Origin of the sequence: Faecalimonas sp. (genome assembly GCA_029264305.1) — a bacterium.
Taxonomy (GTDB): Bacteria; Bacillota; Clostridia; order Lachnospirales; family Lachnospiraceae; genus Faecalimonas.
In genome coordinates, this window is sequence record JARICA010000018.1 from 57,672 (window position 1) to 115,342 (window position 57,671).

59 protein-coding genes (2 of these 59 cut by a window edge) are annotated in these 57,671 nt (G+C 32.0%); 11 read left to right on the plus strand and 48 right to left on the minus strand.

The annotated features are described in order from the left end of the window. The 7 genes from ACY2U7_RS05795 to ACY2U7_RS05825 all read left to right on the plus strand — a co-directional run. On the plus strand, positions 1–615 hold the final stretch of the coding sequence (locus ACY2U7_RS05795) for a biotin/lipoyl attachment domain-containing protein (protein ID WP_461816046.1). Its footprint begins 765 nt before the window's first position; only the last 615 of its 1,380 coding nucleotides appear in the window; the start codon falls outside the window, past its left edge; the stop codon is at positions 613–615. Positions 616–625: 10 nt separating this feature from the next. Next, on the plus strand, positions 626–1,321 hold the full coding sequence (locus ACY2U7_RS05800; RefSeq protein WP_461812757.1) for a YggS family pyridoxal phosphate-dependent enzyme: 696 nt from the start codon (positions 626–628) through the stop codon (positions 1,319–1,321). A gap of 23 nt (positions 1,322–1,344) precedes the next feature. Then, positions 1,345–1,881, plus strand: coding sequence for a cell division protein SepF (locus ACY2U7_RS05805; protein ID WP_461812758.1), 537 nt, complete (start codon positions 1,345–1,347; stop codon positions 1,879–1,881). Positions 1,882–1,891: 10 nt separating this feature from the next. Then, positions 1,892–2,647 (plus strand): YlmH family RNA-binding protein, encoded by a 756-nt coding sequence (locus ACY2U7_RS05810; protein ID WP_461816047.1) that lies wholly within the window; start codon positions 1,892–1,894, stop codon positions 2,645–2,647. A gap of 15 nt (positions 2,648–2,662) precedes the next feature. After that, entirely contained in the window at positions 2,663–3,190 is a 528-nt protein-coding gene (gene lspA, locus ACY2U7_RS05815) for a signal peptidase II (protein ID WP_461812760.1), read from the plus strand. A gap of 1 nt (position 3,191) precedes the next feature. Next, positions 3,192–4,115: an RluA family pseudouridine synthase gene (locus tag ACY2U7_RS05820; RefSeq protein WP_461812761.1), complete on the plus strand. Its 924-nt coding sequence runs from the start codon at positions 3,192–3,194 to the stop codon at positions 4,113–4,115. Between the two features lie 98 nt (positions 4,116–4,213). Beyond that, entirely contained in the window at positions 4,214–4,858 is a 645-nt protein-coding gene (locus ACY2U7_RS05825; protein WP_461812762.1) for a cytidylate kinase-like family protein, read from the plus strand. Between the two features lie 77 nt (positions 4,859–4,935). Here ACY2U7_RS05825 and ACY2U7_RS05830 read toward each other — a convergent pair whose 3' ends face one another. Further along, positions 4,936–5,670, minus strand: coding sequence for a tRNA lysidine(34) synthetase (locus tag ACY2U7_RS05830; protein WP_461812763.1), 735 nt, complete (start codon positions 5,668–5,670; stop codon positions 4,936–4,938). A gap of 129 nt (positions 5,671–5,799) precedes the next feature. Here ACY2U7_RS05830 and dtd point away from each other — a divergent pair, with 129 nt between their 5' ends. Further along, positions 5,800–6,246, plus strand: coding sequence for a D-aminoacyl-tRNA deacylase (dtd, locus tag ACY2U7_RS05835; protein ID WP_461812764.1), 447 nt, complete (start codon positions 5,800–5,802; stop codon positions 6,244–6,246). Between the two features lie 79 nt (positions 6,247–6,325). On the opposite strand, the gene ACY2U7_RS05840 is transcribed toward dtd, so the two are convergent. Further along, positions 6,326–7,387, minus strand: coding sequence for a tyrosine-type recombinase/integrase (locus tag ACY2U7_RS05840; RefSeq protein WP_461816048.1), 1,062 nt, complete (start codon positions 7,385–7,387; stop codon positions 6,326–6,328). Between the two features lie 218 nt (positions 7,388–7,605). Continuing rightward, positions 7,606–7,971 carry a LysM peptidoglycan-binding domain-containing protein gene (locus ACY2U7_RS05845; protein ID WP_461812766.1) on the minus strand — a complete coding sequence of 122 codons (366 nt, stop codon included), beginning with the start codon at positions 7,969–7,971 and terminating at the stop codon, positions 7,606–7,608. A 176-nt stretch (positions 7,972–8,147) separates the two neighbouring features. Here ACY2U7_RS05845 and lexA point away from each other — a divergent pair, with 176 nt between their 5' ends. After that, a complete protein-coding gene (lexA, locus tag ACY2U7_RS05850; RefSeq protein ID WP_461812767.1) occupies positions 8,148–8,765 on the plus strand; it encodes a transcriptional repressor LexA in 618 nt (205 codons plus the stop codon). A 177-nt stretch (positions 8,766–8,942) separates the two neighbouring features. Here the strand turns inward: lexA and rsfS are convergent, their stop codons facing one another. The 15 genes from rsfS to ACY2U7_RS05925 form a co-directional block, all read right to left on the minus strand. Then, complete coding sequence (gene rsfS / locus ACY2U7_RS05855; RefSeq protein ID WP_461812768.1) at positions 8,943–9,296, minus strand: ribosome silencing factor; 354 nt, start codon at positions 9,294–9,296, stop codon at positions 8,943–8,945. Then, complete coding sequence (gene yqeK, locus ACY2U7_RS05860) at positions 9,296–9,880, minus strand: bis(5'-nucleosyl)-tetraphosphatase (symmetrical) YqeK (RefSeq protein WP_461812769.1); 585 nt, start codon at positions 9,878–9,880, stop codon at positions 9,296–9,298. The genes rsfS and yqeK overlap by 1 nt, the downstream gene beginning before the upstream one ends. Then, complete coding sequence (gene nadD / locus ACY2U7_RS05865; protein WP_461812770.1) at positions 9,881–10,480, minus strand: nicotinate-nucleotide adenylyltransferase; 600 nt, start codon at positions 10,478–10,480, stop codon at positions 9,881–9,883. It lies immediately after the preceding gene. A gap of 23 nt (positions 10,481–10,503) precedes the next feature. After that, positions 10,504–10,797 (minus strand): ribosome assembly RNA-binding protein YhbY, encoded by a 294-nt coding sequence (yhbY, locus tag ACY2U7_RS05870; protein ID WP_461812771.1) that lies wholly within the window; start codon positions 10,795–10,797, stop codon positions 10,504–10,506. 17 nt (positions 10,798–10,814) lie between these two features. Further along, complete coding sequence (gene obgE / locus ACY2U7_RS05875) at positions 10,815–12,098, minus strand: GTPase ObgE (RefSeq protein WP_461812772.1); 1,284 nt, start codon at positions 12,096–12,098, stop codon at positions 10,815–10,817. Positions 12,099–12,179: 81 nt separating this feature from the next. Beyond that, positions 12,180–12,464, minus strand: coding sequence for a 50S ribosomal protein L27 (gene rpmA / locus ACY2U7_RS05880; protein WP_459640438.1), 285 nt, complete (start codon positions 12,462–12,464; stop codon positions 12,180–12,182). 3 nt (positions 12,465–12,467) lie between these two features. Next, entirely contained in the window at positions 12,468–12,800 is a 333-nt protein-coding gene (locus ACY2U7_RS05885) for a ribosomal-processing cysteine protease Prp (protein ID WP_461812773.1), read from the minus strand. 19 nt (positions 12,801–12,819) lie between these two features. Then, positions 12,820–13,128, minus strand: coding sequence for a 50S ribosomal protein L21 (gene rplU, locus ACY2U7_RS05890; protein WP_461816049.1), 309 nt, complete (start codon positions 13,126–13,128; stop codon positions 12,820–12,822). A 113-nt stretch (positions 13,129–13,241) separates the two neighbouring features. After that, on the minus strand, positions 13,242–13,655 hold the full coding sequence (locus ACY2U7_RS05895; RefSeq protein WP_461812774.1) for a CBS domain-containing protein: 414 nt from the start codon (positions 13,653–13,655) through the stop codon (positions 13,242–13,244). Positions 13,656–13,666: 11 nt separating this feature from the next. Further along, a complete protein-coding gene (locus ACY2U7_RS05900; protein ID WP_461812775.1) occupies positions 13,667–14,272 on the minus strand; it encodes an HAD-IA family hydrolase in 606 nt (201 codons plus the stop codon). A gap of 2 nt (positions 14,273–14,274) precedes the next feature. Beyond that, on the minus strand, positions 14,275–14,766 hold the full coding sequence (gene ybaK, locus ACY2U7_RS05905) for a Cys-tRNA(Pro) deacylase (protein ID WP_461816050.1): 492 nt from the start codon (positions 14,764–14,766) through the stop codon (positions 14,275–14,277). Then, positions 14,747–15,925 (minus strand): ribonuclease E/G, encoded by a 1,179-nt coding sequence (locus ACY2U7_RS05910; RefSeq protein ID WP_461812777.1) that lies wholly within the window; start codon positions 15,923–15,925, stop codon positions 14,747–14,749. Before ACY2U7_RS05910 ends, ybaK begins: the two co-directional genes overlap by 20 nt. Beyond that, positions 15,915–16,622 carry a TIGR03936 family radical SAM-associated protein gene (locus tag ACY2U7_RS05915; RefSeq protein WP_461812778.1) on the minus strand — a complete coding sequence of 236 codons (708 nt, stop codon included), beginning with the start codon at positions 16,620–16,622 and terminating at the stop codon, positions 15,915–15,917. Before ACY2U7_RS05915 ends, ACY2U7_RS05910 begins: the two co-directional genes overlap by 11 nt. Continuing rightward, positions 16,606–18,471, minus strand: coding sequence for a TIGR03960 family B12-binding radical SAM protein (locus ACY2U7_RS05920; protein WP_461816051.1), 1,866 nt, complete (start codon positions 18,469–18,471; stop codon positions 16,606–16,608). Before ACY2U7_RS05920 ends, ACY2U7_RS05915 begins: the two co-directional genes overlap by 17 nt. A gap of 336 nt (positions 18,472–18,807) precedes the next feature. Then, positions 18,808–19,692 carry a LysR family transcriptional regulator gene (locus tag ACY2U7_RS05925; protein ID WP_461812783.1) on the minus strand — a complete coding sequence of 295 codons (885 nt, stop codon included), beginning with the start codon at positions 19,690–19,692 and terminating at the stop codon, positions 18,808–18,810. A 115-nt stretch (positions 19,693–19,807) separates the two neighbouring features. Here ACY2U7_RS05925 and ACY2U7_RS05930 point away from each other — a divergent pair, with 115 nt between their 5' ends. Next, complete coding sequence (locus ACY2U7_RS05930; RefSeq protein ID WP_461816052.1) at positions 19,808–21,241, plus strand: pyridoxal phosphate-dependent decarboxylase family protein; 1,434 nt, start codon at positions 19,808–19,810, stop codon at positions 21,239–21,241. 59 nt (positions 21,242–21,300) lie between these two features. On the opposite strand, the gene ACY2U7_RS05935 is transcribed toward ACY2U7_RS05930, so the two are convergent. The 25 genes from ACY2U7_RS05935 to ACY2U7_RS06055 form a co-directional block, all read right to left on the minus strand. Next, positions 21,301–23,916 (minus strand): NYN domain-containing protein, encoded by a 2,616-nt coding sequence (locus ACY2U7_RS05935; RefSeq protein WP_461816053.1) that lies wholly within the window; start codon positions 23,914–23,916, stop codon positions 21,301–21,303. Further along, the gene (locus tag ACY2U7_RS05940; protein WP_461812786.1) at positions 23,913–24,596 is read right to left on the minus strand and encodes a SatD family protein; all 684 of its coding nucleotides are present in this window, start codon (positions 24,594–24,596) and stop codon (positions 23,913–23,915) included. Before ACY2U7_RS05940 ends, ACY2U7_RS05935 begins: the two co-directional genes overlap by 4 nt. Positions 24,597–24,742: 146 nt before the next feature. After that, positions 24,743–25,453 (minus strand): 3'-5' exonuclease, encoded by a 711-nt coding sequence (locus ACY2U7_RS05945; protein WP_461816054.1) that lies wholly within the window; start codon positions 25,451–25,453, stop codon positions 24,743–24,745. Between the two features lie 5 nt (positions 25,454–25,458). After that, entirely contained in the window at positions 25,459–26,403 is a 945-nt protein-coding gene (locus tag ACY2U7_RS05950; RefSeq protein WP_461816055.1) for a tRNA dihydrouridine synthase, read from the minus strand. A gap of 3 nt (positions 26,404–26,406) precedes the next feature. Then, positions 26,407–27,084, minus strand: coding sequence for a YkgJ family cysteine cluster protein (locus ACY2U7_RS05955; RefSeq protein WP_461812789.1), 678 nt, complete (start codon positions 27,082–27,084; stop codon positions 26,407–26,409). 12 nt (positions 27,085–27,096) lie between these two features. Continuing rightward, positions 27,097–27,879 (minus strand): class I SAM-dependent methyltransferase, encoded by a 783-nt coding sequence (locus ACY2U7_RS05960; protein ID WP_461812790.1) that lies wholly within the window; start codon positions 27,877–27,879, stop codon positions 27,097–27,099. A 16-nt stretch (positions 27,880–27,895) separates the two neighbouring features. Continuing rightward, complete coding sequence (locus ACY2U7_RS05965; protein ID WP_461816056.1) at positions 27,896–28,741, minus strand: MerR family transcriptional regulator; 846 nt, start codon at positions 28,739–28,741, stop codon at positions 27,896–27,898. A gap of 104 nt (positions 28,742–28,845) precedes the next feature. Next, the gene (gene rlmH, locus ACY2U7_RS05970; RefSeq protein ID WP_461812792.1) at positions 28,846–29,325 is read right to left on the minus strand and encodes a 23S rRNA (pseudouridine(1915)-N(3))-methyltransferase RlmH; all 480 of its coding nucleotides are present in this window, start codon (positions 29,323–29,325) and stop codon (positions 28,846–28,848) included. Positions 29,326–29,416: 91 nt separating this feature from the next. After that, the gene (locus ACY2U7_RS05975; protein ID WP_461816057.1) at positions 29,417–30,319 is read right to left on the minus strand and encodes a DMT family transporter; all 903 of its coding nucleotides are present in this window, start codon (positions 30,317–30,319) and stop codon (positions 29,417–29,419) included. A gap of 118 nt (positions 30,320–30,437) precedes the next feature. Next, positions 30,438–31,826, minus strand: coding sequence for an NADPH-dependent glutamate synthase (gene gltA / locus ACY2U7_RS05980; RefSeq protein ID WP_461812794.1), 1,389 nt, complete (start codon positions 31,824–31,826; stop codon positions 30,438–30,440). Beyond that, the gene (locus tag ACY2U7_RS05985) at positions 31,826–32,716 is read right to left on the minus strand and encodes a sulfide/dihydroorotate dehydrogenase-like FAD/NAD-binding protein (RefSeq protein WP_461812795.1); all 891 of its coding nucleotides are present in this window, start codon (positions 32,714–32,716) and stop codon (positions 31,826–31,828) included. The genes gltA and ACY2U7_RS05985 overlap by 1 nt, the downstream gene beginning before the upstream one ends. Positions 32,717–32,852: 136 nt before the next feature. Further along, positions 32,853–34,034, minus strand: a complete 1,182-nt coding sequence (locus tag ACY2U7_RS05990; protein WP_461812796.1) for an iron-containing alcohol dehydrogenase — start codon at positions 34,032–34,034, stop codon at positions 32,853–32,855. Positions 34,035–34,147: 113 nt separating this feature from the next. Continuing rightward, on the minus strand, positions 34,148–35,287 hold the full coding sequence (locus tag ACY2U7_RS05995) for a chitobiase/beta-hexosaminidase C-terminal domain-containing protein (RefSeq protein ID WP_461812797.1): 1,140 nt from the start codon (positions 35,285–35,287) through the stop codon (positions 34,148–34,150). Further along, on the minus strand, positions 35,287–36,135 hold the full coding sequence (gene folD / locus ACY2U7_RS06000) for a bifunctional methylenetetrahydrofolate dehydrogenase/methenyltetrahydrofolate cyclohydrolase FolD (protein ID WP_461816058.1): 849 nt from the start codon (positions 36,133–36,135) through the stop codon (positions 35,287–35,289). Before folD ends, ACY2U7_RS05995 begins: the two co-directional genes overlap by 1 nt. A 17-nt stretch (positions 36,136–36,152) precedes the next feature. Beyond that, entirely contained in the window at positions 36,153–37,823 is a 1,671-nt protein-coding gene (locus tag ACY2U7_RS06005) for a formate--tetrahydrofolate ligase (RefSeq protein ID WP_461812799.1), read from the minus strand. 15 nt (positions 37,824–37,838) lie between these two features. Further along, positions 37,839–40,295: an FtsK/SpoIIIE family DNA translocase gene (locus ACY2U7_RS06010; protein WP_461816059.1), complete on the minus strand. Its 2,457-nt coding sequence runs from the start codon at positions 40,293–40,295 to the stop codon at positions 37,839–37,841. Positions 40,296–40,359: 64 nt separating this feature from the next. Beyond that, positions 40,360–41,040 carry a ClpP family protease gene (locus ACY2U7_RS06015; protein ID WP_461812801.1) on the minus strand — a complete coding sequence of 227 codons (681 nt, stop codon included), beginning with the start codon at positions 41,038–41,040 and terminating at the stop codon, positions 40,360–40,362. 128 nt (positions 41,041–41,168) lie between these two features. After that, positions 41,169–42,452, minus strand: a complete 1,284-nt coding sequence (locus tag ACY2U7_RS06020; protein WP_461816060.1) for an O-acetylhomoserine aminocarboxypropyltransferase/cysteine synthase family protein — start codon at positions 42,450–42,452, stop codon at positions 41,169–41,171. Between the two features lie 11 nt (positions 42,453–42,463). Further along, positions 42,464–43,225, minus strand: coding sequence for a CFI-box-CTERM domain-containing protein (locus ACY2U7_RS06025; protein WP_461812803.1), 762 nt, complete (start codon positions 43,223–43,225; stop codon positions 42,464–42,466). A 28-nt stretch (positions 43,226–43,253) separates the two neighbouring features. Then, entirely contained in the window at positions 43,254–43,982 is a 729-nt protein-coding gene (locus ACY2U7_RS06030; RefSeq protein WP_461812804.1) for a YebC/PmpR family DNA-binding transcriptional regulator, read from the minus strand. Between the two features lie 62 nt (positions 43,983–44,044). After that, positions 44,045–44,890: a hemolysin family protein gene (locus tag ACY2U7_RS06035; RefSeq protein WP_461812805.1), complete on the minus strand. Its 846-nt coding sequence runs from the start codon at positions 44,888–44,890 to the stop codon at positions 44,045–44,047. 17 nt (positions 44,891–44,907) lie between these two features. Continuing rightward, a complete protein-coding gene (locus tag ACY2U7_RS06040) occupies positions 44,908–45,255 on the minus strand; it encodes a type II toxin-antitoxin system PemK/MazF family toxin (protein WP_461812806.1) in 348 nt (115 codons plus the stop codon). An 80-nt stretch (positions 45,256–45,335) separates the two neighbouring features. Further along, positions 45,336–46,502, minus strand: coding sequence for an alanine racemase (alr, locus tag ACY2U7_RS06045; RefSeq protein WP_461812807.1), 1,167 nt, complete (start codon positions 46,500–46,502; stop codon positions 45,336–45,338). Positions 46,503–46,507: 5 nt separating this feature from the next. Further along, entirely contained in the window at positions 46,508–47,998 is a 1,491-nt protein-coding gene (locus ACY2U7_RS06050) for an NAD(P)H-hydrate dehydratase (protein ID WP_461816061.1), read from the minus strand. Positions 47,999–48,082: 84 nt separating this feature from the next. Continuing rightward, complete coding sequence (locus ACY2U7_RS06055; RefSeq protein ID WP_461812809.1) at positions 48,083–48,727, minus strand: redox-sensing transcriptional repressor Rex; 645 nt, start codon at positions 48,725–48,727, stop codon at positions 48,083–48,085. A 129-nt stretch (positions 48,728–48,856) separates the two neighbouring features. Between ACY2U7_RS06055 and ACY2U7_RS06060 the strand changes: the two genes are divergently transcribed. Continuing rightward, a complete protein-coding gene (locus ACY2U7_RS06060) occupies positions 48,857–50,773 on the plus strand; it encodes an ABC-F family ATP-binding cassette domain-containing protein (RefSeq protein ID WP_461812810.1) in 1,917 nt (638 codons plus the stop codon). A 75-nt stretch (positions 50,774–50,848) separates the two neighbouring features. Here the strand turns inward: ACY2U7_RS06060 and ACY2U7_RS06065 are convergent, their stop codons facing one another. The 5 genes from ACY2U7_RS06065 to smc all read right to left on the minus strand — a co-directional run. Further along, entirely contained in the window at positions 50,849–52,045 is a 1,197-nt protein-coding gene (locus ACY2U7_RS06065) for an NADP-dependent isocitrate dehydrogenase (protein WP_461816062.1), read from the minus strand. Positions 52,046–52,064: 19 nt separating this feature from the next. Then, the gene (locus ACY2U7_RS06070) at positions 52,065–52,712 is read right to left on the minus strand and encodes a GntR family transcriptional regulator (protein WP_461812812.1); all 648 of its coding nucleotides are present in this window, start codon (positions 52,710–52,712) and stop codon (positions 52,065–52,067) included. Positions 52,713–52,838: 126 nt separating this feature from the next. Then, positions 52,839–53,252, minus strand: coding sequence for a DUF1653 domain-containing protein (locus ACY2U7_RS06075; protein ID WP_461816063.1), 414 nt, complete (start codon positions 53,250–53,252; stop codon positions 52,839–52,841). 14 nt (positions 53,253–53,266) lie between these two features. Next, positions 53,267–54,211, minus strand: a complete 945-nt coding sequence (ftsY, locus tag ACY2U7_RS06080; protein WP_461812814.1) for a signal recognition particle-docking protein FtsY — start codon at positions 54,209–54,211, stop codon at positions 53,267–53,269. 10 nt (positions 54,212–54,221) lie between these two features. After that, on the minus strand, positions 54,222–57,671 hold the 3' portion of the coding sequence (gene smc, locus ACY2U7_RS06085) for a chromosome segregation protein SMC (RefSeq protein WP_461816064.1). 111 nt of this gene lie beyond the right edge of the window; the window shows 3,450 of its 3,561 coding nt (coding positions 112–3,561); its start codon lies off the right edge, out of view — the gene reads right to left on this strand; its stop codon occupies positions 54,222–54,224.

Below are 57,671 nucleotides of genomic sequence, written 5' to 3' on the forward strand. Positions count from 1 at the left end.
GATAGAACAATGATTACTGTTCGATTTTTAAAGGATGATGAAAAGATGGTGGGAAATCTTTTTGTAAAAAAACAGGAAAATCAATATATGGCCTACATCCATTTTTCTAGTGGAATGATACGTTATGCAAATGAACGTTTTCTTGATTTGGAATTAATTTTTACAGATTATAGCGGGTTGAAAATTCCTAAATCTGCTATTGTTGAAAAGCCTTTTTTTGTAATACCAACAGAATATATTGTAAAAGGTGGGAACAGTAATGAAACAGGCGTATTAAAAAAATCATCCAAAAATAAAAATACAGTAGAATTTGTTCCATTGGATGTTTATTCTGAAAAAGATCAGTTATCATATGTTGATTTGTCGGAATTAAATAAGGGAGATATTATTATTAAACCTGATTCCAATATGACACATATAATCGGAGAAACAAAAAAATTATCTGGTGTTTATCAGATTAATAAGGGATACGCTATATTCAAACAAGTAGAAATTCTTTGTGAACGTAAAGAGTTTTATATTGTTCAAGCAAAAAATGAATTTGGTTTATCAAATTATGACCATATTGCTTTATATGGGAAAAAAATAAAAGAAAATGACATTATTGTGCAGTAGGAGTGATCAAATGTTAAAAGATAATTTAAATTATGTTATGAAAAAAGTTTGTGAAAGTTGCCATAAAAAATCTTTAAATGTGGATGATATAACTGTAATTGCTGTAAGTAAAACAAAACCAATAGAAATGATAGAGGAATTATATAATAACGGATGCAGAGATTTTGGTGAAAATAAAGTGCAGGAACTTCTAGATAAATATGAGGTATTGCCAAAGGATATCCACTGGCATATGATTGGCCATTTGCAGACAAATAAAGTAAAATACATTGTAGATAAAGTAGCATTAATTCATTCTGTAGATTCATTACGCTTAGCTGAAACTATTGAAAGAGAAGCAGCGAAAAAAGATTGTATTGTTAATATTTTAATTGAAGTAAATATGGCAAAGGAGGAAAGTAAATTTGGTGTCTATCCTGAAAATTTAGAGAAACTTTTAAGAGAAATCCATACTTTATCTCATATTCGTGTAAAAGGATTAATGACTGTTGCACCAAATGTAAAAAATCCAGAAGAAAATCGAGAAATTTTCACTAAAATGAAGAATTTATCTGTTGACATTGCAGAGAAAAACATTGATAATATTACTATGAGCATTCTTTCCATGGGAATGAGCAATGACTATGCTATAGCGATAGAAGAAGGAGCAAATGTAATCCGTGTAGGAACTTCTATCTTTGGGGCTAGAAATTACAATATAGAATAAAAATATAAGGAGAATATACAGTAATGGGTGTTTTGGACAAATTTTTGAATATTATGAAATTAGATGATGGAGAAGAAGACGATTTCTTAGGAGAAGAGGATTTTGAGGAATACGAAGAAAAGCCAAAAAAATCTTTTTTTAGAAGAGATAAAGAAGAAGTTGAAGATTTTGATTTACAAGAAGAAAGTAAAGAAAAATCAGCCTCTCTTTCTAATCATAGCAACAATAAGGTAACACCAATGCGTCAGCCAAACGGAAAAAGAGCTGCAAGTATGGAAGTGTGTGTGATTAAGCCGACGGCAGTAGATGATGCGCGAGAAATCACAGAAACATTATTAAGTGGACGAACAGTTATTTTAAATTTAGAAGGAATTGATTTAGAAGTTGCGCAACGTATTATTGATTTCACTTCAGGTGCTACATATGCTATTAGAGGAAATTTGCAGAAAATTTCCAACTATATTTTCTTAGTTACACCTACAAATGTAGAAATTTCTGGAGATTTACAAGATTTATTAAATACATCTTTTGACGTACCATCTATTCGAACAAGATTTTAGGAATAATGTTATGCAGAAAGAAGAGATTGTATTACAGAAAAGACTGATAGAATTATCAAGGATATCTTATCAAAGAGGAATTGCTACGTATTCAGATTTTTTAAATCTCAATGAGTTGAATATTTTACATACAACATCATCAAATCTGTTTTTTACAAAGTACGAAACAGATGGAGGATATTGTGGTTCAGAGCGTCAGATGGTTGCTTTTCTACCTGATGCTCTTTATTATACACCTTTTTATCCGATAAAAGTCTTAAAAATATCTCCTTTACATAAAAAGTTTGCTGAAGAACTTTCTCATAGGGATTATTTAGGGGCTATATTAAATTTAGGGATTGAACGTTGTAAATTAGGAGATATTTTACTTATTGATGGAAATGCATATGCTTTTATACATGAATCCTTGGCTGATTTTATTTGTCAAAATTTAACAAGAATACGTCATACTTCTGTATATGTCGAAATAGAAGACGAACAGACTTTTTCGTATACGCCTAATATTGAGGAAATCAAAGGAACTGTTGCATCAATTCGATTAGATAGTATTCTTTCCCTTGCTTTTTCAATATCAAGAAATAAACTTGTTCCTCTCATTGAAACAGGACTTGTTTTTGTGAATGGAAAGCTTATTACTACAAATAGCTATAATATTAAAGAAAATGATATTATTTCGGTTAGAAAAAAGGGGAGAGTTCAATATAAGGGAATTCTTTCACAGACGAAAAAAGGACGTTATTATGTACTTTTGCATAAATATGTATAATAGAAGGAGATTGACATGAAAAAGGAAAAAATAAAATGTTATATATGTAGTATTTTAATGGTAATACTATGTATTTTTTTTGATCAATATACAAAATTTTTAGCTGTAGAACATTTAAAAGGCAAAAAAAGTTTTATAGTGATTAAGGATATTTTTGAACTTAACTATTTAGAAAATAGAGGAGCTGCCTTTGGGATGTTGCAAAATCAAAGAACCTTTTTTGTTTTCAGTTTTATTTTGATTATAGCCGCAGTATTATATTTATATATAAAATTACCAGTGAGCAAAAGGTTTTTACCACTACACATTTGTGGGATTTTGATTGTTTCCGGTGCAATTGGAAATATGATTGATAGACTACGTTTAGGATATGTTATCGATTTTTTTTATTTTAAATTAATTGATTTTCCTATTTTTAATGTTGCTGATATTTTCGTTGTGGTAAGCGTAATTCTTCTTGCTATACTCATTTTGTTTGTTTATAAAGATAAAGAAATTAATGATATTTTTAGTTTTAAAGTAAATGGAAGAGGATTGAAGTAGTATGAAAGAAGAACAATTTACTATACAAGAAAATGATACTGGGACAAGAATTGATGTATTTCTTTCTAAAAAACTAGATAATATTTCACGGTCATATATTCAAAAATTAATTAAAGACAACGATATTACCGTAAATGGTGTAACCGTTAAAGCAAACTATAAAGTTAATATGAATGATATAATAAAGGTAAGTATTCCTGAATTAGCAGAACCAGATATTCTTCCGGAAAAAATCCCGTTAGATATTCTATATGAGGATAAAGATATTCTTATTGTAAATAAACCAAAAGGAATGGTTGTACATCCTTGTCCAGGACATTACTCAGGAACACTGGTAAATGCTCTTATGAATTATTGCAAAGAGGATTTATCTGGTATTAATGGAGTAATGAGACCAGGAATTGTACATCGTATAGATATGGATACGACAGGCTCTCTTTTAGTTTGTAAAAATGATTTTGCACATCAAAAACTTGCTGAAGATTTGAAAATACATAATATCAAACGGATCTATCATGCAATTGTGCATGGTATCATAAAAGAAGATGAAGGAATAATAGACGCGCCAATCGGAAGACATTCTGTTGATCGAAAAAAGATGAGTATTAATTACAAAAATGGAAAAGATGCAATTACGCATTATAAAGTTTTAAAAAGATTTTCAAATTATACTTATATAGAATGTCAACTAGAAACAGGACGAACACATCAAATTCGTGTACATATGGCAAGTATACATCATGCACTTGTGGGTGATACAGTTTATGGTCCTGCAAAATCCGCATTTCATTTACAAGGGCAAACATTACACGCAAAAATATTGGGAATTCATCATCCAAGAACAAACGAATATTTAGAGATAGATGCACCATTACCAACATATTTTATTGATTTATTAGATAAATTAGATAAAATGTCAAGATGATTTTTCAGAATATATATACTTCTTAAAGAAAATGTTGTATAATATTTATTAATAGTATTTACAATGTATTTATAATTTGCATAAGGAGTGTGACTGTTATGAAAAAAACAAATACGATTATTACTATCGGACGGCAGTTTGGAAGTGGTGGACGTGAAATCGGAAAATTGTTAGCAGATGAATTACATATTGATTTTTATGATAAAGAAATGTTAGCAATTGCTGCGAAGGAAAGTGGAATTTGCGAAGAACTTTTTGAAACCCATGACGAAAAACCAACAAATAGTTTCTTATATTCTCTTGTTATGGATACATACGCTATGGGATATTCTCCAAATACTTTAGTAGATATGCCGCTTAATCATAAAATTTTTCTTGCACAATTTGATGCTATTAAGAAAATTGCAAATCAAGGACCATGTGTATTAGTAGGAAGATGTGCGGACTATGCTTTGGAATCCTATGAAAACAGAACAAGTGTGTTTATTCATGCCGATTTAAACAACCGAATCAAACGCATTGCACGTATTTATAATTTAACAGATACAAAAGCAAAAGATCTAATTTTAAAAACAGATAAGAAACGTGCAAGTTACTATAATTATTATAGTAATAAGAAATGGGCTGCAGCAAATAGTTACGATTTGTGTTTAGATAGTTCAAAACTAGGAATAAACGGAACAGTAAATGCAATATTATCTTATATAGAAGTGAAAGATAGCATTAACGAAATAAATTTTTAAAGTAATAAATAAAATCCCCTTTTCTTTTTGCTAAGCAATTAGGTATATATCAAATAGAAAAGGGGATTCTTACTTTGTTATCTAGTATGTATTATACGTTCTGGCCACCCGGAAATCTTTCCATTTAAAATGGCAGTAAACATTCTCTCTTTGGTTCCTTTATGTTCAGTATTTAGTTGTTTTACTAAGTCTTTTGCATATTGCCTTTTTGTATGTCCATCTACAGAACATTTATTTTTCACTACAGGCAAATTATATTTGTTTTTGAATCCAATTACATCTACTTCATCAACAAACATCATCGGACGAATAACAGTTAAATCCATACGATCTAAATAAGTTTTTGGAGAAAAAGAATGGAATCTTCCTTCAAAAATCAATGAAAGAAGCATGGTTTCGATAATATCATCTTTATGATGTGCATATGCGACTTTATTGCAGCCCATTTCTTTTACAGCTTCATTTAAAGCACCTTTTCTCATTTTTGCACAAAGAGAACATGGATTGGATTCTTTTCGTTCTTCAAAAAGAATACGACCAATATCTGTTTTTACAATTTTATAAGGCACTTCCAATTCTTTACATAAATTTTCCACAGGAGTCAAATCAAAATCGCTATATCCTAAATCGACAGTAATAGCACTTAATTCAAATTTTTTAGGATAAAATCGTTTGAGACCATGAAGCGCATAGAGAAGAGTAAGACTGTCCTTACCTCCAGAAATTCCTACCGCAATATGGTCACCTTCTTGAATCATATCGTATTCATCTATCGCTTTGCGCGTATAACTTAATAATTGTTGTAATTTCATTTTAAATATTCCTTTCTTGTTTTAATAATATTAAAAACGTCTTGCTTATAGTATCTTATTTTGACTTGAAATACAAGTAGGTAAAGTGATATGATAGTTCTAATTGATGAAAATTAGGAGGAAATACAAATGAAATTTGTTATTCAAAGAGTTACAGAAGCTTCTGTTTCTGTAGAAGGAGAAGTAATTGGAAAAATAGGGAAAGGTTTTCTTGTTTTAATTGGGATTGGACAATCAGATACAAAAGAAATTGCAGATAAGTTAGTGAAGAAATTAGTTGGTCTACGTATATTCGAAGATGAAAATGGAAAAACTAATCTTGCCTTAAAAGATGTAGAAGGAGAACTGCTTTTGATTTCACAATTTACTTTATACGCAAATTGTAAAAAGGGATATCGACCAAGTTTTACTGAAGCAGAAGTACCAGATAAGGCGAATATTCTTTATGAATATATTATAGAAGAATGTAAAAAAGTAATCCCGATTGTACAAAAAGGAGAGTTTGGAGCTGATATGAAGGTTTCTCTTGTAAATGACGGACCTTTTACAATTGTTTTGGACTCTGAACAATTATAATATATAAAAATATCCTCTTTACTAGCAAAACAATAAGGAGGATATTTTTACAAAATAGACTTGTTTCATATGGAATATTTTATGGCTCTCGAAGTTTCACCGCACTAGCAGCTTGTCTACGTCTTGCATCGTCTATAGCAGCATAATGTTTTTTTGTAGTGTTAACATCTCTATGTCCCAAAACGTCCGCCACTAGATAAATATCTCCTGTTTCTTTATAAAGCGTTGTTCCATATGTGCTTCTTAATTTGTGTGGGGTAATTTTTTTATTAGGAGTAACTTCGCGAGCATATTTTTTGACCATATTCTCGACTGCTTGTACACCCATTCTTTTTCTCTGTGCAGATAGAAACAATGCATTTTCATGTTGAGGAAGAGGAGTAATTATATTTCTAGTTGTTTCTAAGTAAGTAGTAAGCGATTTTTCTACTTCAGATCCAAAATAAACAACCATTTCATTTCCACCTTTTCGCATAACTTTAATTCCATTATTTTTAAAATCAATATCTGAAATATCAAGTCCTACACATTCTGATACACGTATTCCTGTGCCTAGTAGAAGAGTAAGAATAGCGAGATCACGGGTTTTATTTTTTTCATAATAGACCTTTTTTTGTCCTGTTAAATGTGAACCACAATTCTCTACATATTCAAGTAAAAGAGCAACTTCATCAGTGTCTAATCGAACAATGGCCTTATCGTGAATTTTTGGCATGTCCACAAACAATGATGGATTTTTTTCGATCATTTGATGCTTGTAATAATAATTATAAAAACTTCTTAATGCAGACATTTTACGGGCAAGTCCTTTTTCAGCATTGGTAATTTGTTTATCGACATTTTGATAGACTTTTAAATATTCTTGATATTCTTCAATATCTACAGGGGAAATCCGTTCTAAATCAGAAACATTGAAATCTGTCATTTTATATGATTTATAAGTAGGGTTATTTTCAAGTAGAAATTTAAAGAAAATACGAATATCATAAGCATAAGAAATTCTAGTTTTAATTGAAGTTGTTGGTTCGATTGCACGAAAATAATCTTTTACAAAGGTAGGCATTGTATTCAATACATCACGCAAACGCAATGTGTTATCTATATACATAAGTTCATGATAAGTTTTAGATTCTTTTGACATAAAGTATGAGTTCCTTTCAAATATGTTAATTTTTTCGTATTTATATATATTGTAGCATAATCAGAAAGAAAAGTATACATCTATTTGAAAAATCGGTATTTGTCGTATAGATGTATATGTGTAAGAATCATACTTAATATTTATATTTGTGCATAAAAACACCTATGGTCTTCTGTCTATTTTAAGAAAAACCATAGGTGTTTTTTTAATCAATATTACTATTCTTTAAATGATATATCATAATAAGCAACTAATATATGTTTACTTTCTTGAAGATTATCTGAAGTTAAACCATTAATTTGTTTTATTTCTTCAATGTATTCTTGTGGAGAATCGTATTCCTCTGTCATATACTTTTGAGCAATTCCCCATAAAGTATCTCCTGATTTAATTTCTATGCTCTTATAATATTTAAATCCAACAGGATCTTCTTCTAAATTGCCATGTGCATTAGCAAGAACTCCACCATAATAGATCGTGCATGCTAAAATAACTAATAAAACTGGTAAAACAAAAAAAGTCTTAAATTTTTTTGTTACATGAATCCGCCTTTTTTTCCTCTGTTTGTAATTGTTCTTTAACATAATTCTCCTCCTTGTAATATACGAATAGAATAACGAACGTTTGTTCTTATGCTTATATATTACACTACGAACAAGTGTTTGTCAATCGAAAACCGAACATATTTTCTAAACATTTGTTTGCTATTTTTTGATTTCTATGATAAAATAGAAAAAAGATTAAATATTTGGAGGATTATATGTCATACGGGAAAATTAGTCAAAAACAATCAGAAATTTTAGAATATATAAAATCAGAAATTTTGAAAAGAGGATATCCACCAGCTGTGCGTGAAATTTGTGAAGCTGTAAATTTGAAATCTACATCTTCTGTCCACTCTCATTTAGAAACGTTAGAAAAAAATGGATATATTCGCCGTGATCCTACCAAGCCTCGAGCAATAGAAATTATCGATGAAATGTTTAATTTAACACGAAGAGAACTCGTGCAAGTACCTATGATTGGGCATGTGGCTGCAGGAGAGCCTTTGCTTGCACAAGAAAATATTGAGGATTACTTCCCTATTCCCGCAGAGTTTATGTCCAATAATCCAGCATATATGTTGAAAGTAAAAGGCGAAAGCATGATTAATGCTGGTATTTTAGATGGGGATTATGTTTTAGTAGAAAAATGCAGTACTGCATCTAACGGACAAATGATTGTAGCATTGATTGATGATGGCGCAACAGTAAAAACATTTTATCAAGAAAAAGATGCGTTTCGCCTTCAACCAGAAAATGATACGATGTCTCCAATTATTGTACAGGATTTAACTATATTAGGAAAAGTTATTGGTGTATTTCGTATGATGAAATAGGCTACCTCCTACTATTTTTGAGATGATTTCAGAATTAGAATTTCTTTCTTGAATACAAAGTTATATTTAATTATAAAAATGTACCGACTTCCAAATTGCCAGAGTTTAAGTCTGACTTTTAGGAAGTCGGTACATTTTTACTTTCATAGAAAGAAGATATTTACTTTAGAAGAACTTCTATAAATTATCAATATTTTCTATTAGTTTTCCATCTCTCCAGATGCGTTCTAAATCATAGAATAGACGATTATCTTCATCGAACACATGAATAATAATATCACCGAAATCAAGTAGTACCCAATTTCCAAGTCCATATCCTTCTCGTTGTTTTAATTCATATCCAGATTTTTCTAACTTCTCTTCGACATTTTCTACAAGCGCGTTCACTTGACTTTGATTTGTTCCACTAGCTATAACAAAGTAATCAGCTAAAGTAGAGATGCCAGTAATATCAATTAGTTTAATATCTTCTCCTTTTTTCTCTTCTAATGCTGTATAAGCTATACGAGCCATATTTTTTGATTGTTCCACTACTCTTCCCCCTTTTCTAGTTTCTGTTTATAAAATTCGTACGTTTTTCTAGTTGTATCATCTATAACCGCATTCATACTTGTCAAGTATTGCAAAACACTTTCTGATATCATTAATATAGTTTGATCAATATTTTCAAATGCTAATTTACGTATAGATGGCAAATTTGCTATATATTTTCTTCTAGGTTCTATATAATCTGCAATATAAATAATTTTTTCTAAAAGGCTCATAGATGGACGCCCGGTAGTATGCCATGATATGGCATTTAAAATATCATCATCAGTCACTTCATAAATATCCTTTGCCAAATAGGCACCTAATTTAGAGTGAATTAAACTTGGATTGCTTTCTTCACTTTTTGTTAAAGAAATATTGTATTTTTTACATAAAGCCATTTGTTCATTTAATGGAATACATTTCGCACAATCGTGAAGCAATCCAGCAAGCATTGCTTTATTTAACTCTACATCATATTTCATTGCTAGTGCTCCAGCAGTATACATTACACCTAGTGTATGTTGAAAGCGTGTTTCAGTTAATATTTTTTCCAATATTTTCTCAATATCATTTAATGATTTCATTTATTTACCCTCATATAATTGGTGAGTTTTAATATAATTCAGTACTTTTTTGGGAACAAGAGCATCTATAGATTCTCCCTTTTCGCATTTTTTGCGAATATCAGTGGAAGATATATTAATAAGAGGCATTTTTAATAATTTGATTTTCGCATCGTATTTTTCTGTTAAATAGGAAATCTGTGTATTCATTTCATTCATCTCTTTATCTTCTCTACAGGCAGCAAGTATAATACATGCTTGAAAAACTCTTGCAGGTTCTTTCCAAAATTCAATTGTAAAAAGTGAATCCGCACCAATAATAAAATAGAACGTATTTTCAGGATATATTTCTTGTAATTTTTCCAATGTTTCATAAGAATAGGAATGGTGTTTTTCTTCCATTTCAAATGTACTTAAGAAAAATTTATTATTATCTTCGATTGCTAATTTAACCATATCTAAGCGGAAATCTATATTGATTTCTTCTGATTTATGAGGTGGATTTCCGTTAGGCATAAACCAAACTTCATCTAATTGAAAATTATCATAAGCATATGCACCAAGCATAAGATGTCCATTGTGTATTGGATCAAATGTACCACCTACAATACCAATTTTCATATTATAACCTCTCTTAAAAATTATTATTTAGGTAATTCAATTTTCTTTTTATCATCTTTACCTTCTTTGTACAAAACAATTTTTTTCCCGATAACTTGTACCACTTGCGAATGAGTACGCTCTGCAATAATAGCTGCTAATTCTTTTGGATCATCTGCACAGTTTTTTAAAACACTGATTTTAATTAATTCTCGTGCAGTTAAAGCTTCTCCAATGGCTTCTGTAAGAGCAGGTGTCATACTTGATTTTCCTATTTGAAAAATTGGGTCCATTGTCATTGCAAGACTTTTTAAATAAGCTCTTTGCTTTGTTGTCATTGTTATTCTCCTTACTTTTATTTATAATAATCAAATTGTAATCCGTACATACGTACAGTATCACCTTCTTGAATACCAGCATTCTCAAGTTCATCCAAAATACCTGTATCTTTAAGGAATTTTTGGAAGAAGGCAAAACCTTTCTCAGAATCTAAGTTAGTATATCCAAGCATTTTTTCGATTTTTGGTCCTTCAACAACATACATGTCATCTTCTTTCTCGACAGTATATGGTAAATCGATATGGATTAATTCTTCTTCTGGGAAGTATTCCTGCTCGAATACAATTGTTTTTTGATCTAAAGTTTTCAACTGCTCACTGACATAATAAAGCAATTCTCGAATTCCTTCTCCTGATACACCAGAAATGGCAAACACTTTAATTCCTTGTGGTTCAAATTCTTTTCGAATTTTTTCTACTGGATCTTCATCTTCTGTATAAATTGCATCAATTTTATTTGCCGCAATTACTTGTGGACGTTTAGCAATTTCTTCGTTATATGCTTTTAACTCTGCATTAATTTTATAAATATCATCAATCGGATCTCTTCCTTCTGTAGAAGCTGCATCCACAACATGAATCATCATTTTAGTACGTTCAATATGTCGTAAGAATTCATGTCCAAGACCAACCCCAGAAGAAGCACCTTCAATAAGTCCTGGTATATCTGCAATAACAAATCCATCTGCACCATCGATATCTACAACACCTAAATTAGGATTAATTGTTGTAAAATGATAGTTAGCAATTTTAGGATTCGCATTAGTTACTCTAGATAACAGAGTAGATTTTCCGACATTTGGGAAACCAATAAGTCCTACATCAGCAATTACTTTTAATTCTAATTTAACCCAAAGTTCTTGGGCAGGTTGCCCAGGTTGTGCGTATTTTGGAATTTGCATTGTAGATGTTGCAAAATGTTGATTTCCAAGACCACCCTTTCCGCCTTTTAAAACAATTTGGCGTCTGTTATCTCCAGACATATCAGCAATAATTTTATCTGATTCAGCTTCCTTGATAATAGTCCCTTCAGGTACCTTTAAAATAATATCTTCCGCATTTTTTCCGTGACAACGTCTCTTTCCACCTTGTTCACCATCTTTTGCAACATATTTTCTTCTATGACGATAATCAGCAAGTGTATTAAGTCCTTCGTCTATTTCAAAAATGACATCTCCACCACGTCCACCGTCTCCGCCATCAGGTCCACCGTTTGGAACATAAAGTTCTCTTCGAAAACTCACATGTCCATCGCCGCCTTTTCCTGAGCGTATATAGATTTTCGCTCTATCTGCAAACATATATTTTATTTCCTTTCTGTATAGTGTATATATCAAAACAAGGCTCCAAACCTAAAGATTTGAAGCCCATGTTATTCATTATTATTCAGCTACTGGATAGATAGAAACTTGTTTCTTATCTCTTCCTTTTCTTTCGAATCTTACAACACCATCAACTAAAGCGAATAATGTATCATCTCCACCACGTCCTACATTAAGACCTGGATGAATTTTAGTTCCACGTTGTCTGTAAAGAATATTTCCAGCTTTTACAAATTGTCCGTCAGCTCTTTTCGCACCTAATCTTTTTGATTCAGAATCTCTACCGTTCTTTGTAGAACCAACTCCTTTTTTATGAGCGAAAAATTGAAGGTTTAATTTCATCATGGCTTACACCTCCTCAAATGTTAAATCAATATACTCTTCGTAACTTTCGTCACTTGCCATTTCTCGTAAACCTAAAACCATGGCTTTTAATAGTAATGTTGCTTCTTTTCCAGGTCTGCCTTCTATCTTATAATCAATATATCCCAACTCTTCGTCTGATACTAAAGAAGTTTTTGCTTCAGTAAACTTGTCAATAGAATTGATTGTATTAATTACAAGAACTGAAACAGCAGCACAAACAATATCTTGTCCGTGTTCACTATAACCTGCATGACCTAGTGATTTAAAACCAACATACTCATGCTTTTCATTTTTATAAATTGATACCTTAATCATTTATGACACCAATTTAAAATTAAGCGTTAATTTTTTCAATTTTAACAGCTGTGTACTGCTGTCTGTGTCCGTTTTTCTTATGGTATCCAGTTTTTCTTTTATACTTGTAAACGACAACTTTTTTAGCTTTTCCATCACCAATTACTGATGCTGTAACTGTAGCTCCTGCTACTGTTGGGTTTCCAACTTTTAATTCAGAATCGCTTACTGCAAGTACTTGGTCAAATGTAAAAGTTTCTCCAGCTTCTACACCAAGTTTTTCTACTTTAATGATATCGCCTTCGGCTACTTTGTACTGTTTACCACCTGTTGCTATAATTGCGTACATATGGCACCTCCTATTTATCATTACTCGCCAACTTCGGTGTTCAATTATGAAACTTATAACCTCGTTGTGCGGCATACCGTTGTATTATAGCATCCGTTTCGCTATGTGTCAACCTATTTTTCGGTTTTTGCAATTTTATTGTAACAATATCCAATAATATCTTTTCGAGTAATAATTCCAATAAAATTACCTTGGTCATCTACCACTGGAACAAAGTTCTGATCCATAGCTTTCTCGACTAAATCTTCTATTGCAGCATTTATATTTACCGCTTGATAATCGATTCTTCTATCTATTTCTGTTATTGGAATTAATTCAGCCTCTTTCAAATTTAGATTGTACTTATTTTTTATTCCCCAAAGTAAATCTCCCTCAGTAATACTTCCAACGTATTTTCCATCTTTATCTATCATAGGGATAGAAGAATATTTATGATATTCCATTTTTTCAATAGCTTGACGCAATGTATCTTCTTTATGTATGAATGCAATTTCACTTTTTGGTTTTAAAAAAAATAATATATTCATGTTATATCCTCTTATTTTACTTCAGCTAGTTCCCCTTTTAAAATTTTATCAACAGTTTCTTGTGTAAATATGATTCCATGTATACCTACTTCTTCTGCAGCTCTAATATTTTCTTCGCGATCATCAAAAAATATTGCTTCTTCAGGGCAAATATTGTAGCGTTCTAACAAACGCATATAAATAGTTTTATCTGGTTTAATACATTTTTCACGAAAAGAGAACACACCACCATCAAATGCATCTAAAAAACATAATTTTTCTTTCGTTTTTTCATATAAATACTCTGAGTAATTGGAAAGAAAGAAAATTTGATAACCTTTTTCTTCAAAATATTCCACTAACTCTAGCGTATATGAGAAAATATATGCGCATTCACCAAGATTACTATATACTTTTCGAATCTCAGTTTCATATGACGGGGCATTTTCAATAAAAAGTGACAACCATTCTTCCGGAGTTGCCCCCTCATCACCTGTTTCCCAATCTTTATTTAAAAACATAGCATTTGCAATTATATGGTATACTTTTTCATCAAAAGAAAATGACTTCAAATAAGATTGCCAATCATATTCAACAAGAACTTTACCTAAATCAAAAATCACAGTTGTTTTTTCCATCTTTAAACCTCCGCATGAAAGATTATATCAAAAAATTCTGCATGAACAATTTTAGATAAATCAATAGGAGAAAGTTTTAGTTGCAAGCCTAGTTTTCCTCCACTCACAATTATTTGCGAAAAATTAAGAGCTGTTTGATCTATGATTGTAGGGAATTGTTTTTTCATTCCAATGGAGGTGCATCCTCCACGTACATAACCTGTCAGTTGAGTTAAATCTTTCAAGGGAAGCATTTCCAATGATTTTTCTCCCACAGATTTCGCAGCCTTTTTAAAATCAATTTCTTTTTCAATTGGAAGAACAAATACATAATGCATTTTACTTTTTCCAGTTGTAACAATTGTTTTATAAACGAGTTCATGCGGAAGATTAAGTTTATCAGCAATATGACTTCCGTCCACAAATTCATCACATTCATAGGTCATTGTTTCAAATGAAATTTTATGTCGTTCTAATATACGAACTGCATTTGTTTTAACCTCTTTTTTCGCCATAAGAATCCCCCTTTATGCTTTCGGACAATGGTTTTCGGACTTTTTTTCTAGTAATTTCAACTAATTGTAATTTTGTAACATCTACAAGAACGGTTTGGATTGGATCTTTTCTTAAATACCCATTAAAGTAATTTAATAATTCCTCCCATTTTTCTTTATTATCCAAATTGATAAAATCAATTAATATAATTCCGGATAAATTTCGCAACCGAATTTGTTTTGCCACTTCTTTTGCAGCTTCCATATTAATTTTCATATAAGCAATATCATCTTTTTTCTTGCCAATATGTTTTCCGGTATTTACGTCAATAACCGTTAACGCTTCTGTAGGTTGTATAACAAGGTATGCACCTGATTTCATCCAAACTCGTTCTTTCAATCCGTTTTGTATAACAGTTTCAATACTATATAACTTTGAAAGCGAAAGTTGTTTATCTTGGTAGAATTGTAATTTTTTCAAATCTTCAGGCTGTTTTTCTTGCAAAAAAGAATAAACATGATGATAAATTTCCCTATCTTCAATTAATATATCAGATAGTCCTTCCTGATATATATTTTTTAAATCTGAAATATATGGTTTCTCACTTTCTTTTAAACACGAGAAACAAACACGTGTAGGTGAAATTTGAATAAGATGTTCATATTCTTTAATTAATTTCTGTATTTCTTCTCTAATGTCATTTTCCGTCGCCTCTTTTGCGTTAGTTCGCAAAATAAAACCATATTCTTTAGAACGATACTCTTCCATAAACATTTTTAATTCGTCTCGTTTTTCTTTATCAATTTTTGAAGAAAAACTAATACGGTTATCCCCTACTGTTAACACACTATATTTTCCAGTAAAACTAATTCTTCTGGTAACAGCTGGTTGTTTTGTTTTTATGGCTTCCCTGCTGATTTGCACAACAAATTCTTCACCGACATAAATAGGTTTATTACCACGTTCAGTCATATCATAATAACATTCAATTCCTTTATCTATTTCAATAAAAGCGGCTTGAATATTAGAAACAATTTTTTTCACTTTTCCAATATAAATATTTCCGAGTCGATATTTTTCATTCGTATCACTTATATGTAATTCGACTATCTCATCATTTTCTATAACCGAAGTAATTATATTTCCTTCTTGCTTTGTTATTATTAATTTACGCTTCAATTTTCGTTCCCAAACTTTCTAGAGAAACGAATTCTCTATTTTCTTCAAAACCAACATCAGCATATACTTCTAAGCGATGGTGCGAAAATGTAAGCGAAGAAAAATCTTCTCCTAAATATCGTGTAAATGCTTCCATGACAAGTCCTGGTTTTAAATTTTCCACGCTTCCTGTTGCTAAAAGCGTATAAATAGAGTTGTCTCTCACTTCAAATTTATAAATCATCGGTTTGATATTGACTTCTTTTTCACTTTTTTTTGTCTTTTTGGTAATTAGAATTTCATCTTGCATAATGAAATCCTTTGCTTTGTTTTTCCAATCAATCGGAAATTCTCCTTTTTTTACAGAAGAAATATAATCAGCTGCTGCAACAATTGCCATTCCTGTCTTTTTCTTATCTTCAGAAATTTCCACAAAACTTATAACTTCCATACCTTCAACCATAACATCATTTAAACGTTTCACTGCTAAATCAGAATCAATCATTTCTGTTAGTTCAATATCAAAATATTCACCATCACTTGTTAGCCCAACCCCGAGAGGATTGGCAAAAGACATAATCATATGAGGACTATATCCTCCTGAAAAAGCAATTGGAATGTCCGCTCTTCGCATTGCTTTCTGAAAATATCTCATAATATCTAGATGTCCAATAAATTTCATTACTCCATATTTTTTAAATTTAATTCTTACCTTCAATACAGACACCTCCTCCATAAATTGCAGCACCACAACCAGAACAACCCATACGACAATTTGGTGTTACTTTTTCTTCGATTGAACGGGTCCATTCGCGCATTAAGAATTTCTTTGTCACACCGATATCAATGAAATCCCATGGGAAGATTTCATCTAATTCACGTTTTCGCAAATTATAAAATCCAATATCAACACCTGTATGTTCAAAAGCTTGCATCCACAAATCATTTTGAAAATATTCAGACCAAGAATCATATAGACATCCAAGATTATACGCTTCTAGAAGGACTTTCCCAACTTTTCTATCACCACGTGCAAACACACCTTCCAATACAGTGACATCAGCCTCATGCCAATTGTATTTTAAACTTTTTTTGTTTAATTGAGCTTTCATTTCATTATTAACGACATGTGCTTTTTCAATATATTCTTCGCTTGTACACATGGTTGCCCATTGAAATGGAGTGAAAGGTTTCGGTACAAAGAAAGATGTACTTGCAACAATTTGACATTTTCCATTTCGGTTTTCTTTTGGCACCTCATAGTAACGTTTAGCAACTTTTTCTGCTAAATGAGCAATCTCTTTCATATCTTCTTCTGTTTCGGTAGGAAGACCAAGCATAAAATATAATTTCACTCTAGACCAGCCACCTTCAAATGCCTGTCCAGCTCCTTCTAGAATAATTTCTTCTGTAAGTCCTTTATTGATAACATCACGCAATCTTTGTGACCCTGCTTCAGGTGCAAAAGTAAGGCTACTTTTTCTAATATCCTGTACTTTTCCCATAACGTCTAAAGAAAATGCATCTATGCGTAATGAAGGAAGAGAAATATTGATTCCTTTCCCTTTAAATTCTTCAATTAAAAAAGTTACAAGTCCTTCTAACTCTGTGTAATCACTTGAACTTAAAGAACTCAAAGAAATTTCTTCATGCCCTGTATTTTTAAGCATTTTATAAGCATAATCTTTTAACTTTTCTAAATTTTTTTCTCTTGTCGGTCGATAAATCATTCCCGCTTGACAAAATCTACAACCACGAATACAACCACGCATAATTTCTAAAACGACTCTATCTTGTGTTACTTTAATAAAAGGAACAACTGGTTTCTCTGGGTAAGAACTTTCACTTATGTTTAAAACCATCTGTTTATGAATTTTTTCTTTCGCATGTATATTATTTGGCGTAAAGGATAATATAGTACCATCTTCTTTGTATTCTACATCATAAAAAGCTGGAACATACAATCCATCAATCTCTGCTGCCATTTCTAAAAATGTTTGTCTTGAACCTCCATTTTTCTTATTTTCTTTATATGCATTAAATAATTCATTATAAACCGTTTCACCTTCTCCAATATAGAAAATATCAAAGAAATCAGCCAATGGTTCCGGATTATATGTACAAGGGCCACCACCAATTACAATTGGATCCTCTTCCTCTCTCTCTTTTGCAAAAAGAGGAATTTGACTTAAATCTAATACTTGTAAAATGTTCGTATAACACATTTCGTATTGAATTGTAATTCCTAAAAAATCAAAATCTTTGATAGCATCTTGAGATTCTAATGCAAAAAGAGGAAGATGTTCCTCTCTCATAATTTTATCCAAATCCACCCAAGGTGAATATACACGTTCACACCAAACATCTTCACGGCGATTGAACATATCATAAAGGATTTGAATTCCTAAATGTGACATACCAATTTCATATACATCCGGAAAGCACATAGCGAAACGGATATCCACCTCATTCTTGTCTTTCATTACTGAGTTGACCTCATTGCCGATATAGCGAGCCGGCTTATCAATTTTTAGTAATATTTCATCATTTAAAGCTAGTTTTCTCATGAAAACCTCCTGTTTATCTTTATAATTTGTAAAAAGCGTTCTATTTTTAGAATAATACAACGCTCATTATTATTTTCAAATATCTTATACTACAAAATATCATTTTAGATGATATTACAATTTATCAAAATAGTCAAATCATAGTACAAGCCAATACAGAAAATAATAGTTATTTCAATCATGATTACTGCTGCCCTATTAGAAATATTTATCTGCATAATTGAGAATAAAATCACATACACACTCCCTGTACATAATCCAATTATATTCTCCCTTTTCTTTGTATATTTTAACATAGTTTTTTTCTTATATCATATAAACATTTCAGAGAAAACTTTATGCATGGAAATTTTCTACTAATTCAATAAATTTTCGCATTTGCTTCGTAATCCATTTGTTTTTGTGATAAAATAATTGACTATACATTTTTACACTAGGCAAATTTGTCTTTATTTCTGAAAGTACACGTTTCTCGAGTTCCTTCTGTACGGTGAATTTTGGCAAAAAAGAAACTCCCATTCCTCTTTTTACTAAATTAATAATTGTTTCTGTATTCCCTATTTCCAAAATGGGATTAATTTCTAAATCTTTCTCTGAAAGAAGTCTTTCTAATTCGTACTGATATGCAGCACCGCGTTCTGTTAAAATAAAAGGTTTTTGCATTAGCTGTTGGATAGGAATTCCGGCATAATAACCGTTTGCTTTATCTTCTAAGGTAACAAATACAATTTCTTCTTCTGTGATAACCGCTCGATTCCACTCCTTTCCTATTATTTTTTTATCCAAAGTATAAATAAAATCTATCTCATTGCTTTTAGCCATTTCCATTAATTCGTCTGTAGCACCAGATTTAATTGTTACTTGTACATTTGGGCAAATTTGGTAAAATTTTAAAAGCAAATCTGGAAGAAGTGCAGTACAAATAGATTCTACGCCACCGATGCGAAGTGTTCCTTCTAAAACATTATTTTGACGAGCAAAATATTTTGCATTATCTGTTACACGCATAATGTCATTAGCATAAGATACAAATTCTTGCCCTTTTTCAGTTAAATGCACTCTTTTTCCAATGCGTTCAAAGAGTTGAATCTGTAATTCTTTTTCTAGTTGTTGGATCTGAACAGTTACAGCAGATTGAGAGTAGCCCAATTGCTCTGCTGCTTTAGAAAAATTTTGTGTTCCGGCCACTTTTAAAAAGGTATTGATATTTCGTAATTCCATATATACTCCTATATTAAAAAAAATCATATATATTATAAAATATATAAATTTTACATATATGTAGATTTAGTGTACACTATTGTATAGAAATAGTAAAGAGAGGAGTTTTATCAAAATGATTAATAGTGAAAATATTTTAAATAGCATACAATTAGAAGAAGCAATTGAAAAATTTGTACATCAATTTTGCGTAGAGAAACATGACATCCATTCTCAGAAAGTAACATGGTATACATCCGAAGGACAAATTGAAAAAATCAAGCAAATTGGTATTTCTAAAGATGGACGTCCTGTTGATGAAGTGATTTCAGAAATGTCAAAAGAAGTTTATCAATATCGTGGAGATGCAAATCATCCTAGATTTTTTGGGTTTGTTCCAGGACCAGCTTCTTCCGTATCATGGCTCGGAGATATCATGACCTCTGCTTATAATATTCATGCAGGGGGAAGTAAACTTGCACCAATGGTAAATTGTATTGAACAAGAAGTTCTTCATTGGCTTTGTGAACAGGTTGGGTTTACAGAGAATCCAGGTGGTGTATTTGTAAGTGGTGGCTCCATGGCAAATATTACTGCTCTTACCGCAGCACGCGATTGCAAATTGAATGATGAAAACTTACATCTCGGTGTTGCTTATGTGTCCGAGCAAACACATAGTTCAGTAGCAAAAGGACTTCGTATTATTGGTATTCCAAATAGTCGCATTCGAAAAGTTGCAACAAACTCTTCTTTTCAAATGGATATGAAAATGTTAAAAGAGATGATTGCAAAGGATAAAGAAAATGGATTAATTCCGTTTGTTGTAATCGGAACAGCAGGAACGACAAATACAGGAAGCATTGATCCTCTTGAAGAGATTGCAAAAATTTGTTCAGATAATGATATGTGGTTTCATATTGACGGAGCATATGGTGCCTCTGTTTTACTTAGTCCAAAATATAAACACTTATTAAAAGGTACAGAATTGGCTGATAGCATAAGTTGGGATGCTCATAAATGGCTTTTCCAAACATATGGCTGTGCTATGGTTTTGGTAAAAGATATCAAACATTTATTTAATAGTTTTCATGTGAATCCAGAATATTTGAAAGATGTAGAGGGAGATATGGACCATATCAATACATGGGATATCGGAATGGAATTAACAAGACCAGCACGAGGGTTAAAATTGTGGTTAACTTTACAGGTACTTGGAACGCGTTTAATAGGAAGTGCTATCGAACATGGTTTCCAACTTGCCGAGTGGGCTCAAGAAGCATTAGAAGAATTAGATCATTGGGAAATCATTTCAAAAGCACAATTGGCTATGATTAACTTCCGTTATACTACGGATGATTTAACAGACGAACAAATCGATTTATTAAATGAAAAGATTTCTGAAAAAATTGTAGAAAGTGGTTATGCTGCAGTATTTACAACCGTTTTAAACGGAAAAAAAGTTTTACGTATCTGTGCATTACACCCTGAAACTACTCGAGATGATATGAGAACAACTATTCATCTTCTTGATACATATGCTAGAGAATTGCATGAAGAAATAAAACATTAAGAAATACCTGTCGATATTCTTTTGGTTTAGAGTATCGACAGGTTATTTTTATTTTATTCTTATTCTCCCTTACGTATTTGATCAATATATTCCGCCATATCCTCTGAAATATTATCAAATAAATATTGTTTATTTTTCACTTGAGAATTTATATGTTCCCTTCGGATTTCTTCATTGACCATAAGAATTTCTTCTAAAAGTCCTTTAGCAGATAGACGATTTGCTCCTTGTCCTAAAATAATCATTTGTTCCAGTCCATCAGAAGTTGCTACAGTAACTTTATAATGTTTTCCTAGCTCATGAACTGTTTTTTCAATATATTGATCAGCAGTTTCAGCCTCTTTTGTATAGACAACATGAATATTGTGATATTTTTGTACTGTACCAATATTGCCAGGTACTTTGTAGGCATCAAAAACAAGAATCAGTGTGCATGAACGATACCCCTGATAATTACTTAAAATATCCATTAATTTATTTCTTGCACTTTCAATATTCACTTCAGATAATTCTTTTAATTCTTTCCATGCAAAAATAATGTTATACCCATCCACAAGAAGATATTCTTTTTCACACTCTTTTTGTTTCACGGATTTTCTAGTAATAGTAGGTACTGAAATCTGCTTTTTAAAATTGTTTTTTTTGCGTTTAATAGGTCCATAAGTTCTCTCAAAAATCGCCAATAATTCCTCTTCGTCAATAACAGGAGGAAGAGATATGCTTTTATGAAAAGATTCTTTTGGTAATTTTTTTTCTTGCGAAGATGTATGCATATACTCTTCAACTTTATCCCAACTCACATTAAATCCGGCTCCATGAGAACAAAAAACAGATCCTGTTGGATTTTCTAAATCCGTTTCAGAATTATATCCTATCTTTTCAATAATTTCTTGTGTATTATGACATGGTTCATATCCTTTCAATGAACAAAATAGACGTCCTTCTCCTTTTGTATATGCAACAACTTCTTTCTGATATTCTTGCATATATACTACTGGAGCCGTACCTGTTAAGATGCTCATTTCTCCATCCGTTTCTGGTGATGAAAAATTAGCATGCATTCTCTGCAAATCCGACATTGCGCGGCCAAGCATACCATTTGGAACTTCTAATCTATAACTATATACAGGTTCCAATAAAATAGATTCTGCTCGTTTCAATCCCTGTCTTACAGCTCGGTAGGTTGCCTGTCTGAAATCTCCACCTTCTGTATGTTTGACATGAGCTTTTCCAACCGTAAGAATAATATTCATATCTGTAATTTCAGAACCCGTTAAAACTCCTTTGTGTTGCTTTTCTTGTAAATGTGTTAGGATCAAACGCTGCCAGTTTCGATTCAAAATATCTTCGCTACATTCAGAAGAAAAATGAAGACCACTTCCCCGTTTTGCTGGTTCTAAGCGAAGACGAACTTCTGCATAATGTCTTAATGGTTCGAAATGCCCTGCTCCCTCCACAGATTCTTTAATTGTTTCCTTATAAATAATTTCACCTTGCCCAAAAGAAACTTCCGTACAAAAACGTTTATAAATTAAACTTTTTAAAATTTCTAATTGGATTTCGCCCATAACTTGTGTATGTATTTTCCCTGATTCTTGATTCCATGTAATATGTAATGTGGGGTCTTCTTCTTCTAATTGTTTTAAGTTAAGAAACATTTTTTGCATATCACAATCTTGCGGAAAATCAAGTGAATAGGTTAACACAGGTTCTAGAACAGGTCTTCTAGAATGTGCTTCATTTCCAAGACCATCACCGGCTTTCGAAGTGTTCAGTCCTGTAACAGCACAGATTGTACCTGCACTCACTTCATTTACTAGCCGATACGTTGCCCCAGAGTAAATACGAATTTGCTCTATTTTTTCTCCGTCATTAATTTTTTCTTTTACTTTTAATGTTCCACCTGTAATTTTTAAATGAGTAAGACGATTTCCTTGTTGATCACGAGAAATTTTATATATTTTTGCACCAAATTCTTCATTGTATTCTCTTTTATTTGTATAAGCATAAATACCATCCAAAAAAGTATCAATTCCTTCTAATTTAAGAGCGGAGCCAAAAAAACAAGGAAATAGTTTTCGATTTTCAATGAGACTTTGTATATCTTCTTGAGAAATTTTTTCGTTTTCCAAATATTTTTCTAAAATTGCTTCGTCACAAACCGCAATATTTTCCATAAAAGTTTCTTGTTTCTCTTTTCCACTAAAATCAATGCAATGTGCATTTAAACGTTTTTTTAATTCCATAAGTAACGTTTCCCGCTCTGTTCCTTGCTGATCCATTTTATTAATAAAGAGAAAAACAGGAATACTGTATTTATCTAACAATTTCCATAAGGTTTGCACATGACTTTGTACTCCATCCGCACCGTTAATAACAAGAATGGCGTAATCCAACACTTGCAAAGTACGTTCCATTTCAGCAGAAAAATCGATATGACCAGGTGTGTCTAAAAGAGTAATTTCTTTATCCTTCAATTCAAAATTTGCTTGCTTAGAAAAAATAGTAATACCTCGCAAACGTTCTAGATCATCCGTATCTAAAAAAGCATCTTTATGATCGACCCGCCCTAGTTTTCTAACTTTTCCTGTTGTATATAGAATACTTTCAGCGAGAGTTGTCTTTCCTGCATCAACGTGAGCCAAGATACCAATTGTTACTTTGTTACTTTTCATTGTTCATCTCCTATTTCGGAAAATATTCTTTCCAAAGTGGACACCGCCTCCTCGTAAGCATAATATTTTCCGGCTGTTAAAGTCTTCTGTATTGTAGACTGTGTTACACCAAAACGCTTTGCAACCGTGCTCTGCGTGTCTTGGTATTTTAGCATATGATAAATAATTTCTCTTTGTCTATTACTCCATGATGATTCTATAGTTGTTAGTAGAGAAAAAATCGTATTCATCAAATGAACTCGTTCATTTTGTTCGCCAACAACTTCTAAATGTATATCCGTAAATGTTTTTTGCTTTTTCGCATCTCTGTTTTGCAATATTTTTAAAGATTCACGGGCTTTTTCATATCCCAAACCAGAAATAGTAATTGCATTTTCTGATTGAAAATCAGGCTCAACTTCTCCTATTCCAATTCCAAAACGTACTTTATATGGATATAACTCATTTTTTATTTCTAGAAGTACTCTCATCAAATTACATCCTTTAGAAGCAAGTCCTTGAAACTCATTTTCAATCGTAGGCATAAATTTTGCAGAAATATCTTCCTCGTGTTCTTGATTAATTTTTTCTAAAATGGAATACAATTTTTTTTGTTGTTTTTTCCTTTCTTCCATTTCTTTTGAAGGAAATATCTCTCCTACTATAGATATATAAGGTTTAGAAAAAAAGAAAAAGAACATATAAACACCTCCTTATAATCATACATTATATAGCCTTAAATACGCATAATCAACTATTATTAATAAAAACACGAATAATATATTTCATGCACATAATTATGAATATTTTATAAACATGCGTAATTGCGTGCATATATTTTTATGTTTTATCTTATGTATCCGTAGTTTAATATAATTTTATCTATCATTTTAGATGCTTCGCTTCTTGTTAAGGATTCTAAATCTTCTTTTTCTGTTAAAGAATGATATTCAAGTAATTCTTTTAAATACACTAATTGCTTTTTAGTAATTTTTTGTATTTTTTTCGGTTTATAGCATAATGGTGTTGGAACAAAAAGAGACGGAGCAGATTCTTCAAAATCATGCGCTAACATGTGATATAATTTTGCTGTAGCTAATGCATCATGATAAGCACGATGAGCAGCCGTATTGATGATATTATAATATGAACATAAACATCCTAAACTTTTTGATTCTAAATTCTTATGTACTTTTCGTGCGATTTTAAGTGTATCAATTCCTTCTTTTTCAAAAGAATATCCATAACGCATAGCATATGTTTTCATAAATTTATAATCAAATTGAATATTATGACCAAGTAAAAAATAATCATCGCAAAAAGTAATAAATTCTTTAATTACCTCTTTTGTGGGTTCGGCATTTTTAACCATACTGTTTGTAATACCCGTTAAATTTGTAATATTATTTGAAATAGGCACAGGTGGCTTTAAAAATTTTGCAAATCTTTCTATGACTTTTCCATCCTTTACCTTGACAGCACCTATTTCAATAATATAATCTTTTTCTTCTCTCAATCCTGTTGTTTCTAAATCGAAAGAAACATATGTTTTTCCCATACGTATCAAAACCCTTTCTTAAGTGGGCAATTTACAAATAACTCTTCGACCACCTTTTCATAAATAAATAGTTTTTCTGCTTTTTTGATTTTTTTAATATATTTTTCTACATCATCAAAAGATTGACTTAAATAAGACCATAATTCTTTCATTTTAAAAAGAACATTTCGTTCTCCAGAACTTATTGCTTGATAAGCAATATAAATATCGTCATGAAAATTTTTTAATACATTTTTGTCTAATTTTCTTCCAGTTTCAATAGTAGAGAACAATGCTGGATTAGCTACAACCCCTCTTCCACACATAACTTTTTTCACCGTTGGAAATGTATTTTTAAATTGTTGAAAATCTTCAAAAGTATAAATATCTCCATTATAACAAAGAGAGTGTTTGCTTATATTTACAGCTTCTTGGAAAATTTCCCAATTAGGCTTATTTTTATAAAAATCTGTTTGTAATCTTGGATGAATAATCAATTCTTCTATTGGATATTTATTGTAAATCTCAAGTAAGTGAAAAAATTCGTCTGGAGAGTTTTTTCCTATACGCGTTTTTACTGAAATTTTTACATCTAATTTATTGTAAATTTCATCTAAAAAACGATCTAGTTCGTCAGGATATGCCAAAAAACCAGATCCTTTTCCTTTTGCAACAACTGTTCCCGAAGGACAACCTAAATTCAAATTCATCTCACTATAACCCATACTCGCAATTTCTTTAGCCGTTGTGATAAAGTCCTCTGCTCTATTTGTTAAAAGTTGCGGCACAACATAAAGTCCTTGATTATGTTCTCGAGAAAGTTCCTTTTTTTCTCTTGTATTGAAACGTTTGTTTGGATGTGGAACAATGAAAGGGGTAAAATATTTATCTAATGGGAGGAAATATTTATGATAGATATTTCTAAAAACGTATGTTGTAACCGATTCCAGTGGTGCTAAATAGTATTTCATTATCTACATTCTCCTTGCCAACAATTGAATAGATGCTTTGATTTTTTCTAATCTTTCATAGAACTGCACATAAAACTCTCCTTGATGATATGGCTCCAAAAAGAAAGTCTGTAAAATCAACATATTTATCTTTTTTGCCTTCTCATCATTTTGAAATTCAAGTAATAATTTTTGTATATCTTTCAAAAAATAATGCCAATCTGAAATATATTTTTCATTCTTTTTTAAATCTGGTGTATCTATCCATTTTTTTACCTTTACTTTTGTTCGATTCTCTTTTTTACATTCATGAATTTGTAAAAAATATTGAAAAGATTCTCCATCGTAATATCTTCCAAGTGGAAAAAGTCGGCAGACTCCTGGACGTATAGTGTGAATGCTACACCGTCCTTCATTATTTAAAAAGGCACACTTTTCCTCTACTCCTGACATTTTCAAATTTGGTAAAATAATACCATCTACAACATTTAATTCTATTTTATCTGCTAATAGTTGTTCAAATTTCTGATGCAGTCCAAAAGTTAATCTGTATAGATCTAACGGATCAAGAATAATGGATGTTCCCATTTGTTGACAGCAGGCGGAACAGCCTTGACAATCATTACAATCTGCTTTTACTAAGTCATTCGCTTTATATAATTTCCCGTCTGAAATTTCTTTCATATTCACTTCTCTTCTCACGTAAATTCTCCTTTACTTGTCAGTTTTTCTCAAAATATCCAAAGTATGTGCACCTGCTCCTAATAATTCTGGTCTTTCACAGGTAGATAAATGGTACTGAATGAAAAGTTTAAATGTTTCAGGGGTCATAGAATTTAAAATAGGTCTCATATAATTAGCTGGTCCATCAGCAGAAACTAATTGTATCCGTTCTAAGCCTGCCCCTTTCTGAATCGCATTAATATCCTCAACACGAACATAATCATAGAGATCTTCAGCCTTAGAAATAACGTGAAATTTTTCATCCACTTTTCCATTTTGAATACTTTCTTCAATATGATTTTCTTTAAAACCATAAGTTAATATACTATATTCATTCATACAATAGGCGACGAGAATAATCCCATCCTGTTTTACAACTCGTTTTGCTTCTGAGAGAGCTTTTATTTTATCTTCTATTGTATATAAATGATACATTGGTCCAAAGACAAGAACCATGTCGAACGTATTTTCAGGAAAACGGGATAAATTTAGGGCTGTTCCTTGATACGCTTTTACGTTGCTTCCTTTTGATTTTAGAATACCCAAATTATACTTTACAAGTTCAATAGCAGTTACATCGTATCCTTCTTCAGAAAGAGCAACGGAATATCTACCTGTCCCTGCTCCCACATCAAGAATACGTGCTCCATCTTTCCCTTCTAAATATTTATGAATGTATTTCATTGAAGTAATGAATTCTACCTGTCCGTGTCTCCTTGTTAATCTTTTTTCTTCACAAAACTTATTATAGTATTTTTCTAATTCAATTGTCATATATCATGTACCTTTCTTATTTTTTAAAACGATTATATACGAACAAACTTCCAAGTAATATACTTATATATATGAAAAGAAAAATTTCTGTTTTAGTTGTTCTTGGCATAAACATAAAATACGCTGGTAACAATATAATTAGAGTCGGAAATAATACTTTTAAAAATAAATATAGTATTTTTCTTCCTTTTGGTATATCTTCCGTATGTGTCTTATTTGTATTTTTTGCTTTGCAAATAATATTTGCTCCAAAACGTCCAAGTTCTCTATATGCCATGTATTCAATACCATTTAATTCAAACTCAGGATACATACTCTCCTTTGTGATAAAAATGGATAAATGATTCTTTTCTGCATATTTAAGTAGTTCCTCGGTAAATTCAGCTGGATTCATACACATCGTATCCGGACGAAATGTAAACTTTCGTAATTCATCTTCTTTTGCTAATTTTTTAAAATCCAAAAAAATATCTGCAAAAACAGATCCATTTTTCTCTTCTACCTCTATGGTAGCCAAATATTTATCCACATCAAAGGAATGCAATGTATTTGCTTCTATTTTATCGCAAAAAGAAATAGCAGCTTGTAATTTTTCTTTTTCCTTTTCTAAATGTGCTTTCTGTTTAGAAATTGCATCGGAAAGAGAAATTTCTTCACCAAGTACTTTACGTATTTCTTCGATGGGCATATCTAATTTTCTTAATAATTTTATTACCTTTAAAGTATATATATCTTTATCATCGTATTCTCTGTAAGAATTTTCCGTATTTCTTTTTACAGAAAGAAGTCCTTTCTTTTCATAATAACGAATATTTTGTTTTGTAATTCCTGTCAGTTCTTCAACAAATTTAATATTTAACATTTTTATTCCCCCTTGTTTATGTCGTATCTAAAATATAAGGGATATAGTCGGTATAAGGTCAATATATTTTTGGTTTTCGTTTGTTTAAAATTTGATTTTTCACCTTATTTATGATAAGGTTCATTATTTATGATACGATAGCTTCGATAAATTTGTTCTAACAAAACAACTCTCATAAGTTGGTGTGGAAAAGTTAATTTAGAAAAACTAAGTGCATAGTCTGAACGATTCAATACTTTTTGTCCAAGTCCAATTGAACCACCAATAACGAAGGTAATATGGCTTTTCCCTTGTACACCTAACTTTTCAATCTTATGTGCAAATTCTTCCGAAGCCAGTTGTTTCCCTGCTATTTCAAGAGTTATTACATATGTATCTTCCTTAATAAACTTCATAATACGTTCAGCTTCTTTAGAACGTATTTGATTTTCAACCGTTTCGCTAGCTGTGTCAGGTGTTTTTTCATCAGCCACTTCTATAATTTCTAATTTGCAATATTTACTTAAACGTTTTACATATTCTGCAATGGCATCTTTCCAATACTTTTCTTTTAATTTTCCAACGGAAATAACTGTAATTTTCATTTTTCAATTCCTTTAACTAAAAATGTCTTTCTGCAATACTTGCACAAAGACATTTTATAATATTTATTTATCAACGTAAAGAGACACTTTGTTATTTGCTTTTCTTTTCTGGTAATTGCACAAGAATAACTGCGATAAATACAATAATACATCCGATTATTTCTTTTGTACTTAATGCTTGTCCCAAAATAATCCAACCAGCCAAAACAGAAATAACTGATTCCAAACTTAAGATCATAGATGCAACTGTCGGATTCATATTTTTTTGTCCAATTACTTGCAATGTATAGGCAACGCCACATGACATTACTCCAGCATATAAAATTGGATAAATCGCTTTCGTCATTGCCAGAAAATTAAGATTTTCAAATAACAGTGCACCAATTAAACTAATTATACCACTTATAAAAAATTGAATAGCAGACAAACAAACGCCATCTGTTTTAGGAGCAAAATAGTCAATAACTAAAATATGTATTGCAAATAGCAGTGCACAAATTAAGATAAGCACATCCCCTTTTCCAATCGAAAAATTTTCATTAATACAAAGTAAATATAATCCAATAATAGCTAATATTGCTCCAACCCATATTTTTTTTGCGATTTTTTTACCAAAAAGCAATTCTATTAATGGCACTATAATAATATATAATGTTGTAATAAAACCTGCTTTTCCTACTGTCGTATGTTGAATTCCCATTTGTTGAAAAAGACTTCCTGCACAAAGAGCAATACCACAACAAATCCCCCCACTCCAAACAATTTTTTTGTTTTTTTGTTTTTCTTCTATACTTTGACGATATAAAATAGGATTTTTTTTTGCTCGATATACAATTAATGGAAGCAATACAGTTCCACCAATCAAAAATCTAGCAGCATTGAATGTAAATGGCCCTATGTAATCCATTCCAACACTCTGGGCGACAAAAGCCGTTCCCCAGATAACAGCAGTTAACAAAAGCAATATGCTATTTCTTATTTTTTCTTTTTGCATAATTTCCCCCTACATCAAACACTTTATAAATATGTTGTATATGATAACAACACAAAAATATCTTTGGACAAATCGTCCAAAGATATTTTTTATACTTTTTAAAATTATAAATCAAATACTATTTATTAGAAAGATATTCGTGAATTCCTTTTGCTCCTGCTTTTCCTGCTCCCATTGCTAAGATAACAGTAGCTGCTCCTGTTACAGCATCACCACCAGCATAAACACCTTCTTTTGTTGTTTTACCTGTTTCTTCTTCTGCAACAATACATTTCCATTTATTGATTTCTAATCCTTCTGTTGTTGAAGAAATTAATGGATTTGGAGATGTACCAAGTGACATGATAACTGTATCTAAATCCATTGTGAATTCTGAACCTGGAATTTCAATTGGACGTCTTCTTCCAGATGCATCAGGTTCACCTAATTCCATCTTAACACAAACCATTCCTTTTACATATCCATCATCATCTACTAGAATTTCTTGAGGATTTGTTAGTAAATCAAAGATAATGCCCTCTTCTTTAGCATGATGGATTTCTTCTACTCTAGCTGGAAGCTCTTCTTCACTTCTTCGATATACAATATGAACTTCTGCTCCAAGACGAAGAGCTGTTCTAGCTGCATCCATAGCAACATTACCACCACCGATAACTGCTACCTTATTTCCAGCAGCAATAGGAGTATCATAAGATTCATCAAAAGCTTTCATCAAGTTACTTCTTGTCAAGTATTCGTTAGCTGAGAATACACCGTTTGCATTTTCACCAGGAATACCCATAAATTTGGGAAGACCAGCACCAGAACCGATGAATATTGCTTCAAATCCTTCTTCTTCAATCAATTGATCGATAGTTGTTGATTTACCAATAACAACATTTGTTTCAAATTTAACACCTAATTCTTTTACTTTTTCAATTTCTTTAGCTACTACCGCATGTTTAGGAAGACGGAATTCAGGAATACCATACACCAACACACCGCCCAATTCATGAAGTGCTTCAAAAACCGTTACTTCATATCCTAATTTCGCTAAATCGCCAGCACAAGTAAGCCCTGCAGGACCAGATCCGATAACGGCAACTTTATGTCCATTTGTTTTTTCTGCTCCAACTGGTTTAATATTGTTTTCAAGAGCATAGTCTGCTACAAATCTTTCTAATTTACCAATAGATACTGGTTCACCTTTAATTCCTCGGATACATCGTCCTTCACACTGCGATTCTTGTGGACATACACGACCACAAACTGCAGGAAGAGCTGAAGATTGCCCAATAATCTTATATGCTTCTTCAATATTTCCTTCTTTTACTTCCTTGATAAAAGCTGGAATGTTAATAGAAACAGGACAACCTTCGATACATTTTGCATTTTTACAATTAATACATCTTGTAGCTTCTTCCATTGCTTCTTCTTTGCTATATCCTAAACAGACTTCGTCAAAATTTTTTGCACGAACTGCTGGTTCCTGTTCTCTTACTGGAACTTTTTTTAATACATCAGCCATTAGTTATCACCTCCACAATGACCACATCCGCCATGATGTGTATCACCTTCCTGTAATTTCAACATTGCACGTCCTTCTTTAGTTTTGTACATTTGCTGTCTTTTCATTGCTTGATCAAAATCAACTAAATGTCCATCAAATTCAGGACCATCAACACAGGCAAACTTTATTTCATTACCTACTTGAAGACGACATGCACCACACATTCCTGTTCCATCTACCATAATTGGGTTCATACTTACAATTGTTGGAAGTTCTAGTTGCTTTGTAAGCAGACAGACAAATTTCATCATTATCATTGGTCCAATTGCTACACATACATCATATTTCTTTCCTTCGTCTTTTATAAGTTTTTCGATCATACTTGTAACCATTCCTGCATGACCATAAGAACCATCATCTGTACAGATATATAAGTTTCCTGCAACTTCTTCCATTTCTTTTTCTAGAATTAACATACTTTTAGTTTTGCAACCAACAATAACATCAGCATCAATTCCTTTTTCACGTAACCATTTTACTTGTGGATAAACTGGCGCAGCTCCAACTCCTCCAGCTACAAATAACATTTTCTTATTTTTTAATGTTTCTAAATCTTCTGAAACAAACTCAGATGCACATCCTAATGGTCCTGTGAAATCTCTAAAACTATCTCCTACCTTTAATTCAGCCATCTTTTGAGTAGATGCTCCTACAATCTGAAACACAATTGTGACTGTTCCTGCTTCTCTATCATAATCACAAATTGTTAATGGAATTCGCTCTCCTTTTTCATCCATTTTTACAATTACAAATTGACCTGGCTCGCAGTGTTTTGCAACTCTTGGTGCTTCCACATCCATGAGATAAATTTTATCTGCAAGTTCTTCTGCTTTTAATATTTTATACATCACGTTCCTCCTTAAATTTTCTCTACCTATAATGATAAAACATCCATCCTAAAATATCAAGATGAATATTGGAAACTATTTATTATTATAGGTATGAAAAAGGCGACTGTAAATCAGTCGCCCATTTAAATACTTTTTAGAAATCAACTTCTGTTCCATAATAAATACAAGTAAATAATTTTTCCATTGTTGCCGGATCAATTTCTCTAGGATTAGATCCTGTACAGGCATCTCCAACTGCATTTTCTGCAATAGTAGCAACTTTTTCTTTAAATTCATCTTCTTTAATTCCGAATTCTTTTAATGTTGCTGGAATTCCAAGAATTACATTAAATGAGTCGATTTTTGAACATAAACTATTAATTAAAGCTTGTTCTGAGTTTCCTTCAAGACCTACTCTGCGAGCAATTTCAGCATAACGTTTTGCGGCAACAGGATCTTTTGCATTGTATTTGATTACATATGGAAGATACATTGCATTTGCTAAACCATGTGTAATATGTCCTGTTGAAAATACAGCACCTGTTTTATGTGCCATTGAATGTACAATTCCAAGTAAAGCATTTGAAAATGCCATACCAGCAAGACATTGCGCATCATGCATTTTTGCTCTTGCTGTCATATTTCCTTTAAATGATGATGGTAAATAATCAAATACCATTTCAATTGCCTGAATAGCAAGTGGATCTGTATATGCACAATTCAAAGTAGATACATATGCTTCAATAGCATGTGTTAATGCATCCATTCCTGTATAAGCAACTTGATGTGCAGGAAGCCCTTCTACAAGTTCTGAATCTACAATAGCAACATCTGGTGTAATATTAAAGTCTGCTAAAGGATATTTAATTCCCTTTGCATAGTCTGTAATAACAGAAAATGCTGTTACTTCTGTTGCTGTTCCTGATGTAGATGGAATAGCAGCAAATTTGGCTTTCTGTCTTAATTCAGGGAAGTTAAATGGAATACATAAATCTTCAAAAGTTACGTCTGGATATTCATAAAATGCCCACATTGCTTTAGCAGCATCAATTGGTGATCCACCACCCATTGCAACAATCCAATCTGGTTCAAAAGCGCGCATTGCTTCAGCACCTTTCATAACTGTTTCTACAGATGGATCTGGCTCAACACCTTCAAATAACTGAACTTCCATACCTGCTTCTTTTAGATAATTAACAGCTTTATCTAAAAAACCTTGGCGTTTCATAGATCCTCCACCAACTACAAGAATTGCTTTTTTACCTTTTAAGTTTTTCAGTTCTTCTAAACAACCTTTTCCATGATAAATGTCTCTTGGTAATGTAAATCTGCTCATTATTTTGCATCTCCTTTGAATATATTGTTTGCCATGTTTTTGACAATATTATTATACGACTGTTAAATATTTAACGCAATACTTTTAGTCAAATTTTTGTAGTAATTTTGGATTTATTCTTGTACATTTTGATCTTCTGTTACATCCATTTCCAAATCATAGTTTCTTACTGTTATTGCACTTGCTTTTCCTGTAGAATTATCTACAAGTATTGCACTAAAAATTAAATTTCCTTGTGGCATAGGTATTGGTCCAACATATTTTTTCCAATTTTCTTTTGTAGGCTCGGTTGTTCCAAATGCATAATAAGCAGTATATCCTTCTTTGACTTCAATACTAATCTTTTCTTGCTGTTCATATAATCCACTTGAAGGCGAAACAATAGGTGCTTCTGCAAGAGGGCTTTGGATTTTATATGTATGCTTTGATAATAAACTTGGTATTCCTTTTTTATTTACAGCAATCGCTCTGACAGTCCAATTACCTTCCTCTAAAAGTATGGGGAAATCTTTATTGTATTTTGCTCCTGTCGTTTCTGATGGTTCAGAACCATCTAATGTATAATAGATATCATTTCCTTTAGAATATAACTCTAATTCTTCTTTTTCATTATAAAAATCTTTCTTTAAAGAATAAGAAGGTTTTTCTACAACATAATCAGAAAGCACTGACAAGACCGACTGTGATTTGCAATTTGCTAAAAGAATAGGGATTCTATCCTTCTTTCTAGTCTTTATATAAATTTGAATTAAGCTTTTGTATAATTCTTCATTATTAGATTGCTTTTCTATCTCTTTTAAAAAAACTTCTTCTGCAGAATAAAAATCATCTTTTTCTAAATATACGTCAGCGATTCCTTTATATCCACCAGCCTTTTTAGGCTCTTTATTTATAGCAGATTCAAAACATTCAATTGCATCATTATAGTTTCTCTTTTTCAATGAATTATATCCCTTTTTTATATAACCTTCATAAGATATTTGGTAAAATAATAATCCAACTAAAATAGACAAAAGAAGTGTTGACAAAATAACAAGTATTTTTTTATGGTTATTTTTTTGTGCTCGCTTTGCTTTTATAGCTACTTTTTTCTCATGTTGTTGTTGCATATTGCTATGCAACTCATTTTTTACATGTTCAGCAAGAAGTTCATCTAAAGAACTGTAGTCAGGAACAATTCTTACTTCTGCTCCACATATTTCACAATATAGGGAACCTTCTTTTATTTCTGCACCACATTTTCCACACCTCACTAGAATGCCTCCTTGTATACTGCTTCAACACAATTATACATAAGCATTGCACGTGTCATTACACCAACACCGCCTGGGACAGGAGTAATTGCACTTACTGTTTCTGCCACATCATCAAAATCCACATCTCCACATAAAGTATTGTCTTCGTTTCGATGAATTCCCACATCCACAACTACAGATCCTGGCTTTAAATATTCTTTTGTAATAAATTTAGGTTTTCCAACGGCTACAACTATAATATCTGCTCTTTTTGTGATTTCTTTTAATTTTTTCGTATGTGAATGTGCAATTGTAACAGTTCCATTTTCTTCTAATAATAAAAGTGCTATTGGTTTTCCAACATTATTGCTTCTCCCTAATACAACACATTCTTTTCCATCAATTTCAATCCCAGAACGCTTTAAAAGTTGAATAATTCCAGCTGGAGTACAACATTCAAAACCTTTTTTCCCTATGCAAAGACGACCGATATTCACTTCATGAAAACCATCTACATCTTTTTGAGGAGAAATTGCTTGCGTAATTATTTCTTCACAAATATGCCCCGGCAATGGCAATTGAACAAGGATCCCATGCACATCTGCATCCTCGTTTAATTTGTATATCAAATTCAATAATTCTTGTTCAGTGGTTTTTTCAGGTAATTCATAAGAAAGAGAGCGAATGCCAATGTATTCACAATCCCTTTTTTTCCCATTCACATATACTGTCGATGCCGGGTCATTTCCAACCTGAATAACTGCAAGACAAACATCTTTTCCTACGTTTTTAAGTTGTTCTACTTTTAATTTTAATTCATTTTTTATTTCCAAAGCAATTTTTTTTCCGTTAATTAATTTCGGCATCGTATCACCCCTTACATTTAAAATAATCCGGTAATTTTTCCGTGTTCATTTACATCAATTCCGTTTGCAGCAGGAACTTTTGGAAGTCCAGGCATTGTCATAACAGCTCCAGTTAGTGCGACAACAAATCCTGCTCCTGCATTTACATATACTTCTCGAATATGAATGGTAAAGTTTTCTGGTCGTCCTAATAACGTGGCATCATCAGATAAAGAATATTGATTTTTCGCCATACAAATTGGAAGATTTCCAAATCCCATACTTTCAATTTTAGCGAGTTGTTTTTCTGCAGCAGGTGCATATTCAACAGAAGACGCACCATAAATTTCTTTTGAAATCGTTTCTATTTTTTCTTTTAGTGATAAATCATCATCATATAATGTGTGGAAATGGCTTTCTTTCTTTTCAAGTGTTTCTAAAACTTTTTCTGCTAAAGCAAGTCCGCCTTCGCCACCTTTTTCCCATACTTCTGATAAAGCAAACTCACATCCTCGTTCTTCACAGAAATTTTTAATATATTGGTTTTCAGCATCTGTATCTGTTATAAAAGAATTTAATGTTACAACAACTGGCACTCCAAATTTTTGTAGATTTTCAATATGTTTTTCTAAATTGACAATTCCTTTTTTCAGTGCTTCCAAGTTTTCTTCTGCCAAATCTTTTTTAGCAACCCCACCATTATATTTTAACGCTCTAACTGTAGCAACCAAAACAACAGCATCCGGTCTTAAATTAGCACTTCTGCATTTGATATTCATGAATTTTTCAGCTCCTAAATCGGCACCAAATCCTGCTTCTGTAATAGCAATATCACATAATTTTAATGCTGTTTTTGTTGCACGAACACTGTTACATCCATGTGCAATATTAGCAAATGGTCCACCATGCACTAATGCTGGTGTATGTTCCAATGTTTGAATTAAATTTGGTTTAATTGCATCTTTTAGAAGAGCAGTCATAGCACCTGTCGCTTCTAATTGCTCTGCGGTTACTGGTTCTCCTGCAAAGTTGTATGCAACAATAATTTTTCCTAATCTTTCTTTTAAATCTTGCAAATCGTTGGCAAGACATAAGATAGCCATAATTTCAGATGCAACAGTAATAACAAAATGATCTTCGCGAACCATTCCATCCATCTTGTTTCCAAGACCTACTACAATATTTCTTAAAACTCGATCATTCATATCTAAACAACGTTTCCAAACAACCTGTCTTGGGTCAATTTGTAAAGTATTTCCCTGTTGAATATGATTATCAAGCATGGCTGCTAACAAATTATTCGCAGATGTAATGGCATGAAAATCACCTGTAAAATGCAAGTTCAAATCTTCCATCGGAACTACCTGTGCATAACCTCCACCTGCTGCTCCCCCTTTAATACCAAAGCATGGTCCTAAAGAAGGCTCTCGAAGAGCTATGATCGCTTTCTTATTTAATTTTGCCAACGCTTGTCCAAGTCCCACACTTGTAGTTGTTTTTCCTTCTCCTGCTGGAGTTGGATTAATCGCTGTTACCAATACTAACTTACCATCATTATGATCTTTTACTTTTTCCCATAATTCATCAGATATTTTAGCTTTATATTTACCATAAAATTCTAAATCATCTTCTTGAATTCCTACAGAGCTAGCCACCTCTTTAATATGTTTCATAGTTGCTTCTTGTGCGATTTGAATATCCGTTTTCATTTTTTCCTCCTTTGTTTAAACAGTTTCCTCTATATATTGTTCAAATTGTTCCATAGACATCAATACTTTTCTAGGTTTAGTTCCTTCTTCTTCACCTACAACACCAGCTTCAAAAAGTTGATCCATTATGCGTGCTGCACGATTGAACCCAATTTTAAATACTCTTTGTAACATTCCAATAGAAGCTTTTTCTTTTTCAATAACAAAACGACCTGCATCTACAAAATAAACATCTTTTTCATTTCCACTATTTCCAGCAGAAGACAAATTTGCGCCCATATTTGATGCACTATCCACTTGTTTTGTGATTTCTTCATCATAAGAAACATTTCCATTTTTACTTACAAGAAAATCAACAACTGCCTGCACTTCTTTGTCAGATACAAACGATCCCTGCACACGCACTGGTTTTTGATACCCTGAAGGATAAAATAACATGTCTCCTTTTCCCAGTAGTTTTTCTGCTCCATTCATATCTATAATTGTACGAGAATCTACTCCTGAAGAAACAGAAAAAGCAATCCTTGAAGGCATATTCGCCTTAATTAATCCAGTAATAACATTTACAGACGGACGTTGAGTAGCTAATACTAAATGAATCCCTGCTGCTCTTGCTAATTGCGCCAAGCGACATATAGCCGTTTCCACTTCTCCTGGGGCAACCATCATTAAATCAGCTAACTCATCTACAATAATAACAAGTTGAGGTAATTTTTCAGGTTTTGTTTCATCTTCTAAATCCTTTATTTGTTCAACTTTATCATTATATCCATTTAAATCTCTTACATTGTATTCAGCAAACAATTGATAGCGTTTTTCCATTTCTACAACTGCCCAATTTAATGCTCCTGATGCTTTTTTGGGATCTGTTACAACTGGAATCATTAAGTGTGGAATGCCATTGTAAACACTTAGTTCTACAACTTTAGGGTCAATCATAATTAACTTAACTTCGTCTGGTCTTGCTTTATAAAGAATGCTCATGATGAGTGTATTGATACATACAGATTTTCCGGAACCAGTTGCCCCTGCAATTAAAACATGAGGCATCTTTTTTATATCAGCAACAACTACTTTCCCTGCAATATCCTTTCCCGCTGCGAAAGCAATATTTGATGGGTGCGATTGAAATTCTTTTGTTTCCAACAAATCTCTTAACATTACAGCAGTATTTTCTCGATTTGGCACTTCAATTCCTACAGCAGCTTTTCCAGGAATAGGTGCCTCAATACGAATATCCGCTGCAGCTAAATTTAATTTTATATCATCACTCAATCCTACAATCTTACTTACTTTTACACCTTGTTCGGGCTGTAATTCAAATCTTGTAACAGAAGGACCACAACTTACATTTGTTACAGTAACATTTACACCGAAATTTTTCAATGTTTGTTGTAATTTTATTGCTGTTTCTCTCAAATAAGTATCTGAATCTCCATTGCTACGTTTACCATTTTTTAACAGTTGAAGTGGTGGAAATATATATTCCGAATTCGACTTAGAACATTCTTTTTCAATAATTTCTGCCACTTCTTCTACTTCATTTGAAATTTCTTCCTTTTCTTTTTCTTTATCCTTTTTTTTCTTGGATTGTTTTTTTTCTTCTGCACGATGAATAACCATTGTTTCTGGAATTGGTTCAATTACATCTTCCTGAAATGGAGATTCTAAAATTTCCTCTGAATATAGTGGGGGTGTTTCTTCTGGGAATATTTCTTTTATATCTTCATCTAATTCTTTTGGCATTAATGTTGTATCAAAAGATACACCTTTAACATGTTTATCCTTTCGTTGTAATTCCTTATTTTGTCTTTTCTCTTCTTTTCGGACAACAGATTGTTCTCTTCTTCTTTGCACATCTGCTTTTGCTGTCTCATACGCCTTTTCTCCGCCTTGTTTTACACTTCTCAAAAACGATTTCTCAGTTATAACAATAAAGCAAATAATACTTAAAATAATGACAATAATATACGCACCTACTACGCCGAAAAAATGACATAATAATTCAGAAAAAATTCCACCTACTACACCTCCACCCTGTTTATCTAATGAAGACACATGATAATACGATAATAACGTTGATTTACTATTATAGTCACCTGTAAGCAACTGTATAAAAGTACAACTTAACACTGTCAATACAATTCCAGCTCCAAGTTTTATGTACGCAACGGAATTACCTTTATTTGAAGTGATAAAAGCAATCCCGATAAAAAGTAAAATTGGTATAATATATGCCATTAATCCAAAAGTTCCAAATAAAAAGGAGGATACAATATCTCCTAAAAATCCTCCTATGCCAAAATTGCTTATGAGCAGTAAAATACATATAGTAAGAGAAAATAGAATAAAAATTTCATTTTTCAAAAATGTATTTTGTTGTACCGTTTTCTTCTTTGTTTGTTTTTTTGTTTTCTTTTTTACTGGCGTTCGCTTGGCTGCCTTTTTGCTTTTGTTTGACTTTGCTGCCATGAACTCTCCTCCTCTAATTATAAACATACATATATTATTATACCATTTTAAGAAACTTGTGTCATTATTTATTTTCCACTTGATTTTCTATTAATTCATACAATTTTTTTAATGCTTGTGCCATTCCGCCCACTTCATCAATGAGCCCTTCTTCTACTGCTTCTTTTCCTTCTAATATAGTTCCAACATCTTTTACAAGTTGTGTTGGATCAAGCATCAACTCTTCAATTCTTTTCTGTGTAATGTTTGAATGATCAGAAATAAACTTAGTAATTCTATTTTGTGTTTTTTCAATATTCTTAAAGCTTTGCATTACTCCAATAAAAGTGCCACTGGACCTAACCGGATGAATAACCATCGTCCCACTTGGAACAATATAGGAATAATCTGCTGAAACTGCAAGTGGTCCTCCTATAGAATGACTTCCTCCAAGTACTAGAGATACACTAGGTTTACTTATTGAAGCAATCATTTCTGCAATAGCTAGTCCAGCTTCCACATCTCCACCAAGCGTATTTAATAAAATCAAAACTCCTTCAATTTCTCTATTATCTTCCACTTCTGCTAGTTTAGGAAGCAAATGTTCATATTTTGTTGTTTTTGTACTTCCTGAAACTGCCTCATGACCTTCAATTTCTCCTATGATTGTTAAAAGTTGAATATGATGTTGCTTTTTATTATGAGATAAAGATACAGTTCCCATTTCTTTTATTTCTTCGTTTTGATTTTCTATATTTTCTTCCATGATACTTCCCTGCCTTTTTTTCTTTTAGTATTCGCCGATTAGTCATTTTTATGTAATTAAACTATAATTTCAAACAAAAAAAGGAAGAAAATTCGTTCACGAAATTTTCTTCCTCATTTGTTTAAAATTTACACTACTTCTAATGCCTGTGCTAAATCATCTATAATATCATCTACATTTTCAATTCCAACACTAAATCGAATCAAGTCTGGTTGTACACCAGCTTCAATTAATTCTTTTTCATTCATTTGACGATGAGTATGACTTGCAGGATGAAGCACAGATGTTCTGGAATCAGCCACATGTGTTACAATTGCAGCCAATTTCAAATTATCCATTAATGTGACAGAGGCATCTCGGCCACCTTTAATTCCAAATGTCAATACTCCACAACTTCCATTTGGCAAATATTTTTGTGCAAGTGGATAATATTTATCGTCTGTTAAATCAGGGTAATTTACCCAAGACACTTTCTTATGATTTTTCAAAAATTCTGCTACTTTCTTCGCATTCTCACAATGGCGAGGTACTCTCAAATGAAGAGTTTCCAATCCTAGATTCAGTAAGAAGGCATTTTGTGGTGATTGAATAGATCCTAAATCTCGCATAAGTTGAGCAGTAGCTTTTGTAATATATGCACCTTTTCCAAATTTTTCTGTATATACAATACCGTGATATGTTTCGTCTGGTTTTGTAAGACAACTAAATTTATCTCCATATGCCGCCCAATCAAAATTACCACTATCAACAATACAACCACCCACACTTGTTGCATGTCCATCCATATATTTTGTTGTGGAATGTGTTACGATATCCGCTCCCCATTCAAATGGACGACAATTAATAGGTGTTGCAAATGTATTATCTACGATAAATGGTACTCCATGTTCATGTGCAACTTTTGCAAATTTTTCTAAATCTAATACAACTAATGCAGGATTAGAAATTGTTTCACCAAACAATGCCTTCGTATTTTCTCTAAACGCATTACTAATTTCTTCTTCACTTGCATCAGGATCAACAAAAGTTGCATCCACTCCCATTTTTTTGATTGTGTGTGCATATAAATTATATGTACCTCCATAAAGTGCAGAAGCACAAACAACATGATCTCCTGCTTCACAAATATTCATAATAGCATAAAAATTTGCTGCTTGCCCTGATGAAGTAAGCATTGCAGCAACTCCACCTTCTAAATCACAAATTTTATTAGCAACAACATCATTTGTAGGATTCTGTAGCCTTGTATAAAAATATCCAGAATCTTCTAAATCGAACAATCGTCCCATCTGTTCACTTGTGTCATACTTAAATGTTGTGCTTTGATAAATTGGAACAACTCTAGGTTCACCTTGTCTAGGTTCCCAACCGGATTGAATACATTTTGTTTCTATTTTGTAGTTGTTGCTCATTTCTTGCCCTCCTATGAATATATATATTTCTTTTGTAAATTGCGTACCATATTACTATAAACTTCTTTACAGGCTTCTTTTTTATCGTCTTCAATGAGATGAATACACGGCGATAAATACTCTGTCCAAATTTTATTATAAATTTCTTTTGCATCATCCCGTTTATTAATTTGCTTAACAATTGTAGGTGCTACATTATAATACTGTTTTACAATATCTCTACCCGCTTCTTCCTCAAGCAAATATTCGTCACGATAATTTCTTAGCAATTCTAATTCATAACAATTATCTGGTTTTCCAAGATTTTCACATACTGCTGTAGTGATATAACATAATCTTTGCTTAAATCCTTGCGTAATAGATTCATAAGTTGCATTTTGAATTGCAACATTTGAAATATTGTTATTCCACAATTCTACAATTTTTTCTGAAATAGTTTTTCTATATTCTCCATCTCCATAATTGATTATTGGGAGCACATAAGTCACTAAAGCCATATTATAATCAAGAATAAGAAGCTCACGTTTTCTTTTTTGAGCGACTTTTTCTAATTTTTCATTAACATATGTAGGAATGATTCTGGCAAGTTCAACAATAACTTCCTCTTTCCCTTCCTCTTCTCTTAAAGATTCATTTACATTCACAAAAAAATCTTTATATTTATTATAATACGTCTCAAAATCATTACTGTAGACATCACGCTTAAAACGTTTTCCTAAAACTAAAGCATCTTCAAATAAATTAATTAAAGTTTCCTGTGCCTCGGAATACATATCATATTCCCCCTCTATCTATTTTATCCTATTCGTCCCAATTATGATAAACTACTTGAACATCATCATCTTCATCTAATAAATCTAAAGTTTTTTGAAGATTTTTCAAATCTGTTTCATCAGTAAGTTCTACCCATGTTTGAGGAATCATAGTTACTTCTGCCGACGCCATCGGGATACCAGCTTCTTCAAGTGCAAGACGCACATCGCTAAAATCTTCTGGTGCAGTTAGAATTTCATAACTGTCTTCTTCTTCTGCAAAATCTTCTGCTCCTGCATCTAATGCGATCATCATTAATTCATCTGCATCTGTTTCATATTCTTCTTTTGCGACAATAATTTGCCCTTTTTTATCAAACATATACGATACACATCCCTGTGTTCCTACACTTCCACTACCTTTTGTAAAGGCATTTCGTACGTTGGATGCTGTTCTGTTTTTATTGTCTGTAAGAGCATCAACGATAATAGCTACCCCACTTGGACCATATCCTTCATATGTAACAGATTCATAATTCACAGAATTAGCATCTCCTGCAGCTTTTTTAATTCCACGATCAATAGTATCGTTTGGCATATTATTAGATTTTGCTTTTGCAATAACATCACGAAGTCGACTGTTATTTGCTGGGTCAGGTCCACCTTCCTTTACTGCAACAGCAATCTCTCTACCAATAATTGTAAAAATTTTACCTTTTGCTGCATCATTTTTTTCTTTTTTATGTTTAATATTTGCGAACTTTGAATGTCCTGACATTTTTTGTACCTCTTTTCTTTTTCTAAAATTGCTTTTCCTATTTTATCATTCTTTTCTAGTGTTTACAAGGCTAGTTTTTCAATACGTACTTTTTCAATTAAATTATTCTTCACAGAAACTATAGAAAAACGATACCCTTCATACTCAATTGAGCATTCTTCATCTTCCAACGGAATATGTTCAAGACAATGAACAAGATATCCATTTAACGTTTCAAAAGATTCATTTTCAAATGAAATTTGCAATATTTTTTCCAATTCATCTAATCCCGTCATTCCATCTACAACATAAATTCCTTTAGCGATTTTTTGAATACATTCATCCTCATCATCATATTCATCTTGAATATTTCCAACAATTTCTTCAATAATATCTTCCATTGCAATAATTCCTGCTGTTTGACCATATTCATCTAAAACAACAAGCATATGATGTTTCTTTTGCTTCATTTCCTTGAATAATTTATTTATGCTTTTCGCTTCAGGAACAAAACTAACCGGATGCATATACTCTTTCAAATTTTTAATTGGAATATTTTGTAATTCCTCATGAAAATAGCATTTCATTGCATCTCGCAAATGAAAAATTCCGATAATGGAATCGATATCTTCCTCATATACAGGAAATCTTGAATTGTTTTGTTCTAGCATAAATTGAACGGTTTCTTGAATTGTTTTCTCACCGTCTAATGCGATTATGTGCTTACGGTGAACCATAATATCTTCTGCTTTTTTTTCACTATAAGAAAAAATGTTACTTATCAGTTCTCCTTCACCACCCGAAAAAAAACCTCTTTCTCTTCCCTCTTGAATTAAAGATAGAATTTCACGCTCCACATCTTCTTGTTCTTTTTCTTCACCAGAAAAATTATACATTAGTCTATCCCACAGACTACCGCTTTCCTCCATTGTCCTTTACTCCTTTATTATGTATGAAGTTCAAAACTAATTTTGATTGCTTCATCAATTTCTAACATCAATTTTTTATCTATATGACAAACCAATTCTCTCAATCTTTGCTTATCAATAGTTCGAATTTGTTCTAATAATACAACCGAATTTTTAACAATATGATATTTTCCAGCATCAATTTCTACATGTGTTGGCAATTTTGATTTATTCATTTTTGAAGTGATAGCAGCACATATAACGGTAGGACTATGTCTATTCCCCACGTCATTTTGAATAATCAACACTGGACGTATTCCACCTTGTTCTGATCCAATCACTGGACTTAAATCTGCATAATATATATCTCCACGTCTAACTTGCACCCTATTTCACACTCCGATTTTTTAAGATAAAATTAGTATTTCCATCTTTTTCGGAAGTATTCTATAAATGCCACTTTGCACTACGCAAAATAATCTACTTGTTCTGCAATTTTCCCATTTTTCACATATACTCTTGGAATTCGTTTCCCTAATGCACAAATAAATTCATAATTAAATCTACCCGATAGTTCACTTAACTTTTCAACAGAAATAGACTTATTTCCATCACGACCAATTAAAGTTACTTTGTCACCAAAACTTACTCCTTCAATATCCGTTACATCTACCATAAATTGATCCATGCAAATACGGCCTATAATATTTGCTTTTTTCCCACGAATCAGCACATATCCTTTCCCTGAAAGGCTTCTTGGATACCCATCTCCATACCCAACTGGAATGGTTGCAATCTTCATTTTTTTTGTTGCAACAAATGTACCACCATAACTTACTGGGGTCCCAGGTTCTATTTCTTTTACAAAAGCCACATGACTTTTTAAAGCCAAAGCAGGTTTTAAATGTACGGCATTTTGATCCACTTCATCAGATGGATATAAGCCATACGTCGAAATACCAGCTCGAACAATATCAAAACGAGCATCTTCAACATCAATAATAGCAGCACTATTTGCACAATGCTCATACAAGAAAGTTACTCCTTTTTCTTTTAATTTTTGTGTCATAGTTACAAATTGATTAATTTGATTTTCAGTAAAAGTTTTATCCGTTTCATCTGCTTTAGCAAAATGTGTAAATATTCCTTCCATATTTACATTTTGCAATTTACTAATTCTAGTAATTGCATCAATACTTTCATCATTTATTGCAAACCCTAATCGTGCCATTCCTGTATCTAGTTTAATATGTAAGTATGCTGTCTTTCCTTCTCTTCTTGCCATATAAGAAATTTCTTTTGCCATTTCTTCTGTATATACATTCATGCGAATTTCATTATCTAACATTTCCAAATACTGATCAGGGAAGATACATCCTAGTACAAGTATTGGCTTTCTAATACCTTCAGTACGAAGAACAACTGCCTCATCAAGAGTTGCTACTGCAAATCCCCAAATATAATCGTATTTTTCTAACACTTCCGCGACTTGAATAGCCCCGTGACCATATCCATCACTTTTAATTACTGCCATAATTTTTGTGTTTCCATTTATCTTCTGTTTCATTTGTTCCATATTATATGTCACTGCATCTAAATCGATTTTAGCATATACTCTACTGTAAGTTTTCATCTTGTCTACTCCTTCTCAAGTTTTTTCATTACATAACCGATTTTATCAAGTAAATCATTTGCTAATACACTATAACTCCCCATTTCATCTTTTGCATAGTCCCCACATAATCCATGCACATAAACAGCTGTTTCACATGCCTTTCTGCAATCCATTCTTTGCGCTAAAAATCCTACTATTATTCCTGCAAGAATATCTCCAGCACCCGCTTTCGCCATAGATTGATTTCCAGTTGTATTAACATAGATATCTTTATCTCCGCCTGCTACTAAAGTTCTAGCATCTTTCATTGCACAAACAACAGGATAACTAGCAACAAATTTTTTTATCGTCTCAACTCTGTTTTCCTGTATTTCATTTACTGTACATTGAAGTAATCTAGACATTTCTTTTAAATGTGGTGTTAAAATGACTTGTTTTCCATCCACTAAAACTGATAAATTTTCAGATAAAAGAGTCAGTCCATCACCATCAATGACACGTGGTACTTTAGCATAATGCATTGTATAAATAAATATTTTTTCTGATAACTCACTTTTCCCCAATCCAGATCCAATTAAAAGCACATCGCTCCAATCAATCAAGGATTTTAATTCTTTTTTATCAAATGTCTCATATGTAGAAACAATTGCTTCAGGAAGTAATTGCTGCAAAATCATACGATTATCCTCATGTGTATAAATCTGTACGAGACCTGCTCCTGCTAAATAGGCTGCCTTTGCATTAAAATAAGCAGCACCTGCCATCCCTTTACTTCCTGCTATAATTAACACTTTTCCAAATGTCCCTTTATTTCCATTCAACTCTCTTTTTGGTATTGAAATAGCTGTATCATCTTTGTCATATGTATATAATTTGCTTTCATCTGGAAGTGATTCGGGCATAATTCCAATATCAACAATATATGTTTTCCCAACACAAAAACGGCCTTTTCCAAATAACATTCCAATTTTTTCAAAAGCAAAACATACAGTTATATCTGCATTAAAAGCACATCCTTTTATATTTCCAGTTGTATCACATACTCCTGTCGGTATATCTATTGCCACTTTTGTTCCGTTCATTAAATTTAATTGTTCAATAACTTCCAAATACTTTCCTGTAATTTCTCTTTTCAAACCAATTCCCAAAAGAGCATCTATAATAACACTATATTCTTTTGGGGAAATTGAAGTTCTAATAGATATGCCATAATTCTCTGCTATGGTATATTGTAGTTTGTTTTCCTCACTTGCATTTTCCTTATTCCCTATATAACATATATCTACATGCATTCCCTTTAAATGTAAAAGACGTGCAATGGCGAGCCCATCTCCTCCATTATTTCCAGAACCACATACAATTAAAGTATTGGAACAATCTATTTTTTCGTTTTCCAAAATTTCTACAACTTTAAGAGCAGCCCTCTCCATCAAAACGCACGAGGGTACCTTCATCTCTTCAATTGTATAATGATCAGCATATTTCATTTGTTTACCTGTTATTACATATCTCATAGCACGTACCTCCATTTTTGTTTAGAAGAAAACAACGTATAGAAAAAGGAGGAAACCCACATCTTCTCTACACGTTGTTTTCTTCTATTCTATATGCTCTTTATTGTAACGACTGAGATTGTAAGATAAACGCATAAGACTTTCGGACAAATGTACATTTTCTACAATAACATTTTCCGGCAAATCCAAATCTGTATGTGCAAAATTCCAAATAGCACGCACACCATTGTCAACTAAAAGATTTGCAACATCTACTGCCTTTGTCTTCGGGATTGTGAGAACAGCTATATCAATATTATGTTCATTGATAAATTCTTTCAGTTCATCCATCATTCTAATTGGAACACCACGAATAGACACACCTGAAAGTCTTGGATTCACATCAAAGATCCCCTTAAAAATAAATCCTCTCTTTTCAAAAGATGTATAATTAGCCAATGCTTGTCCCAAATTTCCTGCACCAATAATAATCATATTATGGTCTATATCCAATCCCAAAATTTTTCCAATTTCTGTATATAAATATTTCACATTATAACCGTATCCCTGTTGTCCAAATCCACCAAAATTATTCAAATCTTGGCGTATCTGAGAGGCAGTCACCTGCATTCTTCTACTTAATTCATTTGAAGAAATACGTTCCACATTATCTTCTAGCAATTCTCCTAAATATCTATAATATCTTGGTAATCTTCGGATTACTGCCTGAGAAATTTCTCTTTCTTCCATCCATTTCACCTTCCAATCTGTTCTACGCAATATTATATAGAATAGTTTCTATAAAGTCAATTTTTTAGTTGTATTTTACACTATTTAAGTATAATATAAAAGATATGAGTTATTTTGGGAGGATTTATTATGATTTTAGCATGTCATAATCTTAATAAAGCATTTGGAGAACAAATCATCGTTAAAGATGGTTCTTTTCATATAGAAGAACATGAAAAAGCAGCCTTAATAGGTTTAAATGGAGCTGGAAAATCAACTATTTTAAAAATGATCATGGGAGAATTGCCTGCAGATGCGGGAGAAATTATTCTTGCAAAAGGTAAAACTATCGGTTACCTTTCACAACATCAGAAATTAGAAAGCGGAAACACTATTTACGAAGAAGTAAAGCTTGCCAAATCGGATATTATCAAGCTAGAAAATCAAATTCGTTCTATTGAAATAGAGTTAAAACATCTCAAAGGCGAAGCACTTGAAAAACGTCTACAAACATATCATCATCTCACAGCTTCTTTTGAGCGTGCTAATGGATATGCCTATGAAAGTGAAATAATAGGAGTTTTAAAAGGACTTGGTTTTTCAGAAGAAGATTTCAAAAGATCTGTAGATACACTTTCAGGGGGACAAAAAACTAGGGTTTCCTTGGGAAAATTACTTTTAACAAAACCAGATATTCTTCTTCTTGACGAACCTACAAATCATTTAGATTTAAGTTCCATTTCATGGCTTGAAACTTATCTCTCTAATTATCCAGGAGCTGTGCTTATTGTATCGCATGACCGTTATTTTTTAAATCGCGTTGTAACTAAAGTTATTGAGGTAGAACAAGGTAATATTATGATGTTTTTAGGTAATTATACTGCATTTGCTCAGAAAAAAAGCCTTGTTCGCGAAGCAAAGTTGAAAGAATATATGAAACAACAACAAGAAATCAAACATCAAGAGGCCGTTATTGAAAAACTACGTTCTTTTAACCGTGAAAAATCTATACGTCGTGCAGAAAGTCGTGAAAAAATGTTAAATAAAATGACTTTAATTGATAAACCTGCTGATATAAATTCAGAATTTCATCTCTCGTTAGAGCCATCTTGCATAAGTGGTAATGATGTATTGACTGTAGAACATTTAAGTAAATCTTTTGATGCTTTAAAATTATTTCAAGATATAAGTTTTGAAATCAAACGTGGTGAACATGTCGCCGTTATAGGAGATAATGGAACAGGAAAAACAACTCTTTTAAAAATTTTAAATGAAGTACAAACTGCTGACAGTGGTATATTTACATTAGGAACAAATGTACATATTGGCTACTATGATCAAGAACATCATGTTTTGCACATGGAAAAGACAATCTTCGATGAAATTTCCGATGATTATCCAGATTTAACAAACACGCAAATTCGAAATACTTTGGCTGCTTTTCTCTTTACAGGTGACGATGTTTATAAACAAATTAAAGATTTAAGCGGTGGAGAAAGAGGTCGTGTTTCTCTTGCAAAATTAATGCTTTCCGAAGCTAATTTTTTAATTTTGGACGAACCTACAAACCATTTAGACATTACTTCAAAAGAAATCTTAGAAAAAGCATTGAATGATTATAGCGGAACTATACTGTATGTATCTCATGATCGTTATTTTATCAACCAAACAGCAACCCGTATTCTTGACTTAGTAAACCATAAATTTGTGAATTATATTGGAAATTATGACTACTATCTAGAAAAAAAAGAAGAATTAACAGCAGCCTATACAAATGTGAATGAACCATGCTCTTCTATTTCTACATCCGAATCAGAAACAAAATTAGATTGGAAGGCACAAAAAGAGCAACAAGCAAAAGAGCGAAAAAGACAAAATGATTTACGAAAAACGGAAGAAAAAATCTCTCTCCTAGAAGAAAGAGATAGTGAAATAGATGATTTGATGACGCAAGAAGAAATTTATACTAACTCTGTGAAATGTCGTGAACTTTCTGAAGAAAAAGCAAATATTATGCAGGAATTAGAATTTTTATATGAGACATGGGAACAATTAGCTGAAGAATAACATAACAAAGAGAACATTCTCGTAAATGATAAGTATTTTACATTTAGAGAATGTTCTTTTTGTTTATTTTATGAACTATAATATCTTTGCTATTTCTTTAATAAATTCTTCACTATTTAATACTGTTGGATTTGAAATGGATGTAATTAAAGCTAAATCTTTCGTCATCTTACCACTTTCAATAGTATCAATGGTTGCTTTTTCTAATTTATTTGCAAATTGTATTAACTCTATATTTCCATCTAATTCACCACGTTTGCGCAAAGCTCCTGTCCAGGCAAAAATGGTGGCAACAGAGTTTGTTGATGTTTCTTCCCCTTTGAGATATTTATAATAGTGTCTTTGTACCGTTCCATGAGCAGCTTCATATTCATAGTATCCTTCTGGCGAAACCAAAACAGATGTCATCATTGCCAATGACCCAAATGCTGAAGAAACCATATCACTCATCACATCTCCATCATAGTTTTTACAAGCCCAAATAAACCCACCTTCTGCTTTCATTACTCTTGCTACGGCATCATCAATTAATGTATAAAAATATTCTATCCCATACTCTTTAAACTTTTCTGCATATTCTTTATCATAAATTTCTTGGAAAATATCTTTAAATGTATGATCATATTTTTTAGAAATTGTATCCTTTGTTGCAAACCATAAATCTTGTTTTATTTCCAATGCATAATTAAAACAACTTCTTGCAAAACTTTCAATAGAATCGTCTGTATTATGCATGCCCTGAATAATTCCTGCACCACTAAATTCATGAATTAATTCTCTCTTTTCCACTCCATCTTCTGTTGTATAAACTAATTCTGCTTTTCCTGGTTTATCAATAATCATTTCTGTATTTTTATATACATCCCCATATGCATGTCTTGCTAATGTAATTGGCTTCTTCCAATTTTTTACACATGGTTCAATTCCTTTTACAACAATAGGAGAACGAAAAACTGTTCCATCCAACATTGCACGAATAGTTCCATTTGGACTTTTCCACATTTCTTTTAACTTATATTCACTCATACGAGCTGCATTTGGTGTAATAGTAGCACACTTAACGGCAACTCCATATTTTTTTGTCGCATTTGCAGAATCAATTGTCACTTGATCATTTGTAATATTACGATTTTCCAATCCCAAATCATAATATTCCGTTTTTAAATCAATATACGGAAGCAATAAATTATCTTTGATCATCTTCCAAAGAATTCGTGTCATTTCATCTCCATCCATTTCAACAAGTGGCGTAGTCATTTTAATTTTTTCCATCTAAGTTTCCTCCTTCTATTTAAAAACCATTTTTTTGTAAATTTTCTAGTACACTCTTCATATGATTGGTTATAAGTTCACTTGCAACTACTTTATCTTTCTTTTTTATGGCTTCCAAAATCGCTTTATGTTCTGCAACTGATTTTTCTAAACGCCCTTCTGTTTTTACTGAATATACTCGTGCAAACTGTACATACTGATGCAAATCAGATAATATATGCCTTAATATCTTGCTCCCGCAAGTTTCATACAAAACACGGTGAAAATTCCCATCTAATATAATCATTTTATCTGTACCCGATTTTTTTAGATGAAATTCTGATAATAAAATGATTTCCTCTAATTCATTAATTTCTTTCTGCGTAATATTGTCTATAACCCACTCCGTACATAAATTCTCCAATAAAGAACGAATAATAAAAATATCCTGTATATCCTTCTTATTGATACCTGTAACATACGTCCCTTTATTCCGAATCGTCTTAACAAGTCCTTCCAACTCTAATTTTTTAAACGCTTCTCGGACAGGCGTTCTACTAACACCTAACTCTTTTCCAATTGTCACTTCTCGTAATTCACTATTTTCTGGATAAATACCAGATAAAATATCTTCACGCAATTTGTGAAACACTTTTTCACTTAACGAATATCCCTTATCTCTTTCCATTTTTATTTCTCCAAATTATTTTGTATAATTGTATACAATTATACAAAATATGTCAAGAGAAAAGAGAACAAAAAGAGTTGGATGTCTAATTTAAAATTATACATCCAACTCTTTCATATGACACATTTATAAAAATCTTCCACTTTCATATTTCATTTTAATATTGATAAAATGCAAAATATCTTGATATCGCATTTCCAAACTAGTTTCTTTCTCGACAAAGTCCATACTCTGTGCCACAATACTTATAAATTTCTCTGTAATATCTCTTTTATGTTTCTGCAAAAAATATAATTTTTGCTCATTTTCATCTAAATCGAGAAATTCTTCAATCAAATTCATATCTTCACTAGAAACTTGTTTTATTTCTTCCACAAAAGAAGATAATGGTCGTACATAAACTTTTTCCTCATCTTCATTTTCTTTATAAACAACCATTTCTTCTCCTGTATCAAAGTCGAGAGGAATTTCTATAACTTGACATTGTTTCCCGTTCGTAAATTGATAACAGTTTCCTCTTACAACTTTTTCATGCTTCATACTTAATCCCCTTTCTACTGATTTGTTGTTTCATCTACATAGAACAAGGCATTAACAAATTCATCAGAATCAAATTTTTGCAGATCTTCAATTGATTCTCCAACTCCTATATATTTTACAGGTATTTTAAGTTCCGATTGGATAGCTACTGCAATTCCACCTTTAGCACTACCATCCATTTTAGTTAATACAATTCCTGTAATATCCGCCACTTCATTAAATTCACGAGCCTGTGCAAGTGCGTTTTGTCCTGTTGTTCCGTCTAATACAACTAGAGTTTCCCGATATGCCTCAGGGTATTCTCTTTCAAGAACACGGTTGATTTTCTTTAATTCTTCCATGAGATTTTTCTTATTATGGAGCCTTCCGGCTGTATCGCAAAGAAGTACATCTGCATGTCTTGCTTTTGCTGCGGCTACTGCGTCATATACAATCGCTGCAGGGTCTGCACCATCTTGCCCACCAATCAATTCTGCATCTGCTCTTCTTGCCCACTCTACAAGTTGTTCTCCTGCTGCTGCACGGAATGTATCAGCTGCTGCCAATACAACTTTTTTATTATTTGCACGTAATTTTCCTGCAAGTTTTCCAATAGTTGTTGTTTTTCCAACTCCATTTACACCTATAACAAGAACAACAGATGTCTTATTTTCAAATTCATATGCTGTTTCTCCAACATGCATTTGCTCCTTAATACTATCGATAAGAAGTTGTTTACATTCTATAGGCTCTTTAATTTTCTGTTCTTTAACCTTTGCACGCAAATCATCTAAAATAGCATATGTTGCTTGCACACCTAGATCTCCCATAATAAGCACTTCTTCAAGTTCTTCATAAAATTCCTCATCAATTTTAGAAAAACCTTTGAAAATACTATCCATGCTTGAAACAATACTATCTCTCGTCTTTGTTAACCCTGAAACAAGTCGTTTAAAAAATCCTTTTTTTTCGTCACTCATAATACCTCTCCTATTTTGTTAAATCTTTTTCCAACAAATCCACAGATACCAATGTGGAAACCCCTTTCTCTTGCATCGTAATACCATACAATCTATCTGCAGCTGACATTGTACCACGTCTATGTGTGATTACAATAAATTGTGTATTTTTCTTTAATTTATGAAGATATTGCGCAAATCTTGTTACATTCGAATCATCCAGTGCTGCCTCAATTTCATCAAGAAGACAAAATGGTGATGGTTTTAGATTTTGTATAGCAAATAATAAGGAAATTGCTGTTAATGCTTTTTCTCCACCAGATAATTGCATCATATTCTGTAATTTTTTCCCTGGTGGCTGTGCAATAATTCTTATTCCTGCTTCTAATATATCATCATCCTCCATTAATTCAAGAGTTCCTTTCCCACCACCAAATAATTGTTTAAACACTCGATCAAACTCACTTGCAATTTCTTTAAATCGTTCCGAAAATTGCTTTCTCATGGACATATCCAATTCTTTAATAATTTGAATAAGTGTTTCCTTTGCTTCCACCAAATCATTGTACTGTGTCTTTAAAAATTCATATCGTTCAAAAACAATTTTATAATCTTCTATTGCATTTACATTAACTGAACCTAGATTGCGAATAGCAGATTTTAAAAGTTGAATTTGATGTTTTATTTCAGATAAACTGGTAAATCTTTCATTTCGCAATTCACGTGCCTTACTATATGTGATTTCATACTCTTCCCACATATAATTAATTTGTTTTTCTAAAGTTTCTTCGAATCCTTCTTTCTTATTTGTCAATCGGAATTTTTCCTTATCTAAATCCGCTATATGTCTTGACAGAGTTTCTCTTTTTTCCAAAAAATCTTTATTTTTTTTCGTCAAAAATTCTTTCTCTTGATTTAATTTTTGAATTTTTAATTCAAACTCTTCAAATGTATCTTGAGAACGCAAAATAGTTGTTTGAATTTCTTGAATTAATTTTTGCTTTTCTTCAATTTCCAAAGAAGATTTTTCTTTTTTTTGACTTAACTGTTGTAATTCTTCTTGATATTTCTCTGTTTCCTCTTGGATGCGCAAAAGATTCTCAACAATAAAATCTTTTTTCTGTTCTAAATTCGCCAATACTAGGTGAATATTTTCCACTTTGTGTGCAATTTTACTCTCTGTATTTTTTTCCTTTTCTAGAATACTCTGTTCTTCTTCGATTTTTTTGCTTAATTCTTTTTCTATTTTTTCAGAAGTCTCTAATTCAATTTGAATGGATTCTTGACTTTCCAAAAGTTCTGTAACTTGTACTTCCAATTCTTTTTCTTCAGAAAGCATATCACTAGCCATTTTTAAAATATTTTCTTTTTGCATACTTGCTTGGTCTAAATTCATTTTCAGCGTATTTTGAATAACATATTTTTTCTGCAATTGCTGCTTTGTACATTCAATTTTTTTATAGCAATCTGCTCTTTCTTCCTTTGCTTGTGCAAGTTTCTCTTCCCACACAGTCAATTCTTTTTTTAAGTGCATAATTGCTTTTTCAGTTTCTTCAATTTCTCTACGTCTACTCAATAAATTGCTTGTATTTTTAAATGCTCCACCAGTAATAGCGCCTCCTGGGTTAATCAATTCGCCTTCTACTGTAACAATGCGAAGTGATTGCCTATATTTTCTTGCAAGATTTATTCCATCATCAATTTTTTCTACAACAATTGTTCTTCCAAGAAGATGTTCAGCAAGAACTTTATATTTTTCTTCTACAATAACAAGTGTATTTGCAAGCCCAATTACCCCTTTTTCCTTTAAAGCTTCCGGATAACGAATCATTCCTCCAACTGTAATACCATTTACTGGAAGAAATGTTGCTCTCCCCAACTTATTTTGCTTTAAATATTGAATCATTTTCTTAGCAGTATCTTCATTATTTGTCACAATATTTTGAATACTGCCCCCTAGAGCTGTCTCAATGGCAATTTCATATTTTTTATCAACTTTAATTAAATCAGCAACAACACCAAGTAATCCACTTTCTTGATCTTTTTTCTCCATTATTTTACGAATGCTGTTTCCATACCCATCATATCGCTCTGTGATATTTTTTAGAGATTCCAAGCGAGAGGCTTCTCGATGATAGGTTGTTTGTTTTATACGTAATTGTTCAGTTTGATTTGTAATTGTTTCTTGCAAACGCTTTATATTTTCTTCCTGTTTTTTTACTTCAGTAACATTATTTTGAATTTCATCAGTAATTTCTTTTAATTCATATTCATATTTTTGAATTGTTTCATCCTGTCCACTCGCATCACTACTTACTTCAATTAACCGTTTATTCATCTCTGCTTTGCGAACATTAATCTGCCCCAGCAATGTATCAAAATGTTGCATTTTCGCTTTTGTCACCGCTCTTTGATTGAGAATATCCATAATATCTTGTTTCCATTGCTCAACATTAGCAGATAATTCCATAATATGTCGTTGAATTTGATTCAATTTCGAATTAATATCATTCTCTTCTTTTTTTCTATCATCTATTTTTTGTGCTAGAACCTTCTTCTCTCGTAAATAGTCTTCTTGCTGATTTTTGTATACAGCAATCTCCTCATCAATATTAGACGAACGCTGACTACAATGATTTTCACTTATTTTCTCACTGTTAATCTGTTCCTTTAATAACTCAATTTGTCCAGTAAGTTGTTGCTTTGACAACTGCGTTTCACTAAGTTGTTTTTTTACATCTTCTATCGTATGATCGAGTTTTTCTAACTGGTTTTCAATATTCTCATACTCTGTTTTTGTATAATCATATTTTGTCTGTGTAGCATTAATTTCTTCTGTTGTATTAGTTAATAGCTTTTCAACTTCTTTTATTTCTTCACGTATACGTACACTCTCTAACAAAAAGAGATTAATATCATATAGTTTCAATTCTTCCTTCTTTTTCAAATATTCTTTTGCTTTTTCAGATTGTTTTTCTAATGGACCTATCTGCTTTTCCAATTCAGATAAAATATCTGTCACACGAAGTAAATTTTGTGTTTCTTCTTCAAGTTTTTTAACGGACATATTTTTTCTTTTTTTAAATTTAACAATTCCTGCCGCCTCATCAAATAATTCTCTTCTCTCTTCTGGTTTTCCACTTAATATTTTATCAATTTGACCTTGTCCAATAATAGAATATCCTTCTTTTCCAATACCAGTATCATAAAATAATTCATTTACATCTTTTAACCGACATGTACTCCCATTGATTAAATATTCGCTTTCACCAGAACGATACAATTTTCTCGTTACCGTAACTTCTTGAAAATCAATAGCTAATTGATGATCTGTATTATCAAGCGTAATTGCAACAGAAGCATAACTTAGTGGTTTTCTATTTTCTGTTCCTGAAAAAATAACATCTTGCATCGAGCCACCTCGTAATTGTTTTGCTCTTTGCTCTCCTAAGACCCATCGAACTGCATCTGCAACATTGCT

What these genes read in the sequence shown, in the direction of transcription:
- ACY2U7_RS05800 (WP_461812757.1), top strand. Translation starts at nt 626, where the DNA reads ATGTTAAAAGATAATTTAAATTATGTTATGAAAAAAGTTTGTGAAAGT.
- ACY2U7_RS05805 (WP_461812758.1), top strand. Translation starts at nt 1,345, where the DNA reads ATGGGTGTTTTGGACAAATTTTTGAATATTATGAAATTAGATGATGGA.
- ACY2U7_RS05810 (WP_461816047.1), top strand. Translation starts at nt 1,892, where the DNA reads ATGCAGAAAGAAGAGATTGTATTACAGAAAAGACTGATAGAATTATCA.
- lspA (WP_461812760.1), top strand. Translation starts at nt 2,663, where the DNA reads ATGAAAAAGGAAAAAATAAAATGTTATATATGTAGTATTTTAATGGTA.
- ACY2U7_RS05820 (WP_461812761.1), top strand. Translation starts at nt 3,192, where the DNA reads ATGAAAGAAGAACAATTTACTATACAAGAAAATGATACTGGGACAAGA.
- ACY2U7_RS05825 (WP_461812762.1), top strand. Translation starts at nt 4,214, where the DNA reads ATGAAAAAAACAAATACGATTATTACTATCGGACGGCAGTTTGGAAGT.
- ACY2U7_RS05830 (WP_461812763.1), bottom strand. Translation starts at nt 5,670, where the DNA reads ATGAAATTACAACAATTATTAAGTTATACGCGCAAAGCGATAGATGAA.
- dtd (WP_461812764.1), top strand. Translation starts at nt 5,800, where the DNA reads ATGAAATTTGTTATTCAAAGAGTTACAGAAGCTTCTGTTTCTGTAGAA.
- ACY2U7_RS05840 (WP_461816048.1), bottom strand. Translation starts at nt 7,387, where the DNA reads ATGTCAAAAGAATCTAAAACTTATCATGAACTTATGTATATAGATAAC.
- ACY2U7_RS05845 (WP_461812766.1), bottom strand. Translation starts at nt 7,971, where the DNA reads ATGTTAAAGAACAATTACAAACAGAGGAAAAAAAGGCGGATTCATGTA.
- lexA (WP_461812767.1), top strand. Translation starts at nt 8,148, where the DNA reads ATGTCATACGGGAAAATTAGTCAAAAACAATCAGAAATTTTAGAATAT.
- yqeK (WP_461812769.1), bottom strand. Translation starts at nt 9,880, where the DNA reads ATGAAATCATTAAATGATATTGAGAAAATATTGGAAAAAATATTAACT.
- nadD (WP_461812770.1), bottom strand. Translation starts at nt 10,480, where the DNA reads ATGAAAATTGGTATTGTAGGTGGTACATTTGATCCAATACACAATGGA.
- yhbY (WP_461812771.1), bottom strand. Translation starts at nt 10,797, where the DNA reads ATGACAACAAAGCAAAGAGCTTATTTAAAAAGTCTTGCAATGACAATG.
- obgE (WP_461812772.1), bottom strand. Translation starts at nt 12,098, where the DNA reads ATGTTTGCAGATAGAGCGAAAATCTATATACGCTCAGGAAAAGGCGGC.
- rpmA (WP_459640438.1), bottom strand. Translation starts at nt 12,464, where the DNA reads ATGATGAAATTAAACCTTCAATTTTTCGCTCATAAAAAAGGAGTTGGT.
- ACY2U7_RS05885 (WP_461812773.1), bottom strand. Translation starts at nt 12,800, where the DNA reads ATGATTAAGGTATCAATTTATAAAAATGAAAAGCATGAGTATGTTGGT.
- rplU (WP_461816049.1), bottom strand. Translation starts at nt 13,128, where the DNA reads ATGTACGCAATTATAGCAACAGGTGGTAAACAGTACAAAGTAGCCGAA.
- ACY2U7_RS05895 (WP_461812774.1), bottom strand. Translation starts at nt 13,655, where the DNA reads ATGAATATATTATTTTTTTTAAAACCAAAAAGTGAAATTGCATTCATA.
- ACY2U7_RS05900 (WP_461812775.1), bottom strand. Translation starts at nt 14,272, where the DNA reads ATGGAAAAAACAACTGTGATTTTTGATTTAGGTAAAGTTCTTGTTGAA.
- ybaK (WP_461816050.1), bottom strand. Translation starts at nt 14,766, where the DNA reads ATGGCGAAAAAAGAGGTTAAAACAAATGCAGTTCGTATATTAGAACGA.
- ACY2U7_RS05920 (WP_461816051.1), bottom strand. Translation starts at nt 18,471, where the DNA reads ATGAGAAAACTAGCTTTAAATGATGAAATATTACTAAAAATTGATAAG.
- ACY2U7_RS05925 (WP_461812783.1), bottom strand. Translation starts at nt 19,692, where the DNA reads ATGGAATTACGAAATATCAATACCTTTTTAAAAGTGGCCGGAACACAA.
- ACY2U7_RS05930 (WP_461816052.1), top strand. Translation starts at nt 19,808, where the DNA reads ATGATTAATAGTGAAAATATTTTAAATAGCATACAATTAGAAGAAGCA.
- ACY2U7_RS05935 (WP_461816053.1), bottom strand. Translation starts at nt 23,916, where the DNA reads ATGAAAAGTAACAAAGTAACAATTGGTATCTTGGCTCACGTTGATGCA.
- ACY2U7_RS05940 (WP_461812786.1), bottom strand. Translation starts at nt 24,596, where the DNA reads ATGTTCTTTTTCTTTTTTTCTAAACCTTATATATCTATAGTAGGAGAG.
- ACY2U7_RS05945 (WP_461816054.1), bottom strand. Translation starts at nt 25,453, where the DNA reads ATGGGAAAAACATATGTTTCTTTCGATTTAGAAACAACAGGATTGAGA.
- ACY2U7_RS05950 (WP_461816055.1), bottom strand. Translation starts at nt 26,403, where the DNA reads ATGAAATACTATTTAGCACCACTGGAATCGGTTACAACATACGTTTTT.
- ACY2U7_RS05960 (WP_461812790.1), bottom strand. Translation starts at nt 27,879, where the DNA reads ATGACAATTGAATTAGAAAAATACTATAATAAGTTTTGTGAAGAAAAA.
- ACY2U7_RS05965 (WP_461816056.1), bottom strand. Translation starts at nt 28,741, where the DNA reads ATGTTAAATATTAAATTTGTTGAAGAACTGACAGGAATTACAAAACAA.
- rlmH (WP_461812792.1), bottom strand. Translation starts at nt 29,325, where the DNA reads ATGAAAATTACAGTTATTTCCGTTGGAAAATTAAAAGAAAAGTATTGG.
- ACY2U7_RS05975 (WP_461816057.1), bottom strand. Translation starts at nt 30,319, where the DNA reads ATGCAAAAAGAAAAAATAAGAAATAGCATATTGCTTTTGTTAACTGCT.
- gltA (WP_461812794.1), bottom strand. Translation starts at nt 31,826, where the DNA reads ATGGCTGATGTATTAAAAAAAGTTCCAGTAAGAGAACAGGAACCAGCA.
- ACY2U7_RS05985 (WP_461812795.1), bottom strand. Translation starts at nt 32,716, where the DNA reads ATGTATAAAATATTAAAAGCAGAAGAACTTGCAGATAAAATTTATCTC.
- ACY2U7_RS05990 (WP_461812796.1), bottom strand. Translation starts at nt 34,034, where the DNA reads ATGAGCAGATTTACATTACCAAGAGACATTTATCATGGAAAAGGTTGT.
- folD (WP_461816058.1), bottom strand. Translation starts at nt 36,135, where the DNA reads ATGCCGAAATTAATTAACGGAAAAAAAATTGCTTTGGAAATAAAAAAT.
- ACY2U7_RS06005 (WP_461812799.1), bottom strand. Translation starts at nt 37,823, where the DNA reads ATGAAAACGGATATTCAAATCGCACAAGAAGCAACTATGAAACATATT.
- ACY2U7_RS06010 (WP_461816059.1), bottom strand. Translation starts at nt 40,295, where the DNA reads ATGGCAGCAAAGTCAAACAAAAGCAAAAAGGCAGCCAAGCGAACGCCA.
- ACY2U7_RS06015 (WP_461812801.1), bottom strand. Translation starts at nt 41,040, where the DNA reads ATGGAAGAAAATATAGAAAATCAAAACGAAGAAATAAAAGAAATGGGA.
- ACY2U7_RS06020 (WP_461816060.1), bottom strand. Translation starts at nt 42,452, where the DNA reads ATGAGCAACAACTACAAAATAGAAACAAAATGTATTCAATCCGGTTGG.
- ACY2U7_RS06025 (WP_461812803.1), bottom strand. Translation starts at nt 43,225, where the DNA reads ATGTATTCCGAGGCACAGGAAACTTTAATTAATTTATTTGAAGATGCT.
- ACY2U7_RS06030 (WP_461812804.1), bottom strand. Translation starts at nt 43,982, where the DNA reads ATGTCAGGACATTCAAAGTTCGCAAATATTAAACATAAAAAAGAAAAA.
- ACY2U7_RS06035 (WP_461812805.1), bottom strand. Translation starts at nt 44,890, where the DNA reads ATGGAGGAAAGCGGTAGTCTGTGGGATAGACTAATGTATAATTTTTCT.
- alr (WP_461812807.1), bottom strand. Translation starts at nt 46,502, where the DNA reads ATGAAAACTTACAGTAGAGTATATGCTAAAATCGATTTAGATGCAGTG.
- ACY2U7_RS06050 (WP_461816061.1), bottom strand. Translation starts at nt 47,998, where the DNA reads ATGAGATATGTAATAACAGGTAAACAAATGAAATATGCTGATCATTAT.
- ACY2U7_RS06055 (WP_461812809.1), bottom strand. Translation starts at nt 48,727, where the DNA reads ATGGAAGAAAGAGAAATTTCTCAGGCAGTAATCCGAAGATTACCAAGA.
- ACY2U7_RS06060 (WP_461812810.1), top strand. Translation starts at nt 48,857, where the DNA reads ATGATTTTAGCATGTCATAATCTTAATAAAGCATTTGGAGAACAAATC.
- ACY2U7_RS06065 (WP_461816062.1), bottom strand. Translation starts at nt 52,045, where the DNA reads ATGGAAAAAATTAAAATGACTACGCCACTTGTTGAAATGGATGGAGAT.
- ACY2U7_RS06070 (WP_461812812.1), bottom strand. Translation starts at nt 52,712, where the DNA reads ATGGAAAGAGATAAGGGATATTCGTTAAGTGAAAAAGTGTTTCACAAA.
- ACY2U7_RS06075 (WP_461816063.1), bottom strand. Translation starts at nt 53,252, where the DNA reads ATGAAGCATGAAAAAGTTGTAAGAGGAAACTGTTATCAATTTACGAAC.
- ftsY (WP_461812814.1), bottom strand. Translation starts at nt 54,211, where the DNA reads ATGAGTGACGAAAAAAAAGGATTTTTTAAACGACTTGTTTCAGGGTTA.